This window comes from Amycolatopsis sp. NPDC021455 (genome assembly GCF_040640995.1).
In the GTDB taxonomy this organism is placed as follows: Bacteria; Actinomycetota; Actinomycetes; order Mycobacteriales; family Pseudonocardiaceae; genus Amycolatopsis.
The window spans coordinates 227,197-283,567 of the sequence record NZ_JBFACT010000002.1 but is presented as its reverse complement, the minus strand read 5'-3'; the positions used below and the strand labels follow the sequence as shown (position 1 = coordinate 283,567).

The window sequence follows — 56,371 nt, the reverse complement described above, 5'->3', positions numbered from 1 at the left end:
CCCCGTTCCCCTACCAGCTCGGCGTGGAACAGGTCCACGTCGCGGCGGCGATCGAGGCACGGCTGCGCACGCCGGTGCTGCGCGACGCGGCCGTCACCGCCGTCGCGCAGGACGGCGAGGGCGTCACGGTCACCGCGGGCGGGCGCGAACACCGGGCGGGCTGGCTGGTCGCGGCCGACGGCGGGCACAGCACGGTCCGGACGTTGCTGGGTGCCGCGTTCCCTGGCCGCCCGGCACGCACCTCGCTGGTCGTCGCCGACATCACCTTGGCCGCCAAGCCCGCCGGGCTCGCGGAGGACTGGCAGCTGCCGTCGTCGGGATCGGGTTACCTGCTGCCGCTGTCCGGCGGCCGCTACCGCACGATCGTCTTCGGCGAGGAGCAGCAACGGCTCGGCCGCGACACCCCGGTCACGGCGGACGAGCTGCAACGGGCCCTGACCGCGGCGCATGGACCGGGAATTCTCGTGGGAGACGTGCTGTGGGCGTCGCGGTTCGGCGACGCGTCCCGGCTGCTGGAGCGGTACCGCCACGGCCGGGTGCTCATCGCGGGCGACGCGGCGCACGTCCACCTCCCGGTCGGTGGGCAGGGGCTCAACCTGGGCCTGCAGGACGCGGTGAACCTGGGCTGGAAGCTGGCCGCGACGGTCCGCGGCACGGCACCGGACGGGCTGCTCGACAGCTACCACGACGAGCGCCACCCGATCGCGGCGAGGGTGCTGGTCAGCACGCGCGCCCAGGCGGTCCTCGGCGTCCCCGACCCGGACGCGGCGGCGGTCCGGACGGTGTTCACGGAGCTGCTGGCCGTCCCCGAAGCACGCCGCACGGTCGCCATGGAACTTTCGGGGCTCGGGATCGCCTACCCCGGTACTACCGGCCGCGCGACCGGCGTTCCGGCCGGCCCGGACGGCCGCGCGGTCCTGGTCGGCGCGACCGTGCCGGCGGGATGGGCCGGACGGGTCGAGGGCCGCCTGGGGGCGGCACCTCGGCTCGTCCGGCCCGACGGATACGTGGCCTGGGACGGCGGCCCCGGCCTGGAGGACGCGCTCCACCGCTGGCTCGGCTCGCCCTGCTGAAAAGCCGTGAAGGCCTCCTTCCCGGCCATAAGAGCCGGTAAGGAGGCCTTCACGGACTTGGGGCGAGCCCGGTCAGGAAGCCGCGGCGAGGACCGCCTGCTCCACCTCGCGGCGCCAGCCCGGCTCGATGCGGCCGCTGCGCGGGGTCACCGCGAACGAGTCCACCACCGCGCCGCCCAGTGTCGACACCTTCGCCCAGCGGACCTCCGCGTCGCAGCGGCGCAATGCTCCCGCCACCCGGAACAGCAGGCCGATGCGGTCGGCGGCGCGCAGTTCGAGGACCACCGTGTCCGGGCCGGTCGTCTCGTCGTCGAACCAGAGGATCTTCGGGGCGACCGGGGCCGCCGCGGGCGAGCCGTAGTCGCGTTCCTTCGCCGCCAGGCGCTGGGTGAGCGGGAGCGTTCCCGCCACCGCGCGGGCGAACTGCTCGCGCAGCAGCGTCGCGTCCGGCAGCGAGCCGAACTTCGGGGACGCCGTGAACACGCCCGCGCGTCCGCCGTCGTGGCCGCGCAGGACCGCCGAGTGCACCTCCATCGAGTTCAGCGCCAGCACGCCGGCCGCGGGGGCCAGCAGCTCCGCGCGGGCCGGGACGGCCAGCAGGACCGTGACGACCTTGCCGTGCGAGCTGATCCGGATCTCGCCGTTGCCCGACGCCACGGCCTGGGCGACGAGCTCGCGTTGTTCCTCGTCCATCGGCTCCGGTGCGGTGAACCCCTTGCCGCGCAAGACTTCTTCGCAGCCGGAGACGAGCTCGGCGAGCAGCCGCGCCTTCCAGTCCGTCCAGACGCCCGGACCGGTGGCCAGCGAGTCGGCCTGCGTCAGCGCGTGCAGCAGCTCGACCAGGACGATGTCGCTGTCCAGGGTCTTCACCACCCGCGCCACCGTCGCCGGTTCGCTGATGTCGCGCCGCGTCGCGGTGTGCGGCAGCAGCAGGTGGTGGCGGACCATCGCCGACACCGTCGCGGCGTCGGCCGGGCTCAGCCCCAGCCGGGCCGCGACCTGCGCGGAGATCTTGGCACCCAGCTCCGAGTGGTCGGCGTCGCGGCCCTTGCCGATGTCGTGCAGCAGCGCGCCGATCAGCAGCAGGTCCGGCCGCGGCACCGTGGTGGTCAGCTTGGCGGCCTCGACGCAGGTGCGCACGAGGTGCCGGTCGACCGTCCACTGGTGCACCGGCGAGCGCGGCGGCAGGTCGCGGACCGCGCCCCACTCGGGGAACAGCCGGGCCCACAGCCCGGTCCGGTCGAGCGACTCGACCGCGTCGACCAGGCCCTCGCCCGCGCCCAGCAGCTCCACGAGGGCGTTCAGCGCCTCCGCGGGCCACGGCGCGCGCAGCTCCGGCGCCGATTCCGCGAGGGCCTTGAGCGTGCCGAGCGCGATCGGCTTGCCGGTCCGCGCCGACGCCGCGGCGACCCGCAGCAGCAACGCCGGGTCCTTCGCCGGGACGGCGTCGCGGGCCAGCGCGACCTCGTTGCCGTGCAGCACCACGTTTTCCGCCAGCGGCGTCCGGGCCGGGCGCCGTCCGAAGCGCGTCTTCGGTGGCTCCACAGTGGACCGCAGCGCGACGTCGAGTGCGTACGCGATCGTGCGGCCCGCCCCGGAAAGCTTGCGGGCCAAGGTGAACCGGTCGCCGAAGCCCAGTTCGGCGGCGACCAGCTCGGCCTCCGGCGCGGACAGGACGTCCCGTTCGCGCCGGATCTCACGCCGCAGCTCGGTGCGGACGTCGAGCAGGAGTTGCTTGGCTTCCAGCAGTTCTTCGCCCGGCCGCGCGGTGAGCTGCGCGGCGGCCAGCGCTTCCAGGACGGCGAAGTCCCGCAGCCCGCCCCGGCCGTGCTTGAGGTCCGGTTCGGCGGACTGCGCGATTTCGCCGCTGCGGGCCCAGCGCTGCCGGACCGACGCCGTCATGTCCGGGATCTGCTTGCGCGCCGTGCGGCGCCACTGGTCCCGCGCCGCGGAAACCAGCCGGCCGCTCAGCTCGGCGTCCCCGGCGAGGTGCCGGGCGTCGAGCAGGCCCATGGCCACCCGGAGGTCCTCCGAGGCGACCTTCAGTGCTTCGCCGGGCGTGCGGACCGAGTGGTCCAGCCCGACCTTCGCATCCCACAAGGGATACCAGAGCGCGTCCGCGATCTCGCCGACGCCGCTGTTGCCGTTGTGCACCAGCAGCAGGTCGAGATCGGAGAACGGCACCAGCTCCCGGCGGCCGAGCCCGCCGACGGCGACCAGCGCGACACCCGGTTCCGCGGTGTCGACGCCGGCCGCCGAGGCTCCCCTGCCCAGCCAGAACTCGTAGAGGTCGACCAGGGCCGCCCGCAGAGCGGACGCCCCCAGCCTCCCGTGCCTGCCCTCGAGCAGTCGCTCGGTGGCCTTGACCAGTTCGCCCCCGTCGGCCATCCCAGACGCCTTATAGGGCGTCCGTGCCGCGCTCGCCGGTCCGTACCCGGATGACGGTCTCCACCGGCGTCACCCACACCTTGCCGTCACCGATCTTGCCGGTGTGCGCGGCCGTGGTGATGGCGTCGAGGACCTTCTCCACGTTGGTGTCGTCGGTGACGACCTCGATCTTCAGCTTGGCCACGAAGTCCACCGAGTACTCCGCGCCGCGGTAGACCTCGGTGTGGCCCTTCTGGCGGCCGTAACCCTGGACCTCGCTGACCGTCATGCCCAGCACGCCCAGCTGCTCCAGCGCGGAGCGGACGTCGTCGAGCGTGAACGGCTTCACAATCGCCGTGATGAGCTTCATGCCTTGCTCTCCTCGAGTTTCGCGGCCGGGGTGGACTTGACCGGGATGGTGTTCGGCGAGCCGAGGCCGCCGCCCGTACCGGTGAAGTCGTACGCGCTCTCCGCGTGCTGGGCTTCGTCGATGCCGCTGACCTCGTCCTCGGTGCTGACGCGGAAGCCGCCGAGCTTCTTGATCACGAAGCCGATGATGAAGGACAGCACGAAGGAGTACGCGAGCACCGCACCGGCGGCCGCGGCCTGACGCCACAACTGGGTGAACCCGCCGCCGTAGAACAGGCCGTCCGCGCTCAGCGAGTTCACGCTGGTGGTGCCGAAGAAGCCGATCAGCAGGGTGCCGACGATGCCGCCGACCAGGTGGACGCCCACGACGTCGAGCGAGTCGTCGAAGCCGAACTTGAACTTGAGCGAGATGGCGAGCGCGCAGAGCACGCCGGCGATGAGACCGATCGCGATGGCCCCGAGCGGGCTCACGAAACCACACGCCGGGGTGATGGCGACCAGGCCGGCGACCGCGCCCGAAGCCGCGCCGAGGGTGGTCGGCTTGCCGAACTTGATCTGCTCCACCAGCAGCCAGCCGAGGACGGCGGCGGCGGTGGCGACGGTGGTGTTGGTGAACGCGACGGCGGCGAGGTCGTTGGCGGCCAGCGCCGAGCCGGCGTTGAAGCCGTACCAGCCGAACCACAGCAGGGACGCGCCGAGCAGGACGAACGGCACGTTGTGCGGGCGGCCGGTGTCCTTCGGCCAGCCCTTGCGCTTGCCGAGCACGATCGCCAGCGCGAGCCCCGCGGCACCGGCGTTGATGTGGACCGCGGTACCACCGGCGAAGTCGAGTGCCTTGAGGTTGTTGGCGATCCAGCCACCGACGGCGTTCTCGCCGACGAAGCCGTTGAAGGAGAAGACCCAGTGCGCGACCGGGAAGTAGACGATCGTCACCCAGATGACGACGAACAGCGTCCAGCCCCAGAACTTCGCGCGGTCGGCGATGGCGCCGGAGATCAGCGCGGGCGTGATGATCGCGAACATCAGCTGGAACATCACGAACGCGAGCACTGGCAGCGCGTCCGAACCCGGCCAGGCGACCGCCGGGGTGGTGTCGGTCGCGGCGACCGCGAAGCCGGCGAGCTTCCCGAAGGTGTTCTCGAGGCCGGCGAAGTGGAAGTTACCGAGCAAGCCGCCGAAGGCGTCGTCGCCGAAGGACATCGAGAAGCCGTACAGGGCCCACAGCACCCCCACGACGGCCAGCGCGATGAAGTTCATCATCAGCATGTTCAGGACGCTCTTCGCGCGGACCATGCCGCCATAGAAGAACGCCAGTCCTGGGGTCATGAGCATGACCAGCGCGGCGCTGGCCAATACCCACGCGGTGTCTCCTGCGTTCAGCACAATCGTCCTCCCGTGCCCTGGGTTCGTGCGTTGGCAGTTTTGGCTCGCGGTGTTTCACGGGGCGGCGCGTGAGGTTTCGCCCGCGTGAACTGTCCGCGCCCGGTTGTTACGGGCAGGTTTCCCAGGACCCGTGGTCGGGTGTCCGGTTGTGAAACGTCGTGGTCGAATATCCCCATGACACCGACCGACCGCGGGAATGACCCACTGCCACCCCCGGTGGTCGACGCGCTGCGGTGTTCGCTCTGCGGCGACCCGATCGGGCTAGCGGGCCGCACGCTGCGTTGCGCGAACCGCCACTCTTTCGATCTAGCGCGCCAGGGTTACGTGAACCTGTTGCACGCGCGAATCCCGGCCGGAACGGCGGACACGGCACCGATGGTCGCGGCGCGCGCGGACTTCCTCGCGTCGGGCGCCTACGGGCCCCTTGCCGACGAGCTGGCCCGCGTCTGCGCGGCAACCGACGGCCTCGTCGTCGATGCTGGGGCGGGCACCGGCTATTACCTGGCGCGGGTGCTGGAGGCTTCCGAGGCGTTCGGTCTCGCGCTGGACGTCTCGGCGGTGGCGTTGCGGCGAGCGGCCCGGGCGCATCCCCGGCTGGGCGCCGCGGTGTGGAACCTGTGGGAGCCGTGGCCGGTGGGCGACGGCGTGGCGTCGGTGGTGCTGAACGTCTTCGCCCCGCGCAACGGGCCGGAGTTCCACCGCGTGCTGCGGCCCGGCGGCCTGCTGGTCGTGGCGGCCCCGGCGCCGGACCACCTCCGCGAGCTGGGCGACCTCGTCCTGGCCGTCGACGAGCGCAAGGACGAGCGCCTGGACGCCACCCTTGGCTCGTATTTCGCGCGCGAGGAGCGCAAGGAGGTCCGGCGCGAGGTGGAGCTGACGCCGCGGCAGGCACGCCAGGCCGTCGAGATGGGTCCCGCCGGGTTCCACCTGGACCGGGGCGGCCGCCGTGAGCGCCTCGACGCGCTGCGCGAGCCCCAGGTGGTGACGGTGTCGTTCACGGTCTCCACCTACCGGAGGCGTTGAGCCGTGAAGGCCTCCTTACCGGCTCTTATGGCCGGTAAGGAGGCCTTCACGGACAATTCGACCGGCGGGCGGTGAGTCTGGGAGGGTGAAGGGGTGAAGCCCGACTGGACCGCCTCCGCGACCCGGCTCGCGGACGCGGAGTGGGTCCGGGCCCGCATCGGCGGCGCGGCGAAGCTCTACGGCTGCGCGCCGCCCGAGGTGCTCGGCACGATCTGGTGGTACTCGCTCTCGTCGGTGCTGGTCGCCCCGGCGGTCGAGGGCCTGGTGGGCGGGACGCCGGTCGATCCGTCGCTGGACGCCGTGGAACTCGACCTCGTCGCCGACGGGCGGTTCCTCGGTGCCCGGTCCACCCGTGCCCTCGACGGCGGCCTGCCCGAGCTGGGCGCCGCGCTCACCCGCGCCCTCGGGACCGCGATCACGACCATCGCCGCCGTCTGCGGGGCGCGGGAGCGGGCGCTCGGGGCGATCGCCACCGACTCGATCGGCAACCGGCTGTTGTGGACGCCCGACCCGGAACGCGCGCTGACCCTCGCCGAGCCCCTGGTCGAAGCCATCGACCTGGGCCTGCCGAAACCTCGTTTCGTCCGGGTCGGACGCACCCCGGCCGTCCGGCGTGCCTCCTGCTGCCTGATCTACGAGGTCGGCAACCCCAAGTGCGTGAGCTGCCCGCGCCAGACGCCCGCCGAGCGTGAAGCCCGCCTGAGGGCCGCCCTGGGTTAGAGGACCGCCAGCTCCAGCGTGGCGAGCCGCTCCGGGTCGGCGATGACCTCGATGCCGGTGATCCGGTCGTCGTCCACGCGGAATGCCAGGACGACCGCGAGCCGTCCGTCGCGGACCATGAGCAGGCCGGGTGTGCCGTCGACCAGGGCGAGTTCGCTCGCGCGCGCCCGCTCGGACGCCAGGATCGCGCCGCGGCGCACGCTCTCGACGCCGTGCAGCACGATCGGTGCCGGGCTCGGGCCGACGAACCGGTCCGCGTGCAGCACCACGTCCGGGTCCAGCAGGGCGAGCAGCGCTTCGAAGTCACCGCCGCGGGACGCCGCCAAGAACGCTTCGACGACCTTGCGCCGCCGGGGCACGTCCGCATCCGGTGCGGCACCGCCCTTGACGCGGCGGCGGGCTCGGCTCGCGAGCTGCCGGGCCGCGGCCGGGGTCTTGCCGATCATCGGCGCGATCTCCTCGAACGGCACCGCGAACATGTCGTGCAGCACGAACGCGACCCGTTCGGCCGGCCCCAGCGAGTCGAGCACCACCAGCAGCGCCTGCCCGACCGAATCGGCCAGCTCGGCCTCCTGACCGGGGTCACGGCGGTCGTCGTCCGGCTCGGGCTGCCCGTCCAGGGGCTCCTCGCGGTGGTTGCGGCGCGTGCGCAGCAGGGAAAGGCACACCCGGGCGACCACGGTCGTCAGCCAGGCGGGGACGTTGTCGATCTCGCCGGCGTCGGTGCGGTGGAACCGCAGCCACGCCTCCTGGACGGCGTCGTCGGCCTCGGCGGCCGAACCCAGCATCCGGTAGGCGACCGCCCGCAGCCGCGGCCGCTCCTGCTCGAACCGCTCGGTCAGCGCGTCCACTGTGTCCTGTTCCTTCCGCCGGTGTCGTAGCAGTAGACCCCGCGGACGCGGCCGATGTGACCGGAACGGAAGTGATCTCAGTCATCCAGCGGCACCGCGGCGGCCGCCGCCCGGCGCAAAGCCCCCGCCAGCAGCGCCGCGGGTTCGGACAGCGGCCCCGGCAGCCGCGCGAGGACCACGCGCCGCCGTTCCGACGGCCCGCCGCGCACCGCCACCACCCGCACCCCCGGCGGAACCGCCTCGGCCAGCGACGCGGGCAGCGTGGTCAGCCCGCACCCGGCGGCGACCAGGCGCAGCTTGGCCAGCCAGTCACGGGCCGTGTGGGCGATCTCGGGTCGCTCGTCCAGCCCGGGCCACACGCCCATCAGCGTCGCCTCACCCGCCGACGGCCCGGCGATCCAGCGCTGCCCGCGCAGGTCCGCGAAGTCGGCCACCCCGGCCGCGGCCAGCGGATGACCGGCGGGCACCGCCAGGCAAAGACTGCGTTCGGCGAGCGTCTCCACCCGCAACGCGGGCGTCTCCGCGTCCGGCGGCCGGAACGGCGGGGCCGAACCGAGCACGGCCAGGTCGACCGTGCCCGCGCGCAGCGCCCGGACGAGGACCGGCGTCGTGCCCTCGCGGGTGACGACGGTGACCGCCGGGTGCGTGCGCCGCAGCTCGGCGACCGCGCGCGGCACCAGCACCGCGCCCGCGCTCGGGTACCAGCCCAGCCGTACCGTCCCGGCTTCCGCGGGCAGCCCGGCCAGTTCACGGCCGGCGGCGTCGATCTCGTCGAGCACCGCGATCGCCCGCCGCAGCACGACGGTCCCGGCGGCGGTGAGGCGCACGCCGTCGGGCCGCCGGTCCAGCACCGGCGTCCCCGCCGCCCGCTCGAGCGACGCCATCTGGCGCGACACCGCGGACTGCGTGTAGCCCAGCGCCGCCGCGGCCGCGGTGAGGGTGCCGCGTTCGGCGACCTCGCGGAACACGCGCAGGGCGACCAGGGAGACGTCACCGAAGTCCATGACGATTACGCATACCAGGCTTGTCGGATTCTCGCTTTTCGCATGCCCGCGCCGGACTTAGCGTGCGGGTATGACACGCATCGCTTTGGTGACCGGGGCCAACCAGGGCCTCGGCTTCGCGCTCGTCCGCGGTCTCGCCGCCCGCCTGGCTCCCGCAGACGTCGTCCTGCTCACCGGCCGGGACTCCAGGCGAGTCGCGGCCGCCGCCGCCCGCGTCGCCGCCGACCCCGCGACGCGCAGCCGGGTCGAAGGCCGCGTCCTCGACGTCTCCGACTCCGCGGCCGTGGCCGCCCTTGCCGGGGACCTCGGAGCCGTGGACATCGTGCTTTCCAACGCCATCGCCCCACTCGACCCGGACCGGCAGGCCGAGCAGGCCGACGTCTTCCTCGACGTCGCGAACGGCGGCACCCACGCCGTGCTCCGGTCGTTCGGGCCGGTCCTGCGGCCGGGCGGCCGGCTGGTCGTCGTCGCCAGCTCGCTGGGCACCCTCGGCCACCTGCCCGAGGCACTGCGGCCGCGCTTCGACAACGTCTCGCTGGACGACGTCGAGAAGGCCGTCGAGGACTGGCGTTCGGCGATCCACGACGGAACCGCGCGGGAGCAGGGCTGGCCGGAGTGGATCAACGTGCCGTCCAAGGTCGCTCAGGTAGCGGCGGTGCGCGCGGTGGCGGCCGGACGCCGTGAAGCCGACATCGCCGACGGCACCCTGGTCGCGGCGGTCTGCCCGGGCCTGGTCGACACGCGCGCGTCGCGCCCTTGGTTCAGCGACTTCAGCCAGGCACAGACGCCGGACCAGGCGGCGCGGGCGGTGCTGGACCTGGTGTTCGCCGACCTCGACCCGGCGACCTACGGCGAACTGGTCCGGTTCGGCCGCGTGCTGCCCTGGACGTGACCCCGCTTCAGAGCACGCAGAACTCGTTGCCCTCCGGATCGGCCAGCACGAAGTGGTCGGGACGGCCGTCCAGCTCGTGCTCGGCCAGCACCGTCGCGCCCGCCGCGGTGAGCCGCGCGATCGCTTCGACGACCCGCTCCCAGCGCGTCTCCCACGGCACGTCCCGGCCGCCGCCGGCCTGCACGTCCAGGTGGAGGCGGTTCTTCGCGATCTTCGCCTCGGGCACCTTCAGGAAGCTGAGGCTGGGCAGGACGCCCTCCGGATCGCTGAGGTACGCGCCGTCGTCCCACTCCGCCTCGGGCACGTCGTGCTCGGCGAACCACGCTTCCCAGCTCGCGAACCCCGCCGGGGGCGGCCGCTCGATGTAGCCGAGGGCCACCGCCCAGAACCTGGCCAGCGCGCGGGGTTCCGCGCAGTCGATCGTCACGCTCCAGCGCACCGTCACGGGCTCCGAGCCTAGCCGCCGCCCACGCCCTGGGAGGCGTGTCATCCGGGGGATCCTGCGGTTACCGTGGGCGCCGATGAGTGAACGCAGCTGGGGCTTCCGCACCCGCGCCCTGCACGCGGGCGGCACGCCCGACCCGGCGACCGGCGCCCGCGCGGTGCCGATCTACCAGACCACGAGCTTCGTCTTCGAGGACGCGGCCGACGCGGCCAACCTGTTCGCGCTGCAGAAGTACGGCAACGTCTACAGCCGCATCGGGAACCCGACCGTGGCCGCGTTCGAGGAGCGGATCGCCAGCCTCGAAGGCGCCATCGGCGGCGTCGCCACCGCGAGCGGGCAGGCCGCGGAGTTCCTCACCTTCAGCGCGCTCACCGAGGCCGGCGACCACATCGTGTCCGCGAGCGGCCTCTACGGCGGCACGGTCACCCAGCTGACCGGCACCCTCCGGCGGTTCGGCGTCGAGACGACGTTCGTCAGCGGCGGCATCGACGACTACGCCGCGGCGATCACCGACCGGACGCGGCTGCTCTACACCGAAGTGATCGGCAACCCCGGCGGCGGCATCGCCGACCTCGCGGCGCTGGCGGATCTGGCGCACGCCCACGACATCCCGCTGGTGGTCGACGCGACGCTGGCGACGCCGTACCTGTGCCGTCCGATCGAGCACGGCGCCGACATCGTGCTGCACTCGGCGACGAAGTTCCTCGGCGGCCACGGGACGACGCTCGGCGGGATCGTCGTCGAATCCGGGAAGTTCGACTGGGGCAACGGGAAGTTCCCGCGGATGACCGAGACCGTCGACAGCTACGGCGGCCTCAGGTACTGGGAGAACTTCGGCGAATACGCGTTCTGCACCCGGCTGCGCGCCGAACAGCTGCGGGACATCGGCGCGGTCCTTTCGCCGCACTCGGCTTTCCTGTTGCTGCAAGGGGTCGAGACGCTGCCCCAGCGGATGGACGCCCACGTCGCGAACGCCCGCGCGGTCGCCGAGTACCTCGAAGCCGACCCGCGCGTGGCCTGGGTGTCGTATGCGGGACTGCCGTCGCACCCGCACCACGAGCTGGCTCGGCGGTATCTGCCCGCCGGACCCGGTGCGGTGTTCTCCTTCGGCATCGACGGCGGCCGGGCCGCGGGCGAGAAGTTCGTCGAATCGGTGGAGCTGCTGTCGCACCTGGCGAACGTCGGGGACGCGCGGACGCTCGTCATCCACCCGGCGTCGACCACGCACGCGCAGCTGTCCGCGGAGCAGCTCGCCGCCGCGGGCGTCGGCCCGGACCTCATCCGGCTGTCGATCGGGCTGGAGGACGTCGACGACATCCTCTGGGACCTCGACCAGGCACTGGGCAAGGCGGTGGCCGGATGACGTACGACGTCGGCGCGGTCGAGCGGCGCGCGATCCTGAACCGGACGAAGTCGGTGACGCTGGTCGGCGCGTCGGCCAACCCGGCGCGGCCCAGCTACTTCGTCGCGACCTACCTGCTCTCGTCGACGCGCTACGAGGTCAACTTCGTCAACCCGCGCCTGGACACGCTCCTCGGCCAGCCGGTGTACGCCTCGCTCAAGGACGTCCCGGGCGAACCGGACCTGGTGAGCGTGTTCCGCAAGCACGACGACCTGCCGCAGGTGGCCGAAGAGGTGATCGACGCCGGCGCGCGGACGCTGTGGCTCCAACTGGGCCTGTGGCACGAGCCGGTGGCCGCCCGGGCGGCCGGAGCCGGACTGGACGTGGTGATGAACCGGTGCGTGAAGATCGAGCACGCGCGCTTCGCCGGCGGCCTGCACCTGGCCGGGTTCAACACCGGCGTGATCAGCTCCCGGCGGCAGTCGGCACCCTAGCGGCCGGTATTTCGCTTGCGACGGGTTCCGGGCTGCCGGACGATGGGCGGCCGTTGCCGGGACCTGCGCGAATGGGTGGTTCGTGTTCGATGTGATCATTGCCGGGTGCGGGCCGACCGGCGCGTTGCTGGCCGCCGAACTACGGCTGCACGACGTGCGGGTGCTCGTCCTGGAGCGGGAAACCGAGCCCGGTTCGTTCGTCCGCGTGGTGAGCCTGCACATGCGCAGTCTCGAGCTGATGGCGATGCGCGGGCTGCTGGATCGCCTGCTCGCCCACGGAAGGCGGCGGCCGGTCGGCGGGATCTTCGCCGCCATCCCCAAGCCCGCGCCCGAGAACCTCGACTCCGAGCACGCGTACCTGCTGGGCATCCCGCAGCCGGTCGTCAACCGCCTCCTCGAAGAGCACGCGACCGAACTGGGCGCGGAGGTCCGGCGAGGGTGTGCGATGGCCGGGTTCGAGCAGGACGACGAAGGGGTGACCGTCGAGCTGGCCGGCGGCGAGCGGCTGCGGTCGCGGTATTTCGTCGGCTGTGACGGCGCGCGCAGCACGGTGCGCAAACTGCTCGGCGTCGGATTCCCCGGAGAGCCGTCGCGGAACGAGACGTTGATGGGCGAGCTGAAAGCCACCGCGCCGCCGGCGGAAATCGCCGCCAAGGTGGCCGAAATCCGCGAGACGCAACCGCAATTCTGGCTCAGGCCCTTCGGTGAAGACGGCTACAGCGTCGTGGTCCCCGCCGCGGAAGTCAGCGATCGCACGGAACCGCCGACCCTCGAAGATTTCCGGCAGCAGCTGCGTGCGATCGCCGGAACCGATTTCGGCGTGCATTCCCCGCGCTGGCTGTCCCGTTTCGGCGATGCCACGCGGCTGGCGGAGCAGTACCGCGTCGGGCGGGTGCTGCTGGCCGGCGATGCCGCGCACATCCACCCGCCCGCCGGCGGCCAGGGCCTGAACCTCGGCGTCCAGGACGCGGTCAACCTCGGCTGGAAGCTGGCCGCCCAGGTCCGCGGCCGGGCGCCGGAGACCTTGCTGGACACCTACCACGCCGAACGCCATCCGGTCGCCGAAGCCGTCCTCGACAACACCCGCGCCCAGGTGGAGCTGTCGTCTTCCGGCCCCCTGCGCAGGCTGTTCACCGAACTGATGGACTTCGACGAGGTCAACCGGTACCTGATCGGGCAGATCACCGCGATCGACATCCGCTACGACTTCGGCGCGGGCCCCGACCTGCTCGGCCGGCGCCTGCGCGACGTCGACCTGGCGGAGGGCCGCCTCTACGACCGGCTGCACCGGGGCCGCGGCCTGGTCCTCGACCGCACCGGACGGCTGACCGCCGGCGGCTGGGCCGACCGGGTCGACCTCGTCGCGGATCCCGCCGCGGCCCTGGACGTCCCGGCCCTCCTGCTCCGCCCCGACGGGTACGTCGCCTGGATCGGCGAGGACCAGCGGGACCTGGACGACCACCTCGCCCGCTGGTTCGGCCGCCGCGAATTGACGTGATCCACTTCACTGTGCAATTCGGTAACACCGGACGTTCGGCCTCGATGGATCACCCGATGGGGGATTCCGGCCCGTAGTCCGCGAGGAGCCACGGCGATTTCGTCGCCGGTGGCACGGATTGGGTCGAATGGAGCAATCAGGGGAGGAAAAGGGGCCGGTCGGCTGCGCGCTTTCGCGCGCCGGTGTGCCCGGGCATCGGAAACCCCCAGTTCGTCCGAAGACACGTCACTGAGGGAGTTCCGATGCCACGCTCACTCCGGAAGGCGGGTGCGGTCCTGGCCGCGCTGACGGCCGCCGGCCTGCTGACCGCCCCCACGGCCGACGCCATCACCGGCGGCACCCCCGTGGCCGACGGCACCTACGCCTTCACCGCCCAGATCAGCGGCGCCCACGGCTGCACCGGCGCGCTGGTCGCCCCGCAGTGGGTCCTCACCGCGGCCGCGTGCTTCGGCCCCGCGCCGCTGCCCGCCGGTCCGCCCGCGACGCCCTACACGGCGACCGTCGGCCGCGCCGACCTGACCGGCACCGCCGGGCACACCGTCAAGATCACCACCCTGGTGCCCGCCGCCGACCGCGACGCGGTGCTGGCCAAGCTGGCCCTGCCGATCGTCGACATCGACCCCGTCCCGCTGGCCACCCGCGCCCCGGCGGCCGGGGACGTCCTCAGGCTCGGCGGCTACGGCCGCACCGCCGACAAGTGGGTGCCGGACCGGCTGAGCACGGCGATGTTCACGGTGAGCGACGTCGACGGCACGGCGCTGGCCGTCACCGCGGTCACCGGGGACGCCACCACCTGCATGGGCGACGCCGGCGGCCCGGCGCTGCGCGAGAACGGGACGCAGGTCGAACTGGCCGCGATCAACGCCCGGTCGTGGCAGCACGGCTGCTACGCCTCGACCGAGACGCGCCAGGGCACGACCGAAACCCGCGTCGACGACCTCGGCGCGTGGGTCAGCCAGGTGACCGCCCCGGTCGCCGCGGCGATCGTCGGCAAGGCCACCGGGCAGTGCCTCGACCAGGACTGGTCGAACGGCCAGGAACACCCCACCGTCAACGCGTGGCAGTGCTGGAACCCGGCCTCGGGCAACCAGCAGTGGACGGCCACCTGGACCGCCCGCGACACCGTCCAGATCGTGAACTCCCTCTCGGGCAAGTGCCTCGACCAGGACTACACCGGCGGCCAGCCGCACCCGACCGTCAACGCGTGGCAGTGCTGGACCCCGCTCACGGGCAACCAGCAGTGGGTCGTCCAGCCGCATTACGAGGACGGCACCGTGACGCTGGTCAACAAGCTCAGCGGGCAGTGCCTCGACCAGGACTACACGGACGGCCGGCCGCACCCCGCGATCAACGCGTGGCAGTGCTGGACGCCGAGCACGGCCAACCAGCGCTGGATCCTCAACTGACCCGTGCTGCCGTGAAAGGAAGAGAACGGGCGGTCGCGCTGTTGGCCCGGGCATGACCTTGGGGATCACCTTCTCCGGCGGCCCGACCGCCCTTCTCGAGCTGGGCGGCGTCCGGCTGCTCACCGACCCGACCTTCGACCCGCCCGGCGACCACCCGATCGGCGAGCGGGTCCTGGTCAAGACCGAGGACTCGGTGCTCACCGAGTCCTCGGCCGGCGTGGTCGACGCCGTCCTGCTGTCCCACGACCAGCACCCCGACAACCTCGACGACCGCGGCCGCGCGTACCTCGCGACGGTGCCGCTGACGCTGGTCACGCCCAGCGGGGCGGCCCGGCTCGGCGGCACCGCGCGTGGCCTCGAGCCGTGGGAGGAGACGCAGGTCGGGCCGCTGACCGTCACCGCCGTCCCGGCCCTGCACGGGCCCGAGGGCGCCGAACGGCTCATCGGCGAGGTCACCGGGTTCGTGCTGGCCGGCGACGGCCTGCCGACGGTGTACGTCAGCGGCGACAACGCGTCGGTCGACCTGGTGCGGGAGATCGCGGCCCGGTTCCACGTGGACATCGCCGTGCTCTTCGCCGGCGCGGCCCGCACCCCCCTCTTCGACGGCGCTCCCCTGACGCTGACCAGCGCGAACGCCGTCGAAGCGGCGAAGGTGCTCGGCGCGGCGAAGGTCGTCCCGCTGCACTTCCGCGGCTGGGGGCACTTCAGCGAAGGCCCGGACGTCCTGCGGACCGCGTTCGAGACGGCCGGCCTGACCGACCGGCTCATGCTGCTCGAACCCGGGGAGCGCGCGGAGGTCTGACGCGCGGCCGTGAGAGGCTGGCGGCATGGCCAAACCGACCCCGCTGCAGTTCCGGAACATCCTCGTCGCCCTCCTGGCGGCGGCGGGCTTCGTCTGGAGCATCGTGGCCGGCCTGCCGTGGTGGGTGAGCGCGATCGTCGGCTGCGCGTGCGTCCTGTCGCTGGCCTCGGCCTACCTCAACCGCCCCGACGCGAACTAGCGCGTCTCGCGTCGCAAGCTGTTCGGCGTTCGGGCCGATGCGCCCCAATGTGGCGTTCGGTGCATCCAGCGCAACCAACGCCACATTGGGGCGCATCCCCGGGCCGCCGTCGACGAACCTCGGACGCGGCACTAACGCGTCTTCGCGAACCGTGCCTTGAGGTTCGCGCGGCCCGCTTCGGTGAGCCGGCCGAACAGCCGCAGCCTCGCCAGCCCGCCGTCCGGGTAGATGTCGAGGCGGGCCTCCGTCACCTCCGGGCCGTCCTTCAGCGCGAAGCGGTGACGCGTGTCCGGCTGCAGGCGCGTCTTGGGCAGCAGGGGCACCCACTCGCCGTAGGTGTCGCGGCCGCTGACCGACGCCCAGCCGGGCGCGTTGCCCTTGAGGTTGCTCGTGTCCAGCTCGGCGAAGCGGACGATGCCCGCGCCGGCCAGGCGGAGGGTCACCCAGTCGTTGCCGTCGTCGCGGCGGCGGGCCGTCTCCCAGCCTTCGGCCTGGTGGGCGGCCAGGCCGGGCGAGAGGATGTTGTTCGGCGAGGAGTAGAACCGGTTGCTGCACCCGGTGACGAGCGCGCCGTTCTCCAGCGCCGCCAGGTCGAGCGCGTCGAGGTCGAGCAGGTCCGGGTCGGGGATCGGGGCGCCGTGCACGCGCAGGCGGGCGACGCCGCCGTCCGGGTGCTGGGTCAGCCGGACGTGCGTGTACCGCCGCGAGCCGTTGACCGTGTAGAAGTTCTCCGTGTGGCCGGCCGCCGGGGCGCGGTCGACGAGGACGTCCCAATCGGCCGTCTGGAGTTCGGCCGCGCTCGGGTAGCCCGGGACCGACGCCGCCTCGACCGAGACGAACGGCGGGTAGTTCCCCTTGAAGAACGCCGTGTCGACGATGACGCCGGTGACCGTGCCGGCCAGCCCGAGCCGCAGGATCGCCTGGTCGTCGCCCGGTTCGCGGTGGCGGCGGGTCTCCCAGCCGTCGTAGACCTGCCCCTTGGGCCCGAACGTCTCGGCGCGGTGCGCCGGCATCCAGGGGTTGACGAGGTTCTCCTTCTCGGCGAACAGCTCGTCGGTCGCCCACATCACCGTGCCGCCGAAGCGGCGGGACGCGAGATCGGGCAGTTCTGTCCACTCGGGACGGTCGGACACGGCGGCCTCCATCTCAGCATTCTCCCCGGGCCAGCAACGCACCGCGGGGCTCGTCGCCGGTGATTTCGGTGCCCCGCAACCAGGTCGAGCGCACGACGCCGGCGAGCGGCCGCCGGTCGTAGGCGCTGACCGGGTTGCGGTGCTTCAGTTTCGCGACGTCGACCACGAACGCCTCGTCCGGCGCGAACACGCAGAAGTCGGCGTCGTAGCCCACCGCCAAGTGGCCCTTGCGCCGCATCCCGGCCTGCGCGGCCGGGCGCTCGGCCATCCAGCGGACGACGTCGGTGAGCGCGAACCCGCGCTGCCGCGCCTGCGTCCAGATCGCCGGCAACCCCAGCTGGAGGCTCGAAATTCCGCCCCACGCCTCGCCGAAGTCGCCGCTGTCGAAGCGTTTCAGCTCCGGCGTGCACGGCGAGTGGTCGCTGACGATCGTGTCGATGACACCGTCGGCGAGCCCCTGCCACAGCCGCTCGCGGTTGGCCGCCTCGCGGATCGGCGGGCAGCACTTGAACTGGGTCGCGCCGTCGCGGATCTCTTCGGCGACGAAGCTGAGGTAGTGCGGGCAGGTCTCCGCCGTCAAGGCCACGCCTTCCTCGCGCGCGGAAGCGATCAGCGGCAGGGCGTCCGAAGAGGACAGGTGCAGGATGTGCGCGCGGGCGCCGTTCCGGCGGGCCGCGTCGATGACGTGCGAGATCGCGAGGTTCTCGGCCTGACGCGGCCGAGAGCGCAGAAAGTCGACATAGCGACCGCCGTGGGGTTCGGGGGCTTGGTCGATCTCGTGCGCGTCCTCGGCGTGGACGATCATCAGCGCGTCGAAGGAACTCAGCTCCCGCAACGCTTCGTCCAGCCCCGCCGGGTCCAGCGGCGGGAACTCGTCGACGCCGGAGTGCAGCAGGAAGCACTTGAAGCCGAACACCCCGGCGTCGTGCAGGCCGCGCAGGTCCCCCGCGTTGCCCGGGATCGCGCCGCCCCAGAAGCCGACGTCGACGTGCACCCGGCCGGCCGCCGCCTTGCGCTTGACCTCCAGGGCCGCGACGTCGACGGTCGGCGGCAGGCTGTTCAGCGGCATGTCCACGATCGTGGTCACCCCGCCCGCCGCGGCCGCGCGGGTCGCCGTCTCGAAGCCCTCCCACTCGGCGCGGCCGGGATCGTTGACGTGGACGTGCGTGTCGACGAGCCCGGGCAGCAGCACGACGTCGTCGCCGAGGTCGAGGACGCGGTCCCCGGCCAGCCGGGCCCCGCCGGGTTCGACCGCGACGATCCGGCCGCCGTCGACGCCGACGGTCGCCGGGCCCTCACCTTCGGCCGTCACGGCCCGGGCGGCGCGCACCACAAGATCCATCCGAAACCCTTCGTCAGGAGGATTGACACCGCCGATTTCACAGACCGGAAAGACGGTTTCGCACAACGACAGTAACCACGGCGCGCGCCGCTCGTCAACGACGGACGCGGCGCGTTACGGTCATCTTCGTGAGGCTTGAGGCGGAGTTCACCAGCGAACCGTTCCACGGCGAGGGTTCGCCGCCCGAACACGCCGTCGCCGCGCGCGATGCCGCCACGGAAGCCGGGCTGGACACCGATTTCGGACCACTCGGGACACTGGCCCGCGGCGAGGCGAAGGAGTTGCTCGAAGCTCTCCCGGCGATCGCGAAAGCCGCCCTGGAGGGCGGCGCCACGCGGGTCACGCTGCAGCTGCGCCGGGCCGACGAGCCGGGGAGCGCGCCCGTCGTCGAGCTGAACGACGCGCTGGCCCGGCTCATCGCCGACGTCGAGCGGGAACTGGGCGCCAAGCTGGGCGAGCTCGACCGCGCGGGCAAGCAGCGGGCAGTGCGGCTGCTGCGTGAGCGCGGCGCCTTCGGCCTGCGGAAATCGGTGTCGTCGGTGGCCGACGCACTGGGCGTCACGCGGTTCACCGTCTACAACTACCTCAACCGGGAAGCCGACTGACCAGCGCTTTCAACAAAATGTTGACGGAACTCCGGCGTCGACGTACGGTCAGCCCGTGCTGCTCACCGAGTTCAACACCACCGACGTCCGTCCGCTGCTGACGGAATGCCTCGCCGTGCCCCGGTGGGTCGACGCCGTGCTGGCCGGACGCCCGTACGCCGACGTCGACGCGGTGAAAGCCGCCGCGGACCTGCCGCTGACCAGCGACGAGATCCGGCAGGCGATGGCCGCGCACCCGCGGATCGGCGAGAAGCCGGCGAGCGGCTGGGCGCGCTCCGAACAGTCCGGTGTGGACAACGCGGACGCGTTCGCCGCGGCGAACGCCGAGTACGAAGCCAAGTTCGGCCACGTCTACCTGGTCTGCGCGAGCGGCCGCAGCGGCGACGAACTGCTGAAGATCCTGCGTGAGCGGCTGGACAACGACCCGGCGACCGAGCTGGCCGTCGCGGGACGAGAGCTGCTGAAGATCGCCGAACTCCGACTCGCGAAAGCGGTGACCGCGTGAGCCTCGTGACCACCCACGTCCTCGACACGGCGGCCGGACGCCCCGCGTCCGGGATCGCGGTCCGCTTCGAGACCGCCGACGGGAAGCCGATCGCCGACGGCCGCACCGACGACGACGGCCGCATCCGCGACCTCGGCCCCGAGACCCTGTCCCCCGGCGTCTACCGGCTGATCTTCGACACCGGCGCGTACCTGGGCCCGGACGCGTTCTTCCCGGAGGTCGCGCTGACTTTCCGCATCTCCGACGGCACCGCGCACCACCACGTGCCGCTCCTGCTCAGCCCGTTCGCCTATTCGACCTACCGAGGGAGCTGACCGTGGCCATCACCTTGGGCCCCAACCAGTACGGCAAGGCGGAGGTCCGCCTGGTGACGGTGCGCCGCGACGGCCCGGTGCACCACCTGAAGGACCTGACGGTGTCGACGTCCCTGCGCGGCGAGCTGGCCGCGACGCACCTGACCGGCGACAACGCCGGCGTGCTGGCGACGGACACGCAGAAGAACACCGTGTACGCCTTCGCCAAGGAAGCGCCGGTCGGCGAGATCGAGGACTTCGGCCTGCGCCTGGCCCGCCACTTCGTCGGCACGCAGGAGAACATCACCGGCGCGCGGATCAAGATCGACGAGCACGGCTGGGAGCGCATCGCCGTCGGCGGCGAGCCGCACGACCACGCGTTCAGCCGGTCCGGCGACGAGCGCCGCACGACGGCGGTGACGCTCCAGGACGGCCGCGCGTGGGTCGTGTCCGGCATCGACGGGCTGACGCTGCTCAAGTCGACGGGCTCGGAGTTCCACGGCTTCCCGCGCGACAAGTACACGACGCTCGCCGAGACGGCCGACCGGATCCTGGCCACGGCGGTGACGGCGCGGTGGCGCTACCAGGGCGAGGACATCGACTGGGCGGCTTCGCACGCCGAGATCCGGTGGCTGATGCTGGAGACGTTCGCGACGAAGCACAGCCTTTCGCTGCAGCAGACGCTGTACGCGATGGGCGCGGCGGTCCTGGAGGCCCGGCCCGAGGTCGCCGAAGTCCGGCTTTCGCTGCCCAACAAGCACCACTTCCTGGTGGACCTGAGTCCGTTCGGGCTGAAGAACGAGAACGAGGTGTTCTACGCGGCGGACCGGCCGTACGGGCTGATCGAGGGCACCATCCTGCGCGACGACGCCGAGGACCCGGGCCCGGCCTGGGACCTCCACTGAGGCACTTTCACGTGAAAGTGCCCTCTCCCCGAGCTTTCACGTGAAAGCTCGGTTGATAGAACGCTCTATTATGGGCGGGTGGCAGGGACCAAGGAACGCATCATGGCCGCCGGCGCCGAGCTGTTCCGGCGCAACGGGTACGCCGGCACCGGGCTGAAGCAGATCGTCAGCGAGGCCAACGCGCCCTTCGGGTCGCTGTACCACTTCTTCCCCGGTGGCAAGGAACAGCTCGGCGAGGAGGTCATCCGCACCTCCGGCCTCGCCTACATCCAGCTGTTCGACCTCTTCATCGCCCCGGCGGCGGACCTCATCAGCGGCATCGAGGCCTTCTTCGCCGCCGGGATCGCCACCCTCGAGGCGACCGACTACGTCGAAGGCTGCCCGATCGCGACCGTGGCCCTGGAGGTCGCCGCGACCAACGAGCCGTTGCGGAAAGCCACCGCCGACGTCTTCACGGCGTGGATCGACGCCGGCACCGAGAAGTTCGCGCGCTTCGGCCTCGAAACGGCGGCCGCCCGGACGCTGACCATCACCGCCGTCAACAACCTCGAGGGCGCCTTCGTGCTCTGCCGTTCGCTGCGGGACACCGAAGCCATGGCCGTCGCCGGGGCCGCGACCGTCGACGTCGCACGTCGGCTCCTCAACGAGAACGCACAACTTTAGTCGGTAATCCAACACGAATACTCAAGATGGCGCTTGACCGCGCAGCAAGCCACACCCGATGCTGCGCATTGGTCTAGTCCTCCTGCCTCACACCGCCGTCCGGTTGGAGCCGCCATGCGCCGAATCCTCGCCACCGCAGCAGCCGCCGTCGCCGCCATCGGAATCGTCAGCCCACCCGCCGAAGCCCTTGAGAACGGGCTCGCCCGGACCCCGCCGATGGGCTGGAACACCTGGAACACCTTCGAGTGCGACATCAACGAGACGCTCGTCAAGCAGACCACCGACCTCATGGTCAGCTCCGGGATGCGCGACCGCGGCTACACCTACGTCAACCTCGACGACTGCTGGATGACGCACAGCCGGGACGCCGCGGGCAACCTCGTCGCCGATCCGGCGAAGTTCCCCAGCGGTCTCAAGGCCCTCGGCGACTACATCCACGCGCGCGGGATGAAGTTCGGGATCTACGAAAGCGCCGGCACCGAGACCTGCCAGCACTACCCGGGCAGCCTCGGCCACGAGCAGGCCGACGCGAACGTCTTCGCGAGCTGGGGCGTCGACTACCTCAAGTACGACAACTGCGGCAGCCCCGCCGGCGAGACCCAGCAGGACTACGTCCGCCGCTACTCCGCGATGCGGGACGCGCTCAAGGCCACCGGCCGCGCGATCGCCTACAGCATCTGCGAGTGGGGGAACTTCAGCCCGTCGACCTGGGCGCCCGACGTCGGCAACCTCTGGCGGACCACCGGGGACATCACCAACAACTGGGGCAGCATCGACTCGATCTACCACCAGAACGCCGGGCTCGCGTCCGCCGCGAAGCCCGGCGCCTGGAACGACCCCGACATGCTCGAAGTCGGCGACGGCATGGATTTCCAGGAGGACCGCGCGCACTTCACGCTGTGGGCCGCGATGGCCGCGCCGCTCATCGCGGGCGCCGACCTGCGCTCCGCGAGCGTCGCCACCTTCTCGACCTACCTCAACGGCGACGTCATCGCCGTCGACCAGGACCCGCTCGGCAGGCAGGCCACGCGGATCTCGTCGTCCGGCGGCCTCGACGTCCTCGCGAAACCACTCCAGAACGGCGACGTCGCCGTGGTGCTGTTCAACGAGAACGGCAGCACGAAGACCGTCTCGACGACGGCGGCCGCGGCCGGGCTGCCCGCCGCGTCGAGCTACCGGCTGACCAACCTCTGGTCGAAGGAGCTCACCACCAGCACCGGGACGATCAGCGCGAACGTGCCGTCGCACAGCACCGTGATCTACCGCGTGACGCCGGGGTCCGGCAGCAGCATCGGCACGGCGCACCCGCTCCAGGGCGCGTCTTCGTCGCGCTGCGTCGACATCAACGGCAGCGCCCCCACGCCCGGTCCCCAGGTCGACATCTGGGACTGCGACGGCGGCTCGAACCAGTCCTGGACGTTCACCAGCGCCGGTGAGCTCCGGGCCAACGGTCTCTGCCTCGACGCCAGTGGCGGCACCAGCGCGTCCGGGACCAAGCTGATCGCCTGGACCTGTCACGGCGGCGCGAACCAGAAGTTCAAGCTCGAGGCCGACGGCTCGATCACCCAAGCCGGCCTGTGCGTCGACGTCACCGGCGGCGACAAGCCCGCCGGCAACGTCAACGGCGTCCAGCTCGAACTCTGGGGCTGCAACGACGACGCCAACCAGAACTGGCAGCTCAAGTAGCTCAGGTGCCGGTGAGGTGCTCCGGCCGGACCGGGACGCGGGTGAGCGCGAGCCCGGTCGCGGCGCGGATCGCGGCCACGATCGCCGGGGTCGACGAGATCGTCGGCGGCTCGCCGACCCCGCGCAGGCCGTACGGCGCGTGCGGGTCCGGGCGTTCGAGGACGTCGATGGTCATCGGCGGCATGTCGAGGACCGTCGGGATCAGGTAGTCGGTGAAGGAGGGGTTCCGGATCTTCCCGCCGGAGGTCTGGATCTCCTCCATCACCGCGAGCCCGAGACCCTGTGCCGAGCCGCCCTGGATCTGGCCCAGCACGGCCTGGGGGTTCAGCGCCTTGCCGACGTCCTGGGCGCAGTCCAACGCGACGACCTTCACCAGGCCCAGTTCGGTGTCGACGTCCACGACCGCCCGGTGCGCGGCGAACGCGTACTGCACGTGCGCGTTGCCCTGGCCCGTCTCGGGATCCACCGGGACCGTCGGCCGGTGCCGCCACTCGACGGTCTCGTCGTAGACGTCGTCGCCGAGGACGTCCACCAGGTCGGCGAGCACCTGCCCGTCGGCCGCGACGAGCTTGCCGCCGACGACCCGCACCCGCTGGTCGAACCGGGCCAGCAGCCGGGCCCGGACCGCCGCGCACGCGGCCTGCACGGCACCGCCGGTGACGTAGGTCTGGCGTGACGCCGACGTCGAGCCGCCGTTGCCGATCGAGGTGTCCATCGGCAGGATCGTCACCTGCTCGACGCCCAGCTCGGTGCGCACGATCTGCTGCATGATCGTCACCAGGCCCTGGCCGACCTCGCAGGCCGCGGTGTGCACGGTCGCGGCCGGCTCGCCGCCGACCAGCTGCAGCCGCACCCGCGCGGTCGAGTAGTCGTCGAAGCCTTCGGAGAAGCAGACGTTCTTGATCCCGACGGCGTACCCGACGCCGCGGACGACGCCTTCGCCGTGGGTCGTGTTGGACACGCCACCCGGCATGTGCCGTAGGTCGAACGGCCGTTCCGGAGGCATCGGCATGTCCCGCACGCGGGTCAGGAGCTCCGCGACCGGCGCTTCCGCGTCGACGACCTGGCCGGTCGGCATCAGGTCGCCCTCGCTCATCGCGTTGCGGACGCGGATGTCGACAGGATCCAGTCCACAGGCGACCGCCAGTTTGTCCATCTGCGACTCGTAGCCGAAGGCCGCTTGCACCGCGCCGAAGCCACGCATCGCCCCACACGGCGGGTTGTTTGTATACACACCCCAGCAGTCCACCGAAATACTGTCGACTGCATACGGTCCGACGCCCAGGGTCGCGGCATTCGCCACCACTGCGCCGGTCGAAGACGCGTACGCGCCTCCGTCGAGGTAGAGCCGCGTACGCACGTAGACGAGACGGCCGTCCCGGGTGGCGCCGTGCTCGTAGTACATCTTCGCCGGATGGCGGTGCACGTGGCCGTAGAAGGACTCTTCGCGGTTGTAGACCATCTTCACCGGCTTGCCGGTGTGCAACGCGAGGAGGCACGCGTGCACCTGCATCGACAGGTCTTCGCGGCCGCCGAAGGCCCCGCCGACGCCGCCGAGCGTAAGCCGCACCTTCTCGACCGGCAGCCCCAGAGCGGCGACGATCTGCTGCTGGTCGACGTGCAGCCACTGCGTCGCGACGTACAGGTCGACGCCGCCTTCGGTGTCCGGCACGGCGAGCCCGGACTCCGGACCCAGGAAGGCCTGGTCCTGCATACCGACCTCGTAGACACCGGAGACGACGACGTCGGCGGTGACGTCCTGCGGGCCGCGGCGGATCTTCACATGCCGGACGACGTTGCCGCCTTCGTGCAGCGAAGGTCCTTCGCCCGCTACGGCCGCTTCAGAGTCAGTCACAGGCGAAAGCTCTTCGTAGGAAACGACGATCCGCTTCATCGCGCGGCGCGCGGTCTCCGGGTGATCGGCGGCGACCAGCGCCACCGGCTCCCCCTGGTACTGGACGACGTCGGAGGCGAGCACCGGCTGGTCGGCGTGCTCGAGGCCGTAGCGGTTGACGCCGGGGACGTCCTCGTGCGTCAGCACCGCGTAGACACCGGGCACCGCCAGGGCTTCCGCGATGTCGATCCCGGTGATCCGCGCGTACGGGTGCGGGCTGCGCAGGGTCGCGCCCCACAGCATGTCCTCGTGCCACAGGTCCGAGGAGTAGGCGAACTCGCCGCGCACCTTCACCGTGCCGTCGGGGCGCCGCGGCGAAGTGCCGACGCCGTTCGTGGTCTGCGTCGTGACGGAAGTGGTCATCTGCCCTCCCTCAGCCGGGCGCTCGCGGCGGCCAGCTCGCGGGCGATCGCGGACTCGTCGGCTTCGCGCAGGGTGCCGTCCTCGACGACGGCCTTGCCGCCGACGAACAGGCGCCGCAGCGGCGGCGTGGTGCCGAGGACCAGTGCCGCGACCGGGTCGGTGATGCCCGCGTAGTTCAGCCCGGTCAGGTCCCAGACGGCGAGGTCGGCGAGCTTCCCGGGTTCCAGGGAGCCCAGGTCGTCCGCGCGGCCGAGGCAGCGGGCACCACCCATCGTGCCCATCCACAGCGCTTCGCGGGTGGTCAGGCCGCGGGGGCCGCCGCGCTGACGGGCCTGCAGCAACGCCTGGTGCAGCTCCTCCCCCAGGCCGCCGGACTCGTTGGACGCGGCGCCGTCGGCACCCAGGCCGACCGGGACCCCGGCGTCGAGGAGGTCGCGGACCGGGGCGATGCCGGCGCCGATGCGGCCGTTGGACGTCGGGCAGTGCGCCGACCCGGTGCCGGTGGCGCCGAAGCGGCGGATCGCCTCGGGCGCGAGGTGGATCGTGTGGGCGAGCCAGACGTCGTCGGCGAGCCAGCCGAGCTTGTCGGCGTACTCGGCGGGCGTGCAGCCGACCTCGGCGAGGCACTGCCGCTCCTCGTCGTCGGTCTCCGCGAGGTGGGTGTGCAGGCGGACGCCTTTTCGCCGCGCCAGCTCGGCCGCCCCGGACATCAGCCGTTCGGTGACCGAGAACGGCGAGCACGGGCCCGCGGCGATCTGCAGGTGCGCGTCCGCGGAGTCGTCGTGGAAGCGGTCGATCGCCGCTTCGGTGCCGATCAGCGCGTCCTCGGTCGTCTCGACGAGGTTGTCCGGCGGCAGGCCGCCGTCGGACTCGCCGCGGTCCATCGACCCGCGCACGACGTGCAGCCGGACGCCGATCCGCTGGCGGGCCGCGGCCAGCGCCGCGACCTGGTCGCCGCCGTCGCGCGGGAAGACGTAGTGGTGGTCGGCGACCGTGGTGCAGCCGGTCAGGGCCAGCCGGGCCATCCCGGCGGTGCCGGCGGCGTGCGTGATCTCGTCGTCGAGGCGGCCCCAGACCGGGTAGAGCGCCACCAGCCACTCGAAGAGCGTGTGGTCGGCGGCCATGCCGCGGGTGGCCCACTGGTAGAGGTGGTGGTGGGTGTTGATCAGGCCGGGCGTGATCAAGCAGCCTTCGGCTTCGACGCGCTCGTCGAACTCGCCGGTGTAGACCCCTTCGCCGACTTCGGCGATCCGGTCGTTCTCGACGACGACGTGCCCGCTCGCGTACTCCTCGCCGCTGACCGTGGCGATCGCGGCGTTGGCGATGAGCGTCCTCATGCGACACCACCCTTCGCAGCCGCACGCACGGCGTCGAGGATCTTCTCGTACCCGGTGCACCGGCAGAGGTTGCCGGCCAAAGCTTCGCGGATCTCTTCGTCGCTCGGATCGGGGACGCGATTCAGCAGGTCGTGCGCGGCGACGACCAGTCCCGGCGTGCAGAAGCCGCACTGCACCGCGCCCGCGTCCACAAAGGACTGCTGGACGGGATCCAGGGTGTCGCCGTCGGCCAGTCCCTCGACCGTGCGCACCACGCGGCCCTCGGCCTGCCCGGCCGCGACCAGGCAGGCGCACACCGGGACGTCGTCGAGGTAGACCGTGCAGGACCCGCATTCGCCCTGCTCACAGGCGTTCTTCGAGCCGGGCAGGCCGAGCCGCTCGCGCAGGACGTAGAGCAGGCTTTCGCCTTCCCAGACGTCGTCCGCCTGCCGCGGTTCGCCGTTGATCGTGACATTCAGGCGCATGCCCGCTCCCCCGTTCGGTGTTCGTCCCAAGCCCAGGTCAACGTCCGCCGCGCGAGTACCCCCAGCGCGTGCTTCCGATACGCGGCACTGCCGCGGACGTCGTCGATCGGCGACGCGGCTTCGCCCACCAGGTCGCCGAAGCGGCGTTTCAGCGAGTCCGGCAGCGGCTCGGCCGACGTCCACGGCAGCTCGGCGGCCAGGAAGTCCTCGGCTTCACGGGCGCGGCGCGGGGTCGGGGCGGCGGAGCCGATCGCCGCGCCGACCTCGCCCTGCCGGAGCGACAGGGCGAACGAACAGACCGCGATGACCATCGCGTTGCGCGTCCCGACCTTGGCGAACTGCTGCGGCCCGGCGTGCGCGGGCAGGTGGACGGCGGTGATCAGCTCGTCCGGGGCGAGCGCGTGGCGTTTCACGCCGACGTAGAACTCCTCCGCGCGGAGGAGGCGGGTCCCCCGGACGGAGGCGGCCTCGATCCGCGCGTCCAGGGCGAGCAGCACCGGGTGGGTGTCGCCGGCGGGCGAGGCGGCGCCGAGGTTGCCGCCGACCGTGCCGCGGTTGCGGATCTGCGGCGACCCGACCGTGCGGGACGCCATGGCCAGCGCGGGGAGGGATTCACCCAGTTCAGTGATGACCCGGCTGTACGGGACGCCGGCGCCGAGCCGGACCGTGCCGTCCGATGTGGACCACTCCGCCAGCTCGGGGACCGTGGTCAGGTCCAGCAGGGCGGCGGGGCGCCGGTGGTCGAAGTTCAGCTCGACCATGACGTCGGTGCCGCCGGCGATCGGCACCGCGTCCGGCCGCTCGGCCTTGAAGGCCAGGGCCTCGGCGAGCGTCGCGGGACGCAGGAACTCCACTGGTTGCTCCTTCGTGGGGGCGATAGACCAGTAGACGACGGATCACGGCCGGGCGGCAACGGCGCCACGCATGAAACGCACCGGAGCGGAACGGGAGACGTTTGTGCTTTCCTACAAGCCTGATGACGACCGTGAAAACTCTCCTGGGCCTCCCCGGTCTGCGGCTGCGCCCGCGGGCCGGGGCCGAGCTGCTCGACCGGCCCGTGACGCGCATCTACGTCACGGAGCTGCCCGACCCCGGACGGTACCTGTCGGCCGGCGAGCTGGTGCTTTCCGGCCTGCTCTGGTGGCGCGAACCGGGCGACGCCGAGCCGTTCGTGGCCGCGCTGGCCCGCTCGGGCGCGGCGGCGCTGGCCGCGTCCGGCGCCGACTCGGGCGGCATCCCGGACGACGTCGTCTCCGCCTGCGCGCGGCATCGCATCCCACTGCTGGAAGTGCCCGCCGACCTGTCGTTCTCGGTGATCACCGAGCAGGTGGTGCTGGCGCTGGCGGCCGCGTCCGACAGCGCGCGCAAACGTTTGCAGGCCGCTGCGGAGGCACCGATCGAGACGCTGCTGGAGCGAGCTTCGGCGGAGCTGGGGCTGCCGTGCTGGGTACTGTCGGCGTTCGGCCGGGTCGTCGCCGGGACCTCCCCGCTGCCGATGCCCGCCGAGGACGTCGTCCGCCGGTACGCGGCGCGCGAGGCCGGGCCGCTGACGGTGGTCCCGGCCGAAGGACGGCACGCGGTGCCGTGGCTGGTCGCCGTGGGCGGGCCGTTGAGCACCGCGCAGACCGAGCTGGCCGAGGAGCTCGCCGGGCTCGTCGGGGTCACGCGAGCGCGGGCACCCCGTCCCGAGGCTTCGCTGCCCGACTCCGCGCGCGTCGTCGCGTTGCGGACCGAAGGCAGCGACGAGAGCCGGGACGTCCTGCAGGAACTGCTGCTCGACGGAGTGCTCCTGGAGACCGCGGGGGACACCTCGTACGCGGCGACCTCGCTGGTGCCCTCGGCGGCCGAACTATCCACTGTGGAACTCTTGCTTCGGGCGACGCGGATCCTGTGCGGTGTCAGCGATCCCGGATCGCGCGCAGAGGCGCGGGACTCCGCGAAGTATGCGCTGGAAGTGGCGGCCCGGCGCCGCGCCACGATGGTTTCGGCAGGCGAAGTCGCCGCGCAGGAGCTGCTGCTCGCCGGAGCGCCGGACGGGCTGCGCGCCGCACTGCGCCGCCGGGTGCTGGGTCCCCTGCTGGACTACGACGCCGAGCAGCACACGGACCTGGTGCACACGGTCCGGGTGTTCCTGGAGTGCTCGGGATCGCCGACCCGGGCGGCGAAGGCGTTGCACGTCCACGTCAACACCTTGCGCTACCGCATCGGCCGGGCCGGCGAGCTGCTGGGGGTGGACCTGACCGAGTTCACCGACCAGCTCGACGTCTACCTCGCGTTGCGCGCGGAGGACTAGAATTGCTCGAGTCGAGGGAGGCGGCCGATGTCGGATGATGTGCCGCGGTCCCCGTTCAGAAGACTCGAGTCGTCTCAGTACCACGTGACGTCCTCGGATCTGCGGGAACGTTTCTGGTTTTCCGACGGTGCCTGGTTGGACCAAGCCATGACACCGGCGGTCGTGGGATTCGCCTGGACTCACTGGCTGGCCGACCGGGGCGTCCTGCTCGACGGCACGGATCTCGACTACGAATTCGCGTATTCCCTGTTCGAAGCGGGACGACACCTCGCAAGGATCCCCGAAGGATCAGGGACCTATCTGTGGACCTGCGGAGCGATACTCAAGCAGCGCCAGGTGGTGGAGGACTGCTTTTACTGCCCGGCACCGGAGACGTTCCGGCTCGCCTTGCTGGAGCAGGGCCCGATCGTGCTCGGCTTGAACTGGTACGGCGGATTGGATACCCCCGAGGAGATCGAGGGCCGGGCCGTCTGCCGCATCGGCGATTCCAGCGTCCGGGGCGGCCACGCGGTCCTCGTGAACGGCATCGCCCTGGACCTCGAGCTGGGTGGCACCCGCGGGTTCGTCCGGTTCAAGAACAGCTGGGGCCGGGGGTGGGGTGACCGCGGGCATGCCTTACTCAGCTTGGAGGACCTTGACCGGCTTCTCTCCGAAGACGGCGAGGCGATGCTGGCCATTCCGGCACCCGGTTTGGTGGACGACAGCGCCCCGCGCATCGACGTCGAGAACTGGGCCGGGCGGGACTGGCAACAGCCCGACCCCGTCGTCGGACACTATCGCCAGGAGTCGATCTCCAGCGACATCTGGACCATTCAGGACCGCCTCGGTAACGCTGCGCACGCCGAGGCCATCGCCCGGGGCATCCGGCACCGCGGCACCAGCCCGCCCCTGACCATCGGCATCAAGGCGCAGTGGGGCGCGGGCAAGACGTCACTGATGCGGATGATCCGCGACCTGCTCGAACGACCTTCCGGCGACTCGGCGAGTCCGCCGGCCGAGCTCCGCGAGATCCACCTGAGCGACGCGTCGGTGGCGAAGCTGACCAGCGGGGCACAGCTGTCCGAGATCACCAACGGCAAGCTGCTGAAGTTGCTGCGAAAGCGGGAGGAGCCAGAAGAGAAGCAGAATCTCAAGGCCCATCCGGACCGGCCGGACGACCAATGGCGGCCGACGGTCTGGTTCAACCCATGGACGTACCAGACCGGTCAGCAGGTCTGGGCCGGTCTCGCGCACGAGATCATCAGCCAGACGACCGCACGGATGAAACCGGTCGAACGCGAGCACTTCTGGCTCCGGCTGAACCGGCGGCGGATCGACGAGCAGGCCGTCCGGCGGCGGGTCTACGCGCTGGTCGCCGGCCGGGTGGTGCCGTTCGCGATCGGGGCGATCTTCCTCCTGGTCGCCGGACTCGCACTGCTCGCGGCCGGGCTCCGCGTCAGCGGGATCTCGCTGACGGTCGGCAGCCCAGTCGTCTTGGCCGGGCTGCTCTCCGGGCAGGCGTGGGCGGTGCTGCGCAGCCGGCCTTGCGGGCCCCTCGCCTCGCTGACCGGCCCGGCCGCTGGGCTCCGGAAAACCGCCGAGGGGGAGCTCAAGGACTTCTACAGCACGCTCGTGCGCGCTCCCGACTACGCGAAGGACGCGGGCTACTTCGCCGCGCTCCAGCGGGACCTGCGGGAGGTGCTCGCGCTGGTCGCCACCGAGAATCGCCCGATCGTGGTATTCATCGACGACCTCGACCGGTGCAGCCCCGGCACGGTTGTGCAGGTCATCGAGGCGATCAACACGTTCCTCTCGGGCGAGTTCGGCAACGCGATCTTCGTCGTCGCGATGGAACCGCGAATGGTCGCCGCCCATGTCGAAACGGCGTACAAGGACCTCATCGCCAGAGTGCGGGAGACGGCCTGGCACTCCGACGAAGGACTCGACCTCGGTTGGAAGTTCCTGGACAAGTTCATCCAGCTGCCGCTGACCCTGCCCGTGATGGTGCCGGACCAGTCGTCGTCGCTGCTCCGGTCGCTCTTCCCGATACCCGAAGACGCCACTGACCGCGCCCCGGAGCCCGGGCCGGCCGAGCCGGCGATCCGGCCACCGACGACGCTGGACGAGGCCGTGCAGCTGGCCGACGCCGTACCGGCCGGGTCGGGTGAGGCGACAAAGGAGGCGGTGCGTGCCGCCGTCGACCGCCAGCTTTCGGTCGACACGCCGGGAATCCAGGCCGTCATCGACTACAGCGCGCGGATCCTCGCGCCCAACCCCCGTGAGCTCAAGCGGTTCGCCAATGTGTTCCGGTTCTTCGTCATGATCACGACCGAGCGGCGACTGCTCGGCTTGCCGGCACCCGGCTCGCTGGACGCGCTGGCCAAGCTGGCGGTGCTCGCGGTGCGGTGGCCCGCCCTGGTGCCGGTGCTCGCCAGTCCGGCCCGCGGCGGAACTGTGCTTGAGCTCCTGGAGGACCCGTCACCCGGTGCGAAGGGGCTCCGCAGCGTTCTCGTCGCCGCCGGGCTGACGACTGGCACGATCGAGCAGCTGACCTCGCCGACCTTCCGGAACTTCCTCCGCACCCCGCCGAAGATCGGCCAGGACCTGCACGGCTACCTCTGACCGCGTTGCGCGCCGGCGACCAGGCTGAATGTTCGTTGGCGTGGACCCGAGATCGCTTCGGCCCGGCAGGTGGCGAACAACGCCCGCGTGCTGGCTGTCGGGCGGCTGCAGGGGACGGCGAACCGGCTCGAGTACCTACTCGGCTGGCGAAGCGCCGGGCGCGGACGTGGGCGGCGATCGCCCCGGCGTAGAACAGGACCAGGCCGATCGCCGCGGCCACGCCGGCGCCCGGAACAACGAGCAGGTCGAGGAGCAGACCGGCCGTGCCGAGAAGCTTCAGCGTGCCCAGCGGGGGCAGCAGGCACGGCGGCACGCCGATGGCGGCCGAAGTGGCGAGGACGAACCGGGCCTTCAGCAGGTCGGCGCAGCCGATGCCCGTGTTGAGCACGATCGTGACGAGAACGGCTGCGGTGTTCATGCCTTCCCGCCGGGGCCGCCGTCCGGAAGCTGACCGGTCAGGCGGCGACCGGCGTCACCCCGTCCAGGGTCTCGCGCACCTTGTCCCGGTCCAGCTGGCCTTCGGACTTCGCCACCACGAACGTCGCGACGCAGTTGCCGAGCAGGTTGACGAACACCCGCATCGAGTCCATCAGGCGGTCCGCGCCCAGCAGCAGGGCCACGCCCGCCACCGGGAACGCGCCGATCGCCGCCGCCGTCGCCGAGAGCGCGAGGAAGCTCGATCCCGGGACGCCCGCCATGCCCTTCGACGTCAGCATCAGGATCAGCACCGCGAGCAGCTGCTGGCCGAGCGACATCTCCACGCCGAACGCCTGCGCCAGGAACACCGTGCAGATCGAGAGGTAGATCGTCGCGCCGTCGAGGTTGAACGAGTAGCCGGTCGGGACGACCAGGCCGGTCGCCGCGCGGGAGCAGCCCGCGTCCGTCAGCTTGCCCATGATCCGCGGCATCACCGACTCCGTCGACGCCGTGCCCAGCGCCAGCAGGAACTCCTCCCGGGCGTAGCGCAGGAACTTCCACACCGAAACCCCGGCGTAGAAGCGGGAAATCGCGGCGAGGACCAGCGTGAAGAGCACGGCCGCGCCGTAGCAGGCGGCGATCAGCTTCGCGTAGGTGCCCAAAGTGGACAGACCGTACTGGCCGATGATGAACGCCATCGCGCCGAACGCGCCCAGCGGCGCGACCCGCATGATCCAGCCCATCACCTTGAAGATGATCTTCTGCACCTGGTCGACGAAGTCGAGCACCAGCGGCGCCCGCTCCCGCCCGATCGCGGCCAGCGCCACGCCGAAGAACACCGCGAACACGAGCACCTGCAGCAGCTGGTTCTGCGCGAACGCGTTCACCACGCTGTCCGGGATCGTGTGCAGCAGGAAGTCGCCGACCGACGGCAGCTGCCCGCCTTTCGTCTGGCTCGCCACGGCCTTCGGGTCGAGGGTCGCCGGGTTGATGTCCAGCCCGGCGCCGGGGCGGAAGACGTTCGCCACGACCAGGCCGAACAGCAGCGCGAACGTCGTGACGACCTCGAAGTAGACGATCGCCTTGAGCCCGATTCGTCCGACCGCTTTGATGTCGCCGACGGCCGCGATCCCGGTCACCACGACACAGAAGATCAGCGGCGCGATGATCATCTTGATCAGCCGGATGAACCCGTCGCCGACCGGCTTGAGCTGGGCACCGAAGGCCGGCCAGAAGTGCCCGACCAGCACGCCCGCGACCACTGCGACGAGCAGTTGCCCGAACATCGACGTCCACCAGCGCTTCTTGTTCTCCGCCATGGCGGGGACCCTAAGCGTCGGATGTTCCGGCGGTGTTAACGCTCTCAGTGACGTACCCGACGACGGGAAACGTCACTGCGGCAGACTGGGTGAGTGGGCAAGCGGAAGCAGGTTCCCGTCGGCCCGCCGCCGACGACGGCCGAGGAGTTCGGCGAGGCGCTGCTCGCCGCCGCACCGGGCGACGCCGACCGGCTGGCGCCGGGTTTCGCCCTGCCGGCCGAACTCGCCTCCGCGGCGGATCTGGCCGGCCGGCAGCTGATCGGCCGGGCCTGCCGGGGCGGCTGGCTGCCCGAGGACCTCCACCAGGCGGCCCGGCGCCGCCTGGACGAGTTCGCCGGCTCGTACCTGCTCGACGCGCTCGCCGCTTACGCCGGGCAGTTCACCGCCGTGCACCCGGACTGGCAGGCCCAGCTCGACGCAGTGAGTGCGGGACGCTGGTGGACGGAGACCGAACCCCACCTGCCGCAGTGGGCGGCGAAGCACATCCTCACGCCGTCCGAAGCCGTGGCAGCGGTGATCGAAGCCTTCGGCCTGCTGAAGACGCTGCCGCCGGTGACCGTCGTCCTGCCCGCGCCGGGGACGCCGCTGGAGCGTCCGGTGAGTCACCACGCCGTCGACGACAAGAAGCTGAGCCGGGTCCGCGCATTGCTGGCGAAGGCCGAGTCAACCTCGTTCCCGGAGGAGGCCGAGGCCCTCTCGGCGAAGGCGCAGGAGCTCATGACCCGCCACGCCCTCGACCGCGTGCTGGTGGAGGCCGAGGCCGCGCCCGACCGGCCCGCGGCCCGCCGGATCTGGCTCGACACGCCGTACACCGACGCCAAGTCGCTGCTGGTCCACGTGGTCGCGAAGGCCAACCGCTGCCGCGCGGTCTTCGATCCGCGCTGGGACTTCGTCACCGTCGTCGGCGACGAGGACGACCTGGACTCCGTCGAGCTGCTGACGACGTCCCTGCTCGTCCAGGCGACGCGGGCGATGATCGCCGATCCGGCCGGCCGGTCCCGGGATTTCCGCAAGTCGTTCCTCGTCTCCTACGCCACCCGGATCGGCGAGCGGCTCGAGAAGGCGGCGGCAGCGACGATCGCCCAGGAGCCGGATCTGCTTCCGGTGCTGGCTTCGCACGAGAAGCAGGTGGCGGCGACGTTCACGGAGCTGTTTCCCGAAGTGGTGAACAAGTCGGTGACCGTGCGCAGCCACGAAGGCTGGGGCGCGGGCCGCGAAGCCGCCGACCGCGCCCGCCTCGGCGAGTGACCCTCAGGCGAGCCGCAGCGCGTACTTCTCCAGCTCCGGCCGCCCGAACGACAGCTCGCTCTCGTCCAGTGCGCCACAGTCGAGGCCACGCAGCAGGTAGACCGCCAGCGCCTGAGCCGTCGCCGGTTCGTCCAGCACTCCTCCGGCCGTCTTCTCCGCGTACGCGCGCAGCCGGTCCACCGCCGCCGGGAATCCCTCGCGGTAGAACGTGTACGTCGCCGCGAAGCGGGTCGGCAGCTGGTGCGGGTGGAGGTCCCAGCCCTGGTAGAAGCCGCGCTCCAGCGACCTTCGCACCAATCGCAGGTGCTCCGCCCACGCCGAGGGCAGCGCGTCGCCGATCGGGAGCCGGTTGGTCGAGCCGTCCGAGAGCCGGACGCCCGTACCCGCCGCCGCGACCTGCATCAGGCCCTTGGCCAGGTCCGCCGCCGGGTGCTCCATGCTCTGGTACGCCGCCGCGATGCCCAGGCCCGCGCTGTAGTCGTACGTGCCGTAGTGCAGTCCCGAACAGCGGCCGGAGGCGGCTTGCACGATCCGCGCCACCGACAGCGTTCCGTCCATGTCCACAATGGACTGCGAGGTTTCGATCTGCACCTCGAAGCGCAGCGCGTTCGCGGGCAGTTCGTACGCGGATTCCAGGCGCGCCAGGACTTCCGCGGCCACCGAGACTTGCTCGACCGCTGTCACCTTCGGCAGCGTGACGACGAATCCGGGCAGCAACGGCCCGTTCTCCAGCAGGGATCCCAGGAACAGGTCCAGGGTGCGGATCCCCCGCCGGCGCGTCGCCGCCTCGAAGCTCTTGAAGCGGATGCCGCAGAACGGTGTCCCGCCGGTGGTGGCCAGGGTCTGCCCGGCCGCCAGCGCGGCGGCGTCCTCGACGTCGTCCGGCACGCGGCCGTAGCCGTCCTCGAAGTCGATCCGCAGGTCCTCGATCGGCTCGGTGAGCAGCTTCGCCCGGACCCGTTCGTAGACGTCCGCGCCGGCGCCGAGCAGGTCGCCGTGCTCGATGAAGACCCGCATCGCCTGCTTGCCCCAGTCGGCGACCAGGCGCGTCTTGTACCGCGACGCCGGGACGTACACCGTGTGCACCGGCTGCCGTCCCGGGCGTTCCCCGGGGTACGACGCCGCGACGCGCGCGTCGGCCTCGGCCAGGCGCGCGTCGGCGGCGTCGTAGACGTCCTCGGGTAGCCGCACTACTTGATCTTCTCGTACGCGGGCAGCGTCAGGAAGTCGGGGAACTCGTCGGCCAGCGCGACCTGCTCGAACAGCTCCACCGCGGGCTCCAGCAGCTCCGGCTTGAGCTCGGCCGCCAGCTCGCCGCGGACGTCGGCCAGCACGCCGCGCACCAGCTCCGCCGTCACGACGTCACCACTGTCCAAAGTGGTCCCGTTCTTCACCCACTGCCAGACCTGCGAGCGCGAGATCTCGGCGGTGGCGGCGTCCTCCATCAGGTTGTGGATCGCCGCCGCGCCGTTGCCGCCCAGCCAGGACGCGATGTACCGGACGCCGACGTCGACCGCGGCACGCAGGCCGGCCGCCGTCGCGCCACCCGGCGTCGAGGCGACGTCGAGCAGCTGGTCGGCGGTGACGCTCACCTCGTCACGGGTGCGCTCGAGCTGGTTCGGCTTGTCGCCGAGGACCTTGTCGAACTCCTCCTTGCAGAGCTCGACCATGCCCGGGTGCGCGACCCAGGAGCCGTCGAAGCCGTCGCCGGCCTCGCGCGACTTGTCCGCGTGCACCTTCTCGAAGGCGCCCTTGTTGACCTCGGGGTCCTTGCTCGGGATGAACGCGGCCATGCCGCCGATCGCGAACGCGCCGCGCTTGTGGCACGTGCGCACCAGCAGCTCGGTGTAGGCGCGCATGAACGGCGCGGTCATGGTGACGGAGTTGCGGTCCGGCAGCACGAACTTCTCGCCCGCGTCGCGGAAGTACTTGATGACGCTGAACAGGTAGTCCCAGCGGCCCGCGTTGAGGCCCGAGGCGTGCTCGCGCAGCTCGTAGAGGATCTCCTCCATCTCGAACGCGGCCGGGATGGTCTCGATCAGCACGGTGGCGCGGACGGTGCCGTGCTCGATGCCGAGGGTCTTCTCGGCGTGGGTGAAGACGTCGTTCCAGAGCCGCGCTTCGAGGTGGCTCTCCATCTTCGGCAGGTAGTAGTAGGGGCCCTTGCCGCGCTTGAGCAGCTCGGCCGCGTTGTGGAAGAAGTGCAGGCCGAAGTCGACGAGCGCGCCGACGCCCTCGCGGCCGCCGAAGGTCAGGTGGGCTTCGGGCAGGTGCCAGCCGCGCGGGCGGACCACGATCGTGGCGTGCTCGACGTCGTCCTTCAGGGCGTAGCTCTTGCCGCCGGTTTCGAGGGTGATCGTCTCGCGGATGGCGTCGTACAGGTTGACCTGGCCGGACACCACGTTCGCCCAGTGCGGGGTGTTGGCGTCCTCGAGGTCGGCCAGCCACACCTTCGCGCCGGAGTTGAGCGCGTTGATGGTCATCTTGCGGTCGGTCGGCCCGGTGATCTCGACGCGGCGGTCCCGCAGCGCGGCGGGCGCGCCGGCGACCTGCCAGTCGCCTTCGCGGATCTCCTTGGTCTCCGGCAGGAAGTCGAGCCGGCCGGTGGTCCGGGCCTCTTCGCGGCGCTTGCTCCGTGCCTGGAGCAGCTCGTCGCGGCGGCCGGCGAAGGCGTCGTGCAGGCCGGCGAGGAAGGCGAGCGCCTCCGGCGTGAGGATCTCGTCGCCGCGCTCGACCGGGTCGCCCAGCACCTGGACTTCAGAAGACATGGGGAAACACCTCGAGGGTTCGGATCTTTGGATAACGGCCCTACGGTTTTCTACCAGCCGGACTATAGTTTCTGCATAGCGGAAGCTCAACGCCGACGTAAGGAGGGCCACCGTGCCGGCGGAGAAGAACGGTCGCGACGGCGGCGTCCAGTCCCTGCAGCGCGCCTTCGAGCTGCTGGAACACCTCGCGGACACCGGCGGCGAGGCGAGCCTGTCCGAGCTGGCGACGTTGTCGGGGCTGCCGATGCCGACGATCCACCGGCTCATCCGCACCCTGGTCGACCTGGGGTACGTCCGCCAGAACACGAACCGCCGCTACGCGCTGGGCGCGCGCCTCATCCGGCTGGGCGAGAACGCGAGCATGCAGTTCGGCGCGTGGGCGCGGCCGCTGCTGGCGGAGCTGGTGGAAGAGGTCGGCGAGACAGCCAACCTGGCGGTCTTGGAGCGCGACGAGGTCGTGTACGTGGCCCAGGTGCCTTCGAAGCATTCGATGCGGATGTTCACCGAGGTCGGACGGCGGTTGCTGCCGCACGGGACGGGTGTCGGGAAGGCGATGCTGGCGCACCTGCCCGCTTCGGAGGTGCGGGAACTGCTCGGCCGGACGGGGATGCCCGCGTACACCGAGCACACGTTCACCGATCCGGACGCCCTGGCGGCGGAGCTGTCTCGGATCGCTTCGCAGGGGTATGCGCTGGATGAGGCGGAGCAGGAGCTGGGGGTCCGGTGTGTCGCGGTGGCGGTGCCGGGAGCGCCGGTGCCCGCGGCGGTGTCGGTGTCCGGGCCGTCGGGACGGCTGACCGCCGAGGCGGTGGCGCACATCGCCCCGGCGGTGCAGCGGGTGGCGGACGCCCTGGGAGCGAGCCTTTCCCAGGCAGCGTTATCAGTGTGACTTAGAGTGATATCCGACTACAGAAAGCTAGCCCCGGTGTCGTCGGCTTGGCGGCCGCCGGTAAAGTACGCGGCATGGCCAGCCTCGAAGACCTCGAAGCCCGCGTGAGCGTCCTGGAAGAGCAGATGCGGCACACCCGGCAGGACGCCGCGGCCGCGCGCATACTCGCCGGCACGGCGGACCGTGACGTCTCCGAGTTCAAGCAGGTCCAGAACGGTCACACCAAGGTCCTGAACGCGGTACGTGAGACCCAGCTCGAGCACGGACGAGACATCGCCGGGCTCAAGACCGAGGTCGCCGATCTCAGGGCCGAAATGCAAAGCGGCTTCACCAAGGTCAACATCGGCATGGAGCAGATGAGCCGGCTGCTTCAGCAGGTCATCGACAAGAGTTGACTCCTCAGGTCAGCTCCCCCGCCAGCATGTCCATCAACAGTCCGTCGTGCCAGGTGCCGTCGGCTCCTCGCTCGTAGTTCCGCAGCACGCCCACCGGCCGGAACCCCACCTTCGTGTACACCCGGATCGCGGTCTCGTTGGCCGCCGCCGGGTCGATCGTCAGGCGGTGGTGCCCGTGGGCGAACAGATGCCGGGCCAGCGCACGGATCGCGTCCGTTCCGACGCCCCGGCCGTGGAAGTCCGGGTGCACCGAGATGTCGATGCCCGCGTGGCGGTACTGCGGGTCCAGCTCCTCGCAGCTCTGGATCAGCCCGACGACCTCGCCGTCGAGTTCGATCACGTAGACCGAGTAGCCCTCTTCGACCTCGTACAGGCCTTCGGTTTCCGTGTCCGGCGAACCCCACCAGCGGCCGACCTCCGGGGTGGCCAGGATTTCGTGCACACGGGCGCGGTCCGCTGCGCCGATCGGACGCAGCCGCACCCGATCGCCGTGAATGGCGGTCATTTCCTTCCCTCTCTCGTAGCGAATGACGGCTTCGGGGCGTCTGATACGAGGAGGGGCACGAGCGGACGTGCGTCAACCGGGCATGCCCGGATTCTGCGCCGGCCGCGTCCGCTCGTCATCCGATTTTCGCCGGAGGGACGGCCGATGGACTCCTACACCGGCGGTGCGCTGGCCTGGTTCGCCCAGGGTGCCGCTTCGAACCTCCTGGAACGGCTCGTCGACCGCGCGCTCGACGGCCCGCCGCCGCTGCCCGCCTGGCCGCGCCCGGGCCGGGCGCCCGCCGGGACGGCCGAGATCTCCGTGCGCCAGCACCTGACCACCAAGGTGCGCACACCGGTGATCCTCACGCTCCAGGAAGACGGCAGCCGCACCGGCACGGCGTTCTCCGTCGTGCTCGGCCACACCACCCGCGTCGCCCTGCCGGGCGGCGACTACTTCGGCGCGGCGATGGTCGTCGACCCGCTGCGGCGCCGCGGCCCGACCCTGCAGGGCATCGGCTGGACCCGGCTGACGGTCACGGCCCGCCGGACGTCACCGGTCGTCATCCCCGCCCAGCGGCCGACCGCACCGGTGCTCCTCGGCCTGGGCCTGCGCAAACCCGACGGGACGCCGCTCTTCCGGCTCTAGCGAATTTCGTCGCACGTCACGGCGCTGCAGAGCCGGACGGTGGCGCAGGGCGTGTTCACCGACGCCGCCGGACGGTTGACCGAGCGCGGGTTCGACCGGCTCCTCGACGGACGGCACCAGCCCGTTCGAGCTGCCACCGCCGCAGCCCGCCACCCCGCCGCGTCAGCTTCCGAGCTCGCGGTCCGGCGAGCTGCGTGCCGCGCTGCAGGCCCAGATCGTGCGGCGCGGCACCGAAGCCGACGACGGCAGGTTCCCGCCGATCACCTAGCCGAGCAGCGCGTCCACGAAGGCACCCGGCTCGAACGGCGCCAGGTCGTCCGGGCCTTCGCCCAGCCCGACCAGCTTCACCGGGACCCCCAGCTCCTTCTGGACCTGGAACACGATGCCGCCCTTGGCGGTGCCGTCCAGCTTGGTCAGGACGATGCCCGTGACGTCGATGACCTCGGCGAACACCCGCGCCTGCATCAGCCCGTTCTGGCCCGTGGTCGCGTCGAGGACCAGCAGCACCTCGTCGACCTTCGCCTGCTTCTCGACGACGCGCTTGACCTTGCCCAGCTCGTCCATCAGGCCCGTCTTCGTGTGCAGCCGGCCCGCGGTGTCGACCAGGACCGCGTCGACGCCGGTGTCCACGCCGCGTTTGACCGCGTCGAACGCCACCGCTGCCGGGTCCGCGCCCTCCTTGCCGCGGACGACCTCCGCGCCGACGCGCTCGGCCCACGTCTGGAGCTGGTCGGCCGCCGCCGCGCGGAACGTGTCCGCCGCGCCCAGCACCACCGACTTGTCCTGGGCGACCAGGACCCGGGCGAGCTTGCCGGTGGTCGTCGTCTTGCCCGTGCCGTTGACGCCCGCGACCAGCACCACCGCGGGCTGCTTCTTGCCGTCGACGATGTGCGGCAGCGCCCGCACCGCGCGCTCGCCGTCGGTGGACAGCTGCGCCGTGAGCACCTCGTGCAGCACCTCGCGTGCTTCAGCCGACGACCGCACCGCACGCCGGGAAAGCTCGTCGCGCAACCGCTCGACGATCTGGCTTGTCGTGGCCGCGCCGAGGTCGGCCATCAGCAGCGTGTCTTCGACGTCCTGCCAGGAGTCCTCGTCGAGGTCGCCGGCGCCGAGCAGGCCGAGCAGGCTCGTCCCGAACACCGACCGCGACTTCGACAGCCGGCCGCGCAGCCGCTCCAGGCGGCCGGACGCGGGCTCGATCTCTTCGGTGGCGGGCGCCGGTTCTTCGGGCGCCTCCGGCAGTTCGACGTCGTGCACCGTGCGCTGCGCGGAGTCGCGCGGCACGGCCGCGTCGTCGCCCACCGCGGGCTGACCATCGACCTCCGGGCGGTCTTCGACCGGGTGCTCGACTTCGGGAGCCGTGCCGCCCGGCGCGAGCGCGATGCCCCCACTGGCCGCGTACGAGCCGCCCTTCGGTTTCTCCTCGACCTCGCGCTGGGCGTCCAGGCTGATCCGGCGCCTGCGCGCGATCAGCAGGCCGGTCACCAGCAGGGCGACCAGGACGACGACGGCGACGACTACGAACAGGAACCAGGTGCTCGACACGGCCCCATCCTTTCATCCGCGCCCCCGCGCGCCGGACACCCCGTCCACCCAGGCAATTCATCACTACGTAGGTCCCGATTGGGCCAAGACTTCACGACGTGGGTTGCGTCACATCGGAAGCTCCACTAAACCCCTCCGGATGGGGAAAACCGCGAGCCACGGATTTCGGGTGATCGGCCTGCTTTCGGGCACGTCGCTCGACGGGATCGACGTGGCCGCCGCCGACCTGCACGCCGAGGACGGCACGGTCGTGCTGACGCCGCTCGGCGAACTCGACGTCCCCTACCCCGAACCGCTGCGCGAGGCCCTGCTCGCCGCGCTGCCGCCGAACCCGTGCACCGCGGGCGAGCTGACGCGGCTCGACACCGGCGTGGGCCAGGCCTTCGCCGAGGCGGCCGCGCACGGCGTCGAAGAGCTGGGCGGCGCGGACCTCGTCGCGTCGCTGGGCCAGACGGTCTTCCACTGGGTGGAGGATGGCCACGTCCGCGGCACCCTGCAGCTCGGCCAGCCCGCCTGGATCGCCGAACGCACCGGGCTGCCGGTGTGCGCCGACCTGCGAGCCCGCGACGTCGCCGCGGGTGGCCACGGCGCTCCCCTGGCGAGCACGCTCGACCAGCTGTGGCTACGCGGCTTGGCCGAGGGCGCCGGCCGGCCCGTCGCCGCGCTCAACCTCGGCGGGATCGCGAACATCACCGTCGTCGCCGCGGGCGAGCCGGCGATCGCCTACGACACCGGGCCCGCCAACGCGCTGCTCGACCTCGCGGCCCACCGCGTCACCGGGCGGCGCAGCGACGTCGACGGGCAGCTCGCCCTGAGCGGGTCGGTGCGTTCCGATCTGCTCGGCCGGCTGCTCGCCGACCCGTACTTCGCCGCCGCACCCCCGAAGTCCACCGGCAAGGAGCACTTCAACGCGCCCTACCTCGACGCCGCGCTGGCCGGTCTGGACGCGGTCGATCCGGGCGATCTGCTCGCGACGCTGACCGAGCTGACCGCCGTCACCGTCGCCGGCGAGTGCCGCCGCCACGGCGTCACCACGGTCATCGCCTCCGGCGGCGGTGTCGCGAACCCGGCGGTGATGGCGGCGCTGGCGAGGAACCTGGGGGATTCCACGGTGCTGAAGACCAGCGACGACCTCGGCCTGCCCGGTGCCGGCAAGGAGGCGTACCTCACCGCGCTGCTCGGCTGGCTCACCTGGTGCGGCGTGCCCGGTACGGTGCCGTCGGCGACGGGCGCCCGCGGGCCGCGCCTGCTCGGCGCGCTGGTCCCGGGCGCCGGGCCCCTGAACCTTCCCGCCCCGCTGGGGGGCGCCGTGACGCGGTTGCGAGTCGCGGAGAAGGCCGGATGACAGTAGGAGAGATCCATGCGCGGTGTTGACCTCGCGATCATCGTGGTCTACCTGGCGGCGATGCCGCTGATCGGCGTGCTCGTCGGCCGGAGGCAACGGTCGGCGGCCGACTACTTCGTCGGCGAGCGCAGCCTCCCGTGGGGCGCGGTGATGCTGTCCGTGGTGGCCACGGAAACCTCGACGCTGACCGTGATCAGCACACCCGGGCTGGTCTTCGGCAACGCGTTCCTGTTCCTGCAGCTGGCCTTCGGCTACATCATCGGCCGGACCATCGCCGCGTTCGTGCTGCTGCCGCGGTACTTCCGGGGCAACCTCGTCAGCGCGTACGCGTTCCTCGGGAAGCGGTTCGGCTCGGGGCTTCAGGGCACCGCGTCGGTGACGTTCGTGATCACGCGCTTGCTTGCCGAGGGCGTCCGCCTGTTCGCCGGCGCCATCCCGATCAAGGTGATCCTCGCGCACTACGACATCCACCTGGACTACTGGCTGATCGTCGTCATCCTGACCGCGCTGACGCTGATCTACGCCTACATCGGCGGGATCAAGGCGGTCGTCTGGGTCGACGTCATCCAGCTGTCGCTGTACCTCGGCGGCGCCGCGGTGGCCGCGATCGTGCTGCTGAACAAGCTGCCCGCCGACTGGGCGTCGCAGGCGTCCGCGGACGGCAAGTTCATGCTCGTCGACTTCACGAAGAACCTGCTGACCAGCCCGTACGCCTTCGTGACGGCGGTGCTCGGCGGCGCGGCGTTGTCGATGGCCTCGCACGGCGCCGACCAGCTGATCGCGCAGCGGCTGATGGCCACGCGCAGCCTCCGCGACGGCCAGAAGGCGCTCATCGGCAGCGGCGTCATCGTCACCGTGCAGTTCGCGCTGTTCCTGCTGGTCGGGGCGATGCTGTGGGTGTTCAACGGCCGCAAGACGGTCGCGCAGCTCGGCCTGCAGAGCCCGGACGACGTGTTCTCGCGGTTCATCATCGACGACCTCCCCGTCGGCGTCTCGGGCCTGCTCATCGCCGGTGTCCTCGCTTCGACGATGGGCGCCTTGGCTTCGGCGCTCAACGCGCTTTCGACGTCGACCGTGGCCGACCTCTACCAGCGGTTCACCAAACGTTCACCCGAGGATTCGAAGCTGCTGCGGCACGGTCGCATGTGGACACTGATCTGGGCGGTCGTGTTCGCGGTGTTCGCATCGCTGTTCTCCACCACGAAGAACTCGGTGATCGAGCTGGGTCTCGCGATCACCGGCTACACCTACGGCGCGCTGCTGGGCTCGTTCCTGCTGGGCCTGCTGGTCAAGAAGGCGCGGCAGGCGGACGCCATCGTCGCGTTCGTCGTCACGGTCGTGGTGATGGCGTTCGTCATCCTCGGGGTGAAGTTCAACGCCAAGACCGGCGGGCTGATCGGCGTCGACTTCAGCAAGGCGGCCGGAGACCGCGTGGCGCTCGCCTACCCGTGGTACACGCTGCTCGGCGTGGTGATCACGCTGGTCGTCGGGGGTCTGCTGGCCCTGCGGCACCGGACGCCGGACCCGAAGGCCGCCGAGGCCGAAGCCGCGGGCGAGACGGAAGAAGTTCGCGCCGCCTGATCCTTCTGAACCGTTTCCGGCGGGCTCCCGTGTTCGATTGCGGGAGCCCGCCGGAAAGCGGCGGGAGGAATCGAAGGTGGGAACATGAAACGGATGACGGTGGCGCTCGCGGTCGGCGCCCTGCTGGTCGGCGGCGCGGCGACGGCTTCGGCCACCCCGGCGGCGCCGAAGATCCCGGACACGATCAAGGTCCCCGACGGCAACCGCCCGCTGGCCACCTACTACGGCGAGGGCGTGCAGATCTACGGCTGCACGAACGGCGCGTGGGCGCTGATCCAGCCCGCCGCGGTGCTGTCGAAACACGGCCACCCGGTGGCCATCCACAGCAAGGGCCCGGTGTGGACGTCCACTGTGGACGGCAGCACGGTCGGCGCGGCGGCCGCCGCTTCGTCACCGCGCAAGGACGCGATCCCGGAGCTGCTGCTCAAGGCGAACCTCAACACCGGAGACGGCGTCTTCGGCAAGGTGACGTACATCCAGCGCCTCAACACCCGCGGCGGCGTGGCCCCGGCCGGGGCGTGCACGGCGGGCGCCCAGACGGCGGTCCGCTACTCGGCCGACTACGCCTTCTGGGTGGCCAAGTAGCAAGCGCCCCAATGTGGCGTTGGGTGCGTTGAACGCACCGAACGCCACATTGGGTGCGTTGGACGCAACCAACGCCACATTGGGGCGCATTGCCGGAGGCGGACGCCGCGGATCGGCGACGCCACCCACATCGGCGACGACCTGAGGCACTACGAGCCGCGCGTGCGGGGCGAAGACCGCCGCGCACCGCGGGAAGACGAGATGTGACGCCTCAGCCGGCCGGGACCGGCTCCTCTTCGGTCGTGCGCAGGCGCTGCGAGATCACCTTCGTGATGCCGTCGCCCTGCATGCTCACGCCGTAGAGCGCGTCCGCGATCTCCATCGTCGGCTTCTGGTGGGTGATGATGATCAGCTGCGACGAGTCGCGCAGCTGCTCCAGCAGCCCGATCAGCCGGCGCATGTTGGTGTCGTCCAGCGCGGCCTCGACCTCGTCCATGACGTAGAAGGGTGACGGCCGGGCGCGGAAGATCGCGACCAGCATGCCCACCGCGACCAGCGACTTCTCGCCACCCGACAGCAGCGACAGCCGCTTGACCTTCTTGCCCGGCGGGCGCGCCTCGACGTCGACGCCGGTGCTCAGCAGGTCGTCCGGCTCGGTGAGGACCATCCGGCCCTCGCCACCGGGGAACAGGACGCCGAACACCGTCTCGAACTCGCGGGCCACGTCCGCGTACGCCGAGGCGAAGACCTCGAGGATCTTCTCGTCGACCTGCTTGATGACCGCTTCGAGGTCCTTGCGGGTGTCCTTGAGGTCTTCCAGCTGCGTGGAGAGGAACTTGTACCGTTCCTCCAGCGCCGCGAACTCCTCCAGCGCGAGCGGGTTCACCTTGCCCAGCAGCGACAGGTCCTTCTCCGCACGCTTGGCGCGGCGGGCCTGGGTGTCACGGTCGTAGGGCATCGGCGGCGGCGCCGTGACGTCTTCGCCGCGCTCCTTGGCTGCCTCGTACTCGGCCATCTCGCCCGCGCTCGGCGGGACCGGGACGTCCGGGCCGTACTCCTGGACCAGGTCGGTGAGGCCGATGCCGAAGTCCTCGGCGATCTTGGCTTCGAGGGTCTCCAGGCGCAGCCGCTGTTCGGCGCGCAGCACCTCGTCGCGGTGGACGGCGTCGGTCAGCTTTTCCAGCTCGCCGGTGAGCTCGCGGACCTTGGCGCGGACGCCGGTCAGCGCCTGCTCGCGGCTCTGGCGGCGGGCCTGGACCTGGTCGCGTTCGGTGGCCGCGCGCTGGACCGAGTGCTCGATGCGTTCGAGGGCGATCTCGCCGGCGTTGACGACGGCGTTGGCGATCTCGGCACCGCGCTTGCGGGCGGCGGCGGCACGCTCGGCGCGTTCCCGGGCCTGCTGCTCGGCGTGCGCGGCGCGGCGGAGGCCTTCGGCCTTGCCCGCGATGCTGCGCGCGCGCTCTTCGGAGGTGCGCTGCGCGAGCCGCGCCTCCATCTCCTCCTGCCGCACGACGGCCAGTTCCTCGACGGCCTGGTCGCGCTCGGCGGTGTCCGGGTCGTCCTCGACGGGCTGCTCGGCGACGGCGGCGAGGCGTTCCTCCAGCTCGGCGAGCTGAGCCAGGGCCTGAACGCGGCTCTGCTCGACCTTCGCGCGCTGCCCGGACAGCCGCTCGACCTCGGCCTGCGCCTGGCGGGCGGCCTGCTGCAGCCGGTTGAGCCGCTCCGACGAACGCGCCTTGCGCACCTTCGCCTCGCCAAGGGCGTCCTTGGCCTGCGAAACCTCTTCGCGACGCGCTTGCTGTTCGGCGCGGGCGCCTTCCAGCTCGGCCGCGTACCGCTCCAGCGAGCGTTCGGCCAGGCGGAGCCGCTCCGCCGCCTCGTCGACAGCGGCCTGGACCTCGATCACGCTCTCGCGCTTGCCGGAGCCGCCGATCGCCCAGCGAGCCCCGAAGACGTCACCCTCGGCGGTGACCGCCCGGACGTCGGGGTGGACCGCGACCAGGTGGCGCGCCGCGTCGAGGTCGCGAACGATGGCCAGCTTGTCGAGGGCCTGCTCGACGGCGGGTCGCAGCTGTGCGGGAGCCGTGACGACCTCACGCGCCCAGCGCGCGCCTTCCGGCAGCGACGGCCACGAGTATGTGTCCACAGTGGACTCGGGGCCGCCCAGCAGGATTCCCGCCCGGCCGGAGTCGGTGTCCTTCAGGTACTTCAGCGCGCGCAGGGCGTCTTCGCCGCCGGTGACGGCGACCGCGTCGGCCACCGGGCCGAGCGCCGCGGCCAGCGCGACTTCGTACCCCGGCTCCACGGTCAGCAGCGCGGCGACCGAGCCGAGCAGGCCCGGCAGCTCGTGGGACGCGCCGAGCAGCGCGCCCGCGCCGTCCTTGCGTTTGAGCCCCATGGACAGCGCCTCGACGCGCGCCTTCTCCGACGCGATCTCGCGCTCGGCGGCGCGTTCGGCCTTGACCAGCTCTTCGACGCGCGCCTTGGCCGCGTTGTTGGCCTCGACCGCGCGGTCGTGGCGGTCCATCAGGCCGGCGTCGTCGGATTCCTCGGCGCTGCCTTCGGCCTTGGCCATCTCCAGCTCTTCGACGGCGATCTCGGCGCGCTCGGCGGCCTCTTCGAGGGAGACGCTGAGCCGGTCGATCTCGTCGGAGGTGGCGCCGTTCTTGCTGCGCAGGGCCTCGACCTGACCGGTCAGCTTGGCCATGCCCTCGCGGCGGTCGGCGATGGCGCGGACGGCGGCCCAGTGCGCGCGCTCGGCGGCTTGGACGCGCTGTTCGAGATCCTCGCGGCGCAAGACGGTCTGGGCGAGCAGCTCCCGGGCCTCCATGACGGCCTCGTTGAGCTCCTCCTCCTGCTCGGCGACGCGCTCGGCCTCTTCGAGGAGCTCTTCGGGGTCGCGGCCGCCGGTGTTCGTCGCGACGTCGGCGGAGAGGTGCCGCTGGCGCTCGATGGCGAGGCGGACGGTGCCGCGCAGGCGCTCGGCCAGCGCGGACAGCTTGTACCAGGTCTCCTGGGCGGTCTGCAGCAGCGGCGCGTCCTCGGCGAGCGAGGCTTCCAGCTCGGCTTCTTCGGCCGAGACGATCTCGAGGGTCTGTTCGACTTCGGCGCGGCGCGCGCGGGCCGTCTTCTCGTCGGCCTCCTCGCGCGCGATCGCCTCGCGCTGGGTGACGAGGTCGTCGGCCAGCAGGCGCAGCCGGGCGTCGCGCAGCTCGGACTGCACCGACTGGGCCTTGCGGGCGATCTCGGCCTGCTTGCCCAGCGGCTTGAGCTGGCGGCGCAGCTCGGTGGTGAGGTCGCCGAGGCGGTCGAGGTTGCCCTGCATGTTGGCCAGCTTGCGCAGGGTCTGTTCCTTGCGCTTGCGGTGCTTGAGGACGCCGGCGGCCTCTTCGATGAAGGCGCGGCGCTCTTCGGGCTTGGACTCGAGGATCGCCGACAGCTGGCCCTGCCCGACGATGACGTGCATCTCGCGGCCGATGCCGGAGTCCGACAGCAGCTCCTGGACGTCCATCAGGCGGCAGCGGTCGCCGTTGATCTCGTACTCGCTCGCGCCGTCGCGGAACATCCGGCGGGTGATCGAGACCTCGGAGTACTCGATGGGCAGCGCGCCGTCGGCGTTGTCGATGGTGAGGGTGACCTCGGCGCGGCCGAGCGGGGCGCGGCCCGCGGTGCCGGCGAAGATGACGTCCTCCATCTTGCCGCCGCGCAGGTCCTTGGCGCCCTGGGTGCCCATGACCCAGCGCAGCGCGTCCAGCACGTTGGACTTGCCCGAGCCGTTCGGCCCGACCACGCAGGTGATGCCCGGTTCGAAGCGCAGCGTGGTGGCCGAGGCGAAGGACTTGAAGCCCTTGAGCGTCAGGCTTTTCAGGTGCACGTGGTGCTGACCCCTCTGGCCGCGATTACTGGCGAATCAATCGTCCCAGGCTACCTGGGGGTGTCCGGGGTCCGCCGGATGCGCCCCCTCCTCGGCGCGCCTAGCACATCCGGACCGGCCCCAGCAACACCACCAGCCACACCGGCCCCGGACGGCCTACCGCTCGACGAAGCCGGAGAGGCCCCCTTTCGGGTCGGACCAGCGCTCGGCGACGTGCTCCACACTTCCGGGTGATTCTCCCGACCGCAACGCGGCCAACAGCCGCTGACAGTGGTCACGGCTACCCTCCGCGATGACCTCGACACGGCCGTCGGCGAGGTTGCTCGCGCTCCCGACCAGGCCGAGTTCGAGCGCGCGGCTGCGCGTCCACCAGCGAAAACCCACTCCCTGCACCCGGCCGCGCACCCACGCCGTCAGCCGGGTGTGCGTTTCTTCCTCACTCACGCCGTTCCTCCCTTCCGGGTCAACCGACCGCGCACAGTAACGGATCAAGGCCACTACCTGCGCGAATACCCACGAGCCGGTGATAGCCTCGCCGCCGAGGTCGGTCCCCCGCCGTGGCTTCGCCCGATACACGACCTCAGCACCGCGCCTCCCCGAAATCCCCAAGGAGCCCCGTATGCCCCGCCCCGACGGGTCAGATTCGAGCTCGCGCGTCACCAGGATCGACACCGCGCCGCCCAGGAGCAGCAAACCGAACCGCACCGGGTACGTCGTGCTCGGGGTGGCCGGGCTGGTCGTCGCGACCGCGTTCGCCGCCGTGGCCGAGCTCGCCGGGCCGGTCCCCGCCAGCACCGCGGGCGGCACCGGGGGGCCCGGTGGCCAGGGCACCGTCCCGGCCGGGGTGCAGACGCTGCCGACAAGCCCGTCGTCCAGCGACCCGGCGACCTCCAGCGGGGCGCCCACCACGTCGAGCCCCTCGTCTTCGAGCGCCCCGACGACGGTCGTGTCGGTGAGCCCGGACGGCAAGACGACCACCACGGTCGTCACGCAGGCTTCGCCGCCGCCCCCGCCGCCGCGCAACGACACCGGCGACAACCCGCCGCCGGTGCACACGTCGGTGACTCCCCCGCCGAAGACGTCGACCACACCGCCGACGACGACCCCGACGACGTCCTCCCCGGACCCGACGACGACCACCAGCCCGGCCGGCGGCGGCTCCAGCTCGGCCGGCGCCCCCGCGTCGAGCACGACGGGCACCAGCACGACGGCCTAGCCCAAGCGCCCCAATGTGGCGTTCGGTGCGTCCAACGCACCCAATGTGGCGTTCGGTGCGTCCAACGCACCCAATGTGGCGTTCGGTGCGTTGAGCGCAACCAACGCCACATTGGGGCGCTTGAGAACGGCGCCGATCAGGCCAGGACCGCCGCGACCATCGCGTCGCGCAGGAACTTCCCGTAGCGCTCCGGGGGCCAGCCGCGCTCGAGGCAGAGCAGCTCGTACTGCTCGGGGCCGTGGTAGGTCCACAGGATGTCGCGGACGTCGTCGGCGGTCAGGCCCGGCTTGACCTGCCCGGTGCCCATCAGCTCGGCCGAGAAGTACGTCATGGCCATGAGCATCTCCTGCCGCATCTGCGCCCACACCTCGGCGGCCGCGGGGTCGGCGGCGGCCGCGTCACGCGCCAGCAGCTGCACCGGCGACACCGCCGGGGCGATGCCCACCAGGTGGTCGAGGTACAGCTCGATCTTCCGCACCGCGTCCGGCTCGGCCCGGATCTCGGCGATGAAGTCGCGGCCGGCGATGGGGACGTCCTCGTCGTCGCCCGCGACCGTCACGTCGAAGACGGCCTTGAGCAGCGTCGCCTTGTTGGCGAACGCCTTGTAGACGGTCTGCACGGCCACGCCCGCTGTCTTCGCCACCTCGGGCATCGCCGTGCCCGCGTACCCCTTCTCCCGGAAGAGCCCCGACGCCGCCGCCAGGATGCGGCGGCGGTTCTCCCGTGCTTGCTCCTGACGCCGGGACGTGTCGTACCGGCGCTTGACAGGCTCAACCATTTAGGTAGAGACTCCTCTATCGAATAGATGTCCATCTATCATGACACCCTGAGGGGGCGCTGACCATGATGGAACAAGCCACGACCGACGCCGTCACCGCCGCGCGGGACCTCGCGCCCGAGCTGAGCGCGCGGGCCGTCGAGGCCGAGCAGCTCCGGACCCTGCCCCGCGACCTCGTCGAGCGGGCCCGGTCCGCGGGCCTGTTCCGCCTGGCGACGCCCCGGGCACTCGGCGGGCAGGAGCTGCCGCCCGCCACGATCGTCGAGGTGATCGAGGAGCTTTCGCGCGCGGACGGCTCCGCGGGCTGGACGATCACCATCGGCAACGGCTCGGCGTTCCTCGCCTGGCTCGACCCGGCCGTGGCCGCCGGCCTCGTCGCCGAGGTCCCGGAGCCGATCGGCGGCGGCGTGTTCGCCCCGATGGGCCGGTTGGTCCCGGACGGCGCCGGGAAGTTCGCCCTCGCCGGCCGGTGGGGGTTCTGCAGCGGCAGCCCGCACAGCGACCTGTTCTTCAACGGCGCCATGGTCTTCGACGGCGACGCGCCCCGGATGCTGCCGGGACGCGGGCCGGACTGGCGGCTGGCCGTCGTCCCCGCCGGGCAGGCGCGGGTGATCGAGAACTGGGACGTCAGCGGCCTGCGCGGCACCGGCAGCCACGACGTCGCGGTCGAGGCGGTGGTGGCCGAGGAGCACACGGCGTCGCCGTTCACCGAACCGGCGCGGCACGACGGCCCGCTGTGGCGGCTCCCGTTCTTCACGTTCGTCGGCACGCTGATGGCGGGCGTCCCGCTCGGCATCGCGCGGCGCGCGCTGGACGAGTTCACGACGTTCGCGCCGGCGAAGTTCCGCCCGCCGGGCCCGGGCCCGATCGCCGAGGACGGCGACGTCCAGCTCGCCCTGACCCGCGCCGAGGGAAAGCTGCGCTCGGCCCGCGCGTTCGTCTTCGACGCGCTCGGCTCACTGTGGGACGCGGCGCTGGCGGGCGACGTGCCGGACGTCCGGCTGCGCGGCCAGTTCCTGCTGTCGACGCAGCAGGCGATGCGCGCTTCACTCAGCGCGGTGAACATCGCGTTCGGCTACGCGGGCGCGGGCGCCCTGCACGCGGACCAGCCGATGCAGCGCTGCTTCCGCGACCTCCACGCGGCGGCCCAGCACATCTACTTCTCGACGGCGGCGTCCAAGCGGTACGCCAAGCTGCGGTTCGGGATCGAGCAGCAGACGTTCTGGTTCTGAGCGTCGCAGGGTCAGGCTTCGAAGCGGTACCCCATGCCCGGCTCGGTCAGCAGGTGCCGGGGCCGCGAGGGCTCCGGCTCCAGCTTGCGCCGCAGCTGGGCCAGGTACACCCGCAGGTAGTGGGACTCCGTCTCGTACGACGGGCCCCACACCTCGTGCAGGAGCTGCTTCTGCGCCACCAGCCGGCCGCGGTTGCGGACCAGCAGCTCCAGCACGCCCCACTCCGTCTTCGTCAGGTGGACTTCCTCGCCGTCGTGGCGGCGGACCTTCTTCGCCGCCAGGTCCACGGTGAACGACGACGTGTCCACCACCGCTTCCGCGCCGTCCGCGCCCGCCACCGCCGAGCGGCGGACCGCCGCCCGCAACCTCGCCAGCAGCTCGTCCATGCCGAACGGCTTCGTCACGTAGTCGTCGGCGCCCGCGTCGAGGGCCTCGACCTTGTCCGCCGAGTCGCCGCGGGCCGACAGCACGATGATCGGGACCGTCGTCCAGCCGCGCAGGCCGGCGATCACCTCGGTGCCGTCGAGGTCGGGCAGGCCGAGGTCGAGCACGACGACGTCGGGCTTGGTCTCGGCGACCGCCTTGAGCGCGGCCGTGCCGTCGTGCGCCGTGATCACCTTGTAGCCGCGGGCGGTCAGGTTGATCCGCAGTGCCCGCACGATCTGCGGCTCGTCGTCCACCACCAGCACGGTGGCGCCCGGGTCGCTCATCGCACCCCCTCTTCGACTTCTTCGTAGCTGACACTGTGCTCCGGCAGGGAGACCACGATCGTGAGCCCGCCGCCCGGCGTGTCCTCGGCGCGGATCGCGCCGCCCATCGCCTCGGTGAACCCCTTCGCGACCGACAGCCCGAGCCCGACGCCGGGGGTCGTGTCCCGGTCGCCGCCGAGGCGCTGGAACGGCGCGAACGCCGAGTCCGCGGCCCCCTTGCGCAGTCCCTTGCCGTGGTCGACGATCCGCAGCTCGACCTGGCCGGAGTGCGCGCTGGCCCGTGCCGAAACCGGTGCCCCGCCGTGCCGCAGCGCGTTGTCCAGCACGTTCGCCACCACGCGTTCCAGCAGGCCGGGATCGGCGAGCACCGACGGCAGCTGGTCGTCGATCGCCACCCGCACCGCGTCCGAACCATCCACAGTGGACAGCGCGTGCGCGACGACCTCGTCGTACCCCACCGGGCGCAGGTGCGGCTTCACCGCGCCGGTGGCCAGCCGCGAGGAGTCCAGGAGGTTGTCGATGAGCCCGGCGAGCCGGTCGGCCGACAGCTCGATGGCCTCCATCAGCTCCGCCGTGTCCTCTTCGGACAGTTCGAGGTCCGCGGCGCGCAGGCTGCCGATCGACGCCTTGATCGACGTCAGCGGCGTGCGCAGGTCGTGCCCGACCGCGGACAGCAGCGTCGTGCGCAGCTCGGTGGCTTCGGCCTTGCGCTCGGCGCGGGCCGCGGCGGCGGCCGCGCGCTGCTGCCGCAGGGACAGCAGGGCCTGCCCGGCCACGGCTTCCAGCACCCGCCGGTCCGCGGCCGCGAGCGCCCGCCCGCGCAGCGTCAGGTGCACGTCGGCGGTGACGGCGATGTCGACGTCGGCCTCGTCCGGATCGGCGCACGGGTGGTCCCCCGCGGTCGCCACGCACTGCCACGCCCCGTCCTGCTTCTCCAGCAGCGTCACCGACGTCAGCACGAAGTTCTCGCGGACCTTCTGCAGCAGCCGCTCGATCGGGTTCGAATGGGTCAGCACCGTCCGCGCGTAGGAGGCCAGCAGCGCCGCTTCGGTCCGCGCCCGCGCCGCCTGCGCGGCCCGGCGCGCGGCCTGATCGACGACCAGCGCGACGAGCACCGCGACCACGACCATCGCGATCAACGTCACCAGGTTCTGCGGGGTGTGCACGTTGAGCGTGTACAGCGGCGGGGTGAAGAAGAAGTTGAGCAGCCCGGCGCCGAGCACGGCCGCGGCCAGCGCCGGGCCGAGGCCGCCGACCAGGGCGACGATCACCGTGGCCAGCACGTAGGAGATGACATCGGTGGCGAAGTCGAGCCCGCTCGGCACGAAGACGCCGATGAGCGTGACCAGTACCGGCAGCGTGACGGCCAGCACCCAGCCCGCGACCAGCCGCGAGAGCCCCAGCGGGCTCGCGCCCAGCCCGGCCCGCAGGCGGCCGCCCGCCTGCCCGTGGGTGACCATGTGCACGTCGATCGGTCCCGATCGCTGGACGACCGAAGCGCCGATGCCCTCGTCGAACAGCCGGGCCACGCGGGAGCGCCGCGAGGTGCCGATCACCAGCTGGGTCGCGTTGACCCCGCGGGCGAAGTCCAGGAGCGCGGCCGGGACGTCGTCGCCGACGACCGTGTGGAACGTCGCGCCCACCTCCTCGGCGAGCTTGCGGCAGCGGGCCAGCGCGGCGGGCCCGATCCCGGCCAGGCCGTCCCCGCGCAGGATGTGCACCACCTGCAGCTCGGCGCCGGCGCGAGTGGCGATCCGGCTGGCGCGGCGGATGAGCGTCTCGCTCTCCGGGCCGCCGGTGATGGAGACGACGACGCGTTCGCGGGCTTCCCACGTGTCGGTGATCCGCTGCTCGGCGCGGTAGCGCTGGAGGGCGACGTCGACCTGGTCGGCCACCCAGAGCAGGGCCAGTTCGCGGAGGGCGGTGAGGTTGCCGGGGCGGAAGTAGTTGCCGAGCGCGGCGTCGATCCGCTCGGCCGGGTAGACGTTGCCGTGGGCGAGCCGCCGGCGCAGGGCCTCGGGGGTGATGTCGACCAGCTCCAGCTGCTCGGCGCGGCGGACGACCTCGTCCGGCACGGTCTCCTGCTGGGTGACGCCGGTGATCCGCTCGACGACGTCGTTGAGGCTCTGCAGGTGCTGCACGTTGACCGTGGACAGCACGTCGATGCCGGCGTCGAGCAGCGTGTCCACGTCCTGCCAGCGCTTGGCGTTGCGCGAACCCGGCACGTTGGTGTGCGCCAGCTCGTCGACGACCGCGACTTCCGGCGCGCGGGCCAGGACGGCGTCGAGGTCCATCTCCTCGAACTCACGGCCGCGGTGCCCGGCACGCCGCCGCGGGACGACCTCGAGGCCGTCGAGCAGCTCGGCGGTCTTCGCCCGGCCGTGCGTCTCCACCAGCCCGACGACGACGTCGGTGCCGCGGTCGAGGCGCCGCCGGGCTTCGCCGAGCATGGCGAAGGTCTTGCCTACGCCCGGCGCCGCGCCGAGGTAGATCCTCAGCTCGCCCCGGCGCGGCTTCACGGGTGCGTTCTCGGTGGTCACGCTGTCAGTGTGCCCTTCCGGCCGCGGCGCGCACGGCCAAGTCGAGCGTTCACTCTGCGGTCCTGGGAGTCCCCGCCGGAAGTCCGGCTGACGGCGCCTTGACGCGTTCCTGACACCCGTTTACGCCGTCTTGACGGGCCGGTGGTGGCCATCACGCAAACGCTTGCCCGTTTCTAGCGGCATGTTGTTGGTCAGTGACTCATGCCACAGTCCGTGACCGAACAAGTGCGGAAAGTGCAATTCGGGCAGACAAGATCTCCGGCTCGTGTTACACCTGGGTTAACAAGATAGTTGTATCGGCTAAGCAATTGTGGAGGGGTTCGCCATGTGCGGTATCGCCGGCTGGGTTTCCTACGACGCCGACCTCACCCGCCGCCAGGACGTGGTCGATGCCATGACAGGGACGATGGCCTGTCGCGGCCCGGACGACTCGGGGACGTGGGTGCGCCGGCACGTCGCGCTCGGCCACCGGCGGCTGGCCATCATCGACCTGCCCGGCGGCCGTCAGCCGATGACGGTCACCACGCCGAACGGCGACGTCGCGATGGTCTACAGCGGTGAGGCCTACAACTTCACCGAGCTCAAGGAAGAGCTGACGAAGCTGGGCCACACCTGGGAGACCGACAGCGACACCGAAGTCGTGCTGCACGGCTACCTGCAGTGGGGCGACGCGGTCGCCGACCACCTCAACGGCATGTACGCCTTCGCGATCTGGGACGAGCGCGACGACCGGCTCGTCATGATCCGCGACCGCATGGGCATCAAGCCGTTCTACTACTACCCCACGGCCGACGGTGTCCTGTTCGGCTCGGAGCCGAAGGCGATCCTGGCGAACCCCCTGGCCGGGAAGGTCGTCGACACCGACGGCCTGCGCGAGCTGATGGCGTTCACCAAGCGGCCCGGCT

General features: G+C 71.6%; 50 protein-coding genes and 1 pseudogene (2 of these 51 running past the window's edge). 28 read left to right on the top strand and 23 right to left on the bottom strand.

All coding sequences use genetic code 11. The annotated features are described in order from the left end of the window. On the top strand, window positions 1–1,073 hold the 3' portion of the coding sequence (locus tag AB0G28_RS04330; protein ID WP_361082831.1) for an FAD-dependent oxidoreductase. Its footprint begins 259 nt before the window's first position; the window shows 1,073 of its 1,332 coding nt (coding positions 260–1,332); its start codon lies off the left edge, out of view; the stop codon is at window positions 1,071–1,073. A 72-nt stretch (window positions 1,074–1,145) separates the two neighbouring features. Here AB0G28_RS04330 and AB0G28_RS04325 read toward each other — a convergent pair whose 3' ends face one another. Genes AB0G28_RS04325 through AB0G28_RS04315 form a run of 3 tightly spaced genes read right to left on the bottom strand, consistent with a single transcriptional unit; the run spans window position 1,146 to window position 5,192 of the window. Further along, a complete protein-coding gene (locus AB0G28_RS04325; protein WP_361082829.1) occupies window positions 1,146–3,461 on the bottom strand; it encodes a [protein-PII] uridylyltransferase in 2,316 nt (771 codons plus the stop codon). Window positions 3,462–3,471: 10 nt separating this feature from the next. Further along, window positions 3,472–3,810 carry a P-II family nitrogen regulator gene (locus AB0G28_RS04320; protein ID WP_003103060.1) on the bottom strand — a complete coding sequence of 113 codons (339 nt, stop codon included), beginning with the start codon at window positions 3,808–3,810 and terminating at the stop codon, window positions 3,472–3,474. Beyond that, window positions 3,807–5,192 carry an ammonium transporter gene (locus tag AB0G28_RS04315; protein ID WP_361082827.1) on the bottom strand — a complete coding sequence of 462 codons (1,386 nt, stop codon included), beginning with the start codon at window positions 5,190–5,192 and terminating at the stop codon, window positions 3,807–3,809. The genes AB0G28_RS04320 and AB0G28_RS04315 overlap by 4 nt, the downstream gene beginning before the upstream one ends. Window positions 5,193–5,366: 174 nt before the next feature. Between AB0G28_RS04315 and AB0G28_RS04310 the strand changes: the two genes are divergently transcribed. Continuing rightward, window positions 5,367–6,215: a putative RNA methyltransferase gene (locus tag AB0G28_RS04310; protein WP_361082825.1), complete on the top strand. Its 849-nt coding sequence runs from the start codon at window positions 5,367–5,369 to the stop codon at window positions 6,213–6,215. A 93-nt stretch (window positions 6,216–6,308) separates the two neighbouring features. Beyond that, on the top strand, window positions 6,309–6,935 hold the full coding sequence (locus AB0G28_RS04305; protein ID WP_361082823.1) for a (2Fe-2S)-binding protein: 627 nt from the start codon (window positions 6,309–6,311) through the stop codon (window positions 6,933–6,935). On the opposite strand, the gene AB0G28_RS04300 is transcribed toward AB0G28_RS04305, so the two are convergent. Both AB0G28_RS04300 and AB0G28_RS04295 read right to left on the bottom strand, forming a co-directional pair. Beyond that, window positions 6,932–7,786 carry a sigma-70 family RNA polymerase sigma factor gene (locus tag AB0G28_RS04300; protein ID WP_361082821.1) on the bottom strand — a complete coding sequence of 285 codons (855 nt, stop codon included), beginning with the start codon at window positions 7,784–7,786 and terminating at the stop codon, window positions 6,932–6,934. The genes AB0G28_RS04305 and AB0G28_RS04300 overlap by 4 nt on opposite strands. A gap of 77 nt (window positions 7,787–7,863) precedes the next feature. Further along, window positions 7,864–8,790: a LysR family transcriptional regulator gene (locus AB0G28_RS04295; protein ID WP_361082819.1), complete on the bottom strand. Its 927-nt coding sequence runs from the start codon at window positions 8,788–8,790 to the stop codon at window positions 7,864–7,866. Window positions 8,791–8,860: 70 nt separating this feature from the next. Here AB0G28_RS04295 and AB0G28_RS04290 point away from each other — a divergent pair, with 70 nt between their 5' ends. Next, window positions 8,861–9,682, top strand: coding sequence for an SDR family NAD(P)-dependent oxidoreductase (locus AB0G28_RS04290; RefSeq protein WP_361082817.1), 822 nt, complete (start codon window positions 8,861–8,863; stop codon window positions 9,680–9,682). A 7-nt stretch (window positions 9,683–9,689) separates the two neighbouring features. Here AB0G28_RS04290 and AB0G28_RS04285 read toward each other — a convergent pair whose 3' ends face one another. Continuing rightward, a complete protein-coding gene (locus AB0G28_RS04285; RefSeq protein WP_361083143.1) occupies window positions 9,690–10,109 on the bottom strand; it encodes a VOC family protein in 420 nt (139 codons plus the stop codon). 94 nt (window positions 10,110–10,203) lie between these two features. Between AB0G28_RS04285 and AB0G28_RS04280 the strand changes: the two genes are divergently transcribed. From AB0G28_RS04280 to AB0G28_RS04255, 6 genes are all read left to right on the top strand, one after another. Next, window positions 10,204–11,490, top strand: a complete 1,287-nt coding sequence (locus tag AB0G28_RS04280; protein ID WP_361082815.1) for an O-acetylhomoserine aminocarboxypropyltransferase/cysteine synthase family protein — start codon at window positions 10,204–10,206, stop codon at window positions 11,488–11,490. Beyond that, a complete protein-coding gene (locus AB0G28_RS04275) occupies window positions 11,487–11,963 on the top strand; it encodes a CoA-binding protein (protein WP_361082813.1) in 477 nt (158 codons plus the stop codon). Before AB0G28_RS04280 ends, AB0G28_RS04275 begins: the two co-directional genes overlap by 4 nt. Window positions 11,964–12,045: 82 nt before the next feature. Then, the gene (locus AB0G28_RS04270; protein ID WP_361082811.1) at window positions 12,046–13,461 is read left to right on the top strand and encodes an FAD-dependent monooxygenase; all 1,416 of its coding nucleotides are present in this window, start codon (window positions 12,046–12,048) and stop codon (window positions 13,459–13,461) included. 242 nt (window positions 13,462–13,703) lie between these two features. Further along, a complete protein-coding gene (locus AB0G28_RS04265) occupies window positions 13,704–14,867 on the top strand; it encodes a trypsin-like serine protease (RefSeq protein ID WP_361082809.1) in 1,164 nt (387 codons plus the stop codon). Window positions 14,868–14,919: 52 nt separating this feature from the next. Next, window positions 14,920–15,669, top strand: coding sequence for an MBL fold metallo-hydrolase (locus tag AB0G28_RS04260; RefSeq protein WP_361082807.1), 750 nt, complete (start codon window positions 14,920–14,922; stop codon window positions 15,667–15,669). Window positions 15,670–15,694: 25 nt separating this feature from the next. Further along, window positions 15,695–15,868: a hypothetical protein gene (locus tag AB0G28_RS04255; protein WP_361082805.1), complete on the top strand. Its 174-nt coding sequence runs from the start codon at window positions 15,695–15,697 to the stop codon at window positions 15,866–15,868. Between the two features lie 131 nt (window positions 15,869–15,999). Here the strand turns inward: AB0G28_RS04255 and alc are convergent, their stop codons facing one another. Further along, complete coding sequence (alc, locus tag AB0G28_RS04250) at window positions 16,000–17,013, bottom strand: allantoicase (protein ID WP_361082803.1); 1,014 nt, start codon at window positions 17,011–17,013, stop codon at window positions 16,000–16,002. A gap of 1 nt (window position 17,014) precedes the next feature. After that, window positions 17,015–18,343: an allantoinase AllB gene (allB, locus tag AB0G28_RS04245; protein WP_361082801.1), complete on the bottom strand. Its 1,329-nt coding sequence runs from the start codon at window positions 18,341–18,343 to the stop codon at window positions 17,015–17,017. 128 nt (window positions 18,344–18,471) lie between these two features. On the opposite strand from allB, the gene AB0G28_RS04240 reads away from it, so the two are divergent. The 6 genes from AB0G28_RS04240 to AB0G28_RS04215 all read left to right on the top strand — a co-directional run bounded on the left by AB0G28_RS04240 (window position 18,472) and on the right by AB0G28_RS04215 (window position 23,000). Next, complete coding sequence (locus AB0G28_RS04240) at window positions 18,472–18,948, top strand: helix-turn-helix domain-containing protein (RefSeq protein WP_361082800.1); 477 nt, start codon at window positions 18,472–18,474, stop codon at window positions 18,946–18,948. A 55-nt stretch (window positions 18,949–19,003) separates the two neighbouring features. Continuing rightward, window positions 19,004–19,453, top strand: a complete 450-nt coding sequence (gene uraD / locus AB0G28_RS04235; protein WP_361082798.1) for a 2-oxo-4-hydroxy-4-carboxy-5-ureidoimidazoline decarboxylase — start codon at window positions 19,004–19,006, stop codon at window positions 19,451–19,453. Then, window positions 19,450–19,767, top strand: a complete 318-nt coding sequence (uraH, locus tag AB0G28_RS04230; protein WP_361082797.1) for a hydroxyisourate hydrolase — start codon at window positions 19,450–19,452, stop codon at window positions 19,765–19,767. The genes uraD and uraH overlap by 4 nt, the downstream gene beginning before the upstream one ends. A 2-nt stretch (window positions 19,768–19,769) precedes the next feature. Beyond that, window positions 19,770–20,651 carry a factor-independent urate hydroxylase gene (pucL, locus tag AB0G28_RS04225; protein WP_361082795.1) on the top strand — a complete coding sequence of 294 codons (882 nt, stop codon included), beginning with the start codon at window positions 19,770–19,772 and terminating at the stop codon, window positions 20,649–20,651. A gap of 102 nt (window positions 20,652–20,753) precedes the next feature. Next, on the top strand, window positions 20,754–21,314 hold the full coding sequence (locus AB0G28_RS04220; RefSeq protein WP_361083141.1) for a TetR/AcrR family transcriptional regulator: 561 nt from the start codon (window positions 20,754–20,756) through the stop codon (window positions 21,312–21,314). 114 nt (window positions 21,315–21,428) lie between these two features. After that, complete coding sequence (locus tag AB0G28_RS04215; protein WP_361082794.1) at window positions 21,429–23,000, top strand: ricin-type beta-trefoil lectin domain protein; 1,572 nt, start codon at window positions 21,429–21,431, stop codon at window positions 22,998–23,000. Between the two features lies 1 nt (window position 23,001). Here the strand turns inward: AB0G28_RS04215 and pucD are convergent, their stop codons facing one another. From pucD to AB0G28_RS04195, 4 genes are read right to left on the bottom strand one after another with little or no spacing between them, the layout of a single operon-like run. Beyond that, complete coding sequence (pucD, locus tag AB0G28_RS04210; protein ID WP_361082792.1) at window positions 23,002–25,257, bottom strand: xanthine dehydrogenase subunit D; 2,256 nt, start codon at window positions 25,255–25,257, stop codon at window positions 23,002–23,004. Next, on the bottom strand, window positions 25,254–26,594 hold the full coding sequence (locus AB0G28_RS04205; protein WP_361082790.1) for an 8-oxoguanine deaminase: 1,341 nt from the start codon (window positions 26,592–26,594) through the stop codon (window positions 25,254–25,256). Before AB0G28_RS04205 ends, pucD begins: the two co-directional genes overlap by 4 nt. Then, complete coding sequence (locus AB0G28_RS04200; RefSeq protein WP_361082788.1) at window positions 26,591–27,058, bottom strand: (2Fe-2S)-binding protein; 468 nt, start codon at window positions 27,056–27,058, stop codon at window positions 26,591–26,593. Before AB0G28_RS04200 ends, AB0G28_RS04205 begins: the two co-directional genes overlap by 4 nt. Further along, window positions 27,049–27,912: a xanthine dehydrogenase family protein subunit M gene (locus tag AB0G28_RS04195; RefSeq protein ID WP_361082786.1), complete on the bottom strand. Its 864-nt coding sequence runs from the start codon at window positions 27,910–27,912 to the stop codon at window positions 27,049–27,051. The genes AB0G28_RS04200 and AB0G28_RS04195 overlap by 10 nt, the downstream gene beginning before the upstream one ends. A gap of 122 nt (window positions 27,913–28,034) precedes the next feature. Here AB0G28_RS04195 and AB0G28_RS04190 point away from each other — a divergent pair, with 122 nt between their 5' ends. Together AB0G28_RS04190 and AB0G28_RS04185 are read left to right on the top strand one after the other, a co-directional pair. After that, window positions 28,035–29,351: a PucR family transcriptional regulator ligand-binding domain-containing protein gene (locus AB0G28_RS04190; RefSeq protein ID WP_361082785.1), complete on the top strand. Its 1,317-nt coding sequence runs from the start codon at window positions 28,035–28,037 to the stop codon at window positions 29,349–29,351. A 147-nt stretch (window positions 29,352–29,498) separates the two neighbouring features. After that, complete coding sequence (locus AB0G28_RS04185) at window positions 29,499–31,952, top strand: P-loop NTPase fold protein (protein WP_361082783.1); 2,454 nt, start codon at window positions 29,499–29,501, stop codon at window positions 31,950–31,952. 208 nt (window positions 31,953–32,160) lie between these two features. Here AB0G28_RS04185 and AB0G28_RS04180 read toward each other — a convergent pair. Continuing rightward, window positions 32,161–32,370, bottom strand: a pseudogene (locus AB0G28_RS04180) (DoxX family protein); the annotation flags it as partial. Window positions 32,371–32,407: 37 nt separating this feature from the next. Next, window positions 32,408–33,688 (bottom strand): C4-dicarboxylate transporter DctA, encoded by a 1,281-nt coding sequence (gene dctA, locus AB0G28_RS04175; RefSeq protein ID WP_361082781.1) that lies wholly within the window; start codon window positions 33,686–33,688, stop codon window positions 32,408–32,410. Window positions 33,689–33,781: 93 nt separating this feature from the next. On the opposite strand from dctA, the gene AB0G28_RS04170 reads away from it, so the two are divergent. Beyond that, window positions 33,782–34,936, top strand: a complete 1,155-nt coding sequence (locus AB0G28_RS04170) for a DUF2786 domain-containing protein (protein WP_361082780.1) — start codon at window positions 33,782–33,784, stop codon at window positions 34,934–34,936. Between the two features lie 3 nt (window positions 34,937–34,939). Here AB0G28_RS04170 and AB0G28_RS04165 read toward each other — a convergent pair whose 3' ends face one another. Together AB0G28_RS04165 and aceB are read right to left on the bottom strand one after the other, a co-directional pair. After that, complete coding sequence (locus tag AB0G28_RS04165) at window positions 34,940–36,127, bottom strand: aldolase (protein WP_361082778.1); 1,188 nt, start codon at window positions 36,125–36,127, stop codon at window positions 34,940–34,942. Then, complete coding sequence (gene aceB, locus AB0G28_RS04160) at window positions 36,127–37,704, bottom strand: malate synthase A (protein ID WP_361082776.1); 1,578 nt, start codon at window positions 37,702–37,704, stop codon at window positions 36,127–36,129. The genes AB0G28_RS04165 and aceB overlap by 1 nt, the downstream gene beginning before the upstream one ends. A 112-nt stretch (window positions 37,705–37,816) precedes the next feature. Here aceB and AB0G28_RS04155 point away from each other — a divergent pair, with 112 nt between their 5' ends. Further along, complete coding sequence (locus tag AB0G28_RS04155; protein ID WP_361082774.1) at window positions 37,817–38,593, top strand: IclR family transcriptional regulator; 777 nt, start codon at window positions 37,817–37,819, stop codon at window positions 38,591–38,593. Window positions 38,594–38,667: 74 nt separating this feature from the next. Next, window positions 38,668–38,988, top strand: coding sequence for a hypothetical protein (locus AB0G28_RS04150; protein WP_361082773.1), 321 nt, complete (start codon window positions 38,668–38,670; stop codon window positions 38,986–38,988). Window positions 38,989–38,992: 4 nt separating this feature from the next. On the opposite strand, the gene AB0G28_RS04145 is transcribed toward AB0G28_RS04150, so the two are convergent. Continuing rightward, the gene (locus AB0G28_RS04145) at window positions 38,993–39,493 is read right to left on the bottom strand and encodes a GNAT family protein (RefSeq protein ID WP_361082771.1); all 501 of its coding nucleotides are present in this window, start codon (window positions 39,491–39,493) and stop codon (window positions 38,993–38,995) included. Between the two features lie 144 nt (window positions 39,494–39,637). On the opposite strand from AB0G28_RS04145, the gene AB0G28_RS04140 reads away from it, so the two are divergent. Continuing rightward, window positions 39,638–40,120: a hypothetical protein gene (locus AB0G28_RS04140; protein ID WP_361082769.1), complete on the top strand. Its 483-nt coding sequence runs from the start codon at window positions 39,638–39,640 to the stop codon at window positions 40,118–40,120. A 264-nt stretch (window positions 40,121–40,384) separates the two neighbouring features. Here the strand turns inward: AB0G28_RS04140 and ftsY are convergent, their stop codons facing one another. Continuing rightward, window positions 40,385–41,665: a signal recognition particle-docking protein FtsY gene (ftsY, locus tag AB0G28_RS04135; protein WP_361082767.1), complete on the bottom strand. Its 1,281-nt coding sequence runs from the start codon at window positions 41,663–41,665 to the stop codon at window positions 40,385–40,387. A gap of 139 nt (window positions 41,666–41,804) precedes the next feature. Here ftsY and AB0G28_RS04130 point away from each other — a divergent pair, with 139 nt between their 5' ends. The 3 genes from AB0G28_RS04130 to AB0G28_RS04120 all read left to right on the top strand — a co-directional run bounded on the left by AB0G28_RS04130 (window position 41,805) and on the right by AB0G28_RS04120 (window position 45,176). Then, complete coding sequence (locus tag AB0G28_RS04130) at window positions 41,805–43,010, top strand: anhydro-N-acetylmuramic acid kinase (protein WP_361082765.1); 1,206 nt, start codon at window positions 41,805–41,807, stop codon at window positions 43,008–43,010. A gap of 15 nt (window positions 43,011–43,025) precedes the next feature. Continuing rightward, window positions 43,026–44,591, top strand: coding sequence for a sodium:solute symporter (locus tag AB0G28_RS04125; protein ID WP_361082763.1), 1,566 nt, complete (start codon window positions 43,026–43,028; stop codon window positions 44,589–44,591). 84 nt (window positions 44,592–44,675) lie between these two features. Next, complete coding sequence (locus AB0G28_RS04120; protein WP_361082761.1) at window positions 44,676–45,176, top strand: DUF3455 domain-containing protein; 501 nt, start codon at window positions 44,676–44,678, stop codon at window positions 45,174–45,176. Window positions 45,177–45,387: 211 nt separating this feature from the next. Here the strand turns inward: AB0G28_RS04120 and smc are convergent, their stop codons facing one another. Both smc and AB0G28_RS04110 read right to left on the bottom strand, forming a co-directional pair. Next, complete coding sequence (gene smc, locus AB0G28_RS04115) at window positions 45,388–48,990, bottom strand: chromosome segregation protein SMC (RefSeq protein ID WP_361082759.1); 3,603 nt, start codon at window positions 48,988–48,990, stop codon at window positions 45,388–45,390. 156 nt (window positions 48,991–49,146) lie between these two features. Then, the gene (locus AB0G28_RS04110) at window positions 49,147–49,434 is read right to left on the bottom strand and encodes an acylphosphatase (protein WP_026469645.1); all 288 of its coding nucleotides are present in this window, start codon (window positions 49,432–49,434) and stop codon (window positions 49,147–49,149) included. Between the two features lie 175 nt (window positions 49,435–49,609). On the opposite strand from AB0G28_RS04110, the gene AB0G28_RS04105 reads away from it, so the two are divergent. Beyond that, complete coding sequence (locus AB0G28_RS04105; RefSeq protein ID WP_361082757.1) at window positions 49,610–50,206, top strand: hypothetical protein; 597 nt, start codon at window positions 49,610–49,612, stop codon at window positions 50,204–50,206. Between the two features lie 136 nt (window positions 50,207–50,342). On the opposite strand, the gene AB0G28_RS04100 is transcribed toward AB0G28_RS04105, so the two are convergent. Continuing rightward, complete coding sequence (locus AB0G28_RS04100) at window positions 50,343–50,984, bottom strand: helix-turn-helix domain-containing protein (RefSeq protein WP_361082755.1); 642 nt, start codon at window positions 50,982–50,984, stop codon at window positions 50,343–50,345. A 65-nt stretch (window positions 50,985–51,049) separates the two neighbouring features. Between AB0G28_RS04100 and AB0G28_RS04095 the strand changes: the two genes are divergently transcribed. Then, a complete protein-coding gene (locus tag AB0G28_RS04095; RefSeq protein WP_361082753.1) occupies window positions 51,050–52,216 on the top strand; it encodes an acyl-CoA dehydrogenase family protein in 1,167 nt (388 codons plus the stop codon). 11 nt (window positions 52,217–52,227) lie between these two features. Here the strand turns inward: AB0G28_RS04095 and AB0G28_RS04090 are convergent, their stop codons facing one another. Together AB0G28_RS04090 and AB0G28_RS04085 are read right to left on the bottom strand one after the other, a co-directional pair. After that, on the bottom strand, window positions 52,228–52,926 hold the full coding sequence (locus tag AB0G28_RS04090; protein ID WP_361082751.1) for a response regulator: 699 nt from the start codon (window positions 52,924–52,926) through the stop codon (window positions 52,228–52,230). Next, window positions 52,923–55,466, bottom strand: coding sequence for a DUF4118 domain-containing protein (locus AB0G28_RS04085; RefSeq protein ID WP_361082749.1), 2,544 nt, complete (start codon window positions 55,464–55,466; stop codon window positions 52,923–52,925). Before AB0G28_RS04085 ends, AB0G28_RS04090 begins: the two co-directional genes overlap by 4 nt. A 325-nt stretch (window positions 55,467–55,791) precedes the next feature. On the opposite strand from AB0G28_RS04085, the gene asnB reads away from it, so the two are divergent. Continuing rightward, on the top strand, window positions 55,792–56,371 hold the beginning of the coding sequence (asnB, locus tag AB0G28_RS04080) for an asparagine synthase (glutamine-hydrolyzing) (protein ID WP_361082747.1). Its footprint extends 1,262 nt past the window's final position; 580 of the gene's 1,842 nt are visible here — the first part of the coding sequence; the start codon lies at window positions 55,792–55,794; its stop codon lies beyond the right edge, outside the window.

What these genes read in the sequence shown, in the direction of transcription:
- aceB (WP_361082776.1), bottom strand. Translation starts at nt 37,704, where the DNA reads ATGTCTTCTGAAGTCCAGGTGCTGGGCGACCCGGTCGAGCGCGGCGAC.
- pucD (WP_361082792.1), bottom strand. Translation starts at nt 25,257, where the DNA reads ATGACCACTTCCGTCACGACGCAGACCACGAACGGCGTCGGCACTTCG.
- allB (WP_361082801.1), bottom strand. Translation starts at nt 18,343, where the DNA reads ATGGATCTTGTGGTGCGCGCCGCCCGGGCCGTGACGGCCGAAGGTGAG.
- AB0G28_RS04090 (WP_361082751.1), bottom strand. Translation starts at nt 52,926, where the DNA reads ATGAGCGACCCGGGCGCCACCGTGCTGGTGGTGGACGACGAGCCGCAG.
- AB0G28_RS04310 (WP_361082825.1), top strand. Translation starts at nt 5,367, where the DNA reads ATGACACCGACCGACCGCGGGAATGACCCACTGCCACCCCCGGTGGTC.
- alc (WP_361082803.1), bottom strand. Translation starts at nt 17,013, where the DNA reads ATGGAGGCCGCCGTGTCCGACCGTCCCGAGTGGACAGAACTGCCCGAT.
- AB0G28_RS04320 (WP_003103060.1), bottom strand. Translation starts at nt 3,810, where the DNA reads ATGAAGCTCATCACGGCGATTGTGAAGCCGTTCACGCTCGACGACGTC.
- AB0G28_RS04130 (WP_361082765.1), top strand. Translation starts at nt 41,805, where the DNA reads ATGGGGAAAACCGCGAGCCACGGATTTCGGGTGATCGGCCTGCTTTCG.
- AB0G28_RS04190 (WP_361082785.1), top strand. Translation starts at nt 28,035, where the DNA reads ATGACGACCGTGAAAACTCTCCTGGGCCTCCCCGGTCTGCGGCTGCGC.
- AB0G28_RS04215 (WP_361082794.1), top strand. Translation starts at nt 21,429, where the DNA reads ATGCGCCGAATCCTCGCCACCGCAGCAGCCGCCGTCGCCGCCATCGGA.
- AB0G28_RS04120 (WP_361082761.1), top strand. Translation starts at nt 44,676, where the DNA reads ATGAAACGGATGACGGTGGCGCTCGCGGTCGGCGCCCTGCTGGTCGGC.
- dctA (WP_361082781.1), bottom strand. Translation starts at nt 33,688, where the DNA reads ATGGCGGAGAACAAGAAGCGCTGGTGGACGTCGATGTTCGGGCAACTG.
- AB0G28_RS04200 (WP_361082788.1), bottom strand. Translation starts at nt 27,058, where the DNA reads ATGCGCCTGAATGTCACGATCAACGGCGAACCGCGGCAGGCGGACGAC.
- AB0G28_RS04255 (WP_361082805.1), top strand. Translation starts at nt 15,695, where the DNA reads ATGGCCAAACCGACCCCGCTGCAGTTCCGGAACATCCTCGTCGCCCTC.
- AB0G28_RS04185 (WP_361082783.1), top strand. Translation starts at nt 29,499, where the DNA reads ATGACACCGGCGGTCGTGGGATTCGCCTGGACTCACTGGCTGGCCGAC.
- AB0G28_RS04125 (WP_361082763.1), top strand. Translation starts at nt 43,026, where the DNA reads ATGCGCGGTGTTGACCTCGCGATCATCGTGGTCTACCTGGCGGCGATG.
- AB0G28_RS04295 (WP_361082819.1), bottom strand. Translation starts at nt 8,790, where the DNA reads ATGGACTTCGGTGACGTCTCCCTGGTCGCCCTGCGCGTGTTCCGCGAG.
- AB0G28_RS04280 (WP_361082815.1), top strand. Translation starts at nt 10,204, where the DNA reads ATGAGTGAACGCAGCTGGGGCTTCCGCACCCGCGCCCTGCACGCGGGC.
- AB0G28_RS04205 (WP_361082790.1), bottom strand. Translation starts at nt 26,594, where the DNA reads ATGAGGACGCTCATCGCCAACGCCGCGATCGCCACGGTCAGCGGCGAG.
- AB0G28_RS04150 (WP_361082773.1), top strand. Translation starts at nt 38,668, where the DNA reads ATGGCCAGCCTCGAAGACCTCGAAGCCCGCGTGAGCGTCCTGGAAGAG.
- AB0G28_RS04100 (WP_361082755.1), bottom strand. Translation starts at nt 50,984, where the DNA reads ATGGTTGAGCCTGTCAAGCGCCGGTACGACACGTCCCGGCGTCAGGAG.
- AB0G28_RS04140 (WP_361082769.1), top strand. Translation starts at nt 39,638, where the DNA reads ATGGACTCCTACACCGGCGGTGCGCTGGCCTGGTTCGCCCAGGGTGCC.
- AB0G28_RS04095 (WP_361082753.1), top strand. Translation starts at nt 51,050, where the DNA reads ATGATGGAACAAGCCACGACCGACGCCGTCACCGCCGCGCGGGACCTC.
- AB0G28_RS04145 (WP_361082771.1), bottom strand. Translation starts at nt 39,493, where the DNA reads ATGACCGCCATTCACGGCGATCGGGTGCGGCTGCGTCCGATCGGCGCA.
- AB0G28_RS04105 (WP_361082757.1), top strand. Translation starts at nt 49,610, where the DNA reads ATGCCCCGCCCCGACGGGTCAGATTCGAGCTCGCGCGTCACCAGGATC.
- AB0G28_RS04325 (WP_361082829.1), bottom strand. Translation starts at nt 3,461, where the DNA reads ATGGCCGACGGGGGCGAACTGGTCAAGGCCACCGAGCGACTGCTCGAG.
- AB0G28_RS04290 (WP_361082817.1), top strand. Translation starts at nt 8,861, where the DNA reads ATGACACGCATCGCTTTGGTGACCGGGGCCAACCAGGGCCTCGGCTTC.
- AB0G28_RS04265 (WP_361082809.1), top strand. Translation starts at nt 13,704, where the DNA reads ATGCCACGCTCACTCCGGAAGGCGGGTGCGGTCCTGGCCGCGCTGACG.
- AB0G28_RS04275 (WP_361082813.1), top strand. Translation starts at nt 11,487, where the DNA reads ATGACGTACGACGTCGGCGCGGTCGAGCGGCGCGCGATCCTGAACCGG.
- AB0G28_RS04220 (WP_361083141.1), top strand. Translation starts at nt 20,754, where the DNA reads ATGGCCGCCGGCGCCGAGCTGTTCCGGCGCAACGGGTACGCCGGCACC.
- AB0G28_RS04260 (WP_361082807.1), top strand. Translation starts at nt 14,920, where the DNA reads ATGACCTTGGGGATCACCTTCTCCGGCGGCCCGACCGCCCTTCTCGAG.